The sequence below is a fragment of the Phaeobacter italicus genome, from assembly GCF_019801785.1.
In the GTDB taxonomy this organism is placed as follows: domain Bacteria; phylum Pseudomonadota; class Alphaproteobacteria; order Rhodobacterales; family Rhodobacteraceae; genus Phaeobacter; species Phaeobacter italicus.
In genome coordinates this window covers 1-57,671 of sequence record NZ_JAHVIJ010000011.1, presented here as the reverse complement: position 1 = coordinate 57,671, position 57,671 = coordinate 1, and the positions used below count along the sequence as shown (strand labels likewise).

The 57,671-nt window shown below is 63.9% G+C and carries 42 protein-coding genes (1 of these 42 running past the window's edge); 13 read left to right on the top strand and 29 right to left on the bottom strand.

Features of this window, described 5'->3' with window-relative positions; genetic code table 11:
• Positions 1-281 carry the 5' end (the start) of a hypothetical protein gene (locus KUV39_RS18480; RefSeq protein WP_222460619.1) on the bottom strand. Its footprint begins 817 nt before the window's first position, so 281 of the gene's 1,098 nt are visible here — the first part of the coding sequence; its start codon is at positions 279-281; its stop codon lies beyond the left edge, outside the window.
• 475 nt (positions 282-756) lie between these two features.
• Here KUV39_RS18480 and KUV39_RS18475 point away from each other — a divergent pair, with 475 nt between their 5' ends.
• The 4 genes from KUV39_RS18475 (at position 757) to KUV39_RS18460 (ending at position 7,797) form a co-directional block, all read left to right on the top strand.
• Positions 757-5,376, top strand: a complete 4,620-nt coding sequence (locus tag KUV39_RS18475) for a non-ribosomal peptide synthetase (protein WP_222460618.1) — start codon at positions 757-759, stop codon at positions 5,374-5,376.
• Positions 5,377-5,595: 219 nt separating this feature from the next.
• The gene (locus tag KUV39_RS18470) at positions 5,596-6,363 is read left to right on the top strand and encodes an amino acid ABC transporter substrate-binding protein (RefSeq protein WP_222460617.1); all 768 of its coding nucleotides are present in this window, start codon (positions 5,596-5,598) and stop codon (positions 6,361-6,363) included.
• Between the two features lie 7 nt (positions 6,364-6,370).
• Complete coding sequence (locus KUV39_RS18465) at positions 6,371-7,045, top strand: amino acid ABC transporter permease (RefSeq protein WP_222460616.1); 675 nt, start codon at positions 6,371-6,373, stop codon at positions 7,043-7,045.
• The gene (locus tag KUV39_RS18460) at positions 7,042-7,797 is read left to right on the top strand and encodes an amino acid ABC transporter ATP-binding protein (protein WP_222460615.1); all 756 of its coding nucleotides are present in this window, start codon (positions 7,042-7,044) and stop codon (positions 7,795-7,797) included. Before KUV39_RS18465 ends, KUV39_RS18460 begins: the two co-directional genes overlap by 4 nt.
• A gap of 161 nt (positions 7,798-7,958) precedes the next feature.
• Here the strand turns inward: KUV39_RS18460 and KUV39_RS18455 are convergent, their stop codons facing one another.
• The 6 genes from KUV39_RS18455 to KUV39_RS18430 form a co-directional block, all read right to left on the bottom strand.
• Positions 7,959-8,162 carry a hypothetical protein gene (locus KUV39_RS18455; protein WP_222460614.1) on the bottom strand — a complete coding sequence of 68 codons (204 nt, stop codon included), beginning with the start codon at positions 8,160-8,162 and terminating at the stop codon, positions 7,959-7,961.
• 171 nt (positions 8,163-8,333) lie between these two features.
• On the bottom strand, positions 8,334-9,128 hold the full coding sequence (locus KUV39_RS18450; protein WP_244998462.1) for a YjbF family lipoprotein: 795 nt from the start codon (positions 9,126-9,128) through the stop codon (positions 8,334-8,336).
• A complete protein-coding gene (locus KUV39_RS18445; protein WP_419555551.1) occupies positions 9,125-11,302 on the bottom strand; it encodes a YjbH domain-containing protein in 2,178 nt (725 codons plus the stop codon). Before KUV39_RS18445 ends, KUV39_RS18450 begins: the two co-directional genes overlap by 4 nt.
• 209 nt (positions 11,303-11,511) lie before the next feature.
• Positions 11,512-13,386 carry a polysaccharide biosynthesis protein gene (locus KUV39_RS18440; protein WP_222460613.1) on the bottom strand — a complete coding sequence of 625 codons (1,875 nt, stop codon included), beginning with the start codon at positions 13,384-13,386 and terminating at the stop codon, positions 11,512-11,514.
• A 485-nt stretch (positions 13,387-13,871) separates the two neighbouring features.
• Positions 13,872-14,483 (bottom strand): sugar transferase, encoded by a 612-nt coding sequence (locus KUV39_RS18435; protein WP_222460612.1) that lies wholly within the window; start codon positions 14,481-14,483, stop codon positions 13,872-13,874.
• Between the two features lie 11 nt (positions 14,484-14,494).
• Entirely contained in the window at positions 14,495-15,544 is a 1,050-nt protein-coding gene (locus KUV39_RS18430; protein ID WP_222460611.1) for an NAD-dependent epimerase/dehydratase family protein, read from the bottom strand.
• Positions 15,545-15,655: 111 nt separating this feature from the next.
• Here KUV39_RS18430 and KUV39_RS18425 point away from each other — a divergent pair, with 111 nt between their 5' ends.
• Positions 15,656-16,795 (top strand): polysaccharide biosynthesis/export family protein, encoded by a 1,140-nt coding sequence (locus KUV39_RS18425; protein WP_168578050.1) that lies wholly within the window; start codon positions 15,656-15,658, stop codon positions 16,793-16,795.
• A gap of 155 nt (positions 16,796-16,950) precedes the next feature.
• Here the strand turns inward: KUV39_RS18425 and rfbA are convergent, their stop codons facing one another.
• From rfbA to rfbC, 4 genes are all read right to left on the bottom strand, one after another.
• Positions 16,951-17,853, bottom strand: coding sequence for a glucose-1-phosphate thymidylyltransferase RfbA (rfbA, locus tag KUV39_RS18420; RefSeq protein ID WP_244998461.1), 903 nt, complete (start codon positions 17,851-17,853; stop codon positions 16,951-16,953).
• The gene (gene rfbD / locus KUV39_RS18415) at positions 17,850-18,701 is read right to left on the bottom strand and encodes a dTDP-4-dehydrorhamnose reductase (protein ID WP_222460610.1); all 852 of its coding nucleotides are present in this window, start codon (positions 18,699-18,701) and stop codon (positions 17,850-17,852) included. Before rfbD ends, rfbA begins: the two co-directional genes overlap by 4 nt.
• A gap of 124 nt (positions 18,702-18,825) precedes the next feature.
• Positions 18,826-19,878 carry a dTDP-glucose 4,6-dehydratase gene (gene rfbB, locus KUV39_RS18410; protein ID WP_222460609.1) on the bottom strand — a complete coding sequence of 351 codons (1,053 nt, stop codon included), beginning with the start codon at positions 19,876-19,878 and terminating at the stop codon, positions 18,826-18,828.
• Between the two features lie 3 nt (positions 19,879-19,881).
• On the bottom strand, positions 19,882-20,436 hold the full coding sequence (gene rfbC / locus KUV39_RS18405; RefSeq protein ID WP_222460608.1) for a dTDP-4-dehydrorhamnose 3,5-epimerase: 555 nt from the start codon (positions 20,434-20,436) through the stop codon (positions 19,882-19,884).
• 283 nt (positions 20,437-20,719) lie between these two features.
• On the opposite strand from rfbC, the gene KUV39_RS18400 reads away from it, so the two are divergent.
• A complete protein-coding gene (locus tag KUV39_RS18400) occupies positions 20,720-22,183 on the top strand; it encodes a M10 family metallopeptidase (RefSeq protein WP_222460607.1) in 1,464 nt (487 codons plus the stop codon).
• A gap of 26 nt (positions 22,184-22,209) precedes the next feature.
• Here KUV39_RS18400 and KUV39_RS18395 read toward each other — a convergent pair whose 3' ends face one another.
• Positions 22,210-24,450 (bottom strand): calcium-binding protein, encoded by a 2,241-nt coding sequence (locus KUV39_RS18395; protein ID WP_222460606.1) that lies wholly within the window; start codon positions 24,448-24,450, stop codon positions 22,210-22,212.
• A gap of 352 nt (positions 24,451-24,802) precedes the next feature.
• Between KUV39_RS18395 and KUV39_RS18390 the strand changes: the two genes are divergently transcribed.
• Positions 24,803-26,056, top strand: a complete 1,254-nt coding sequence (locus KUV39_RS18390) for a peptidase G2 autoproteolytic cleavage domain-containing protein (RefSeq protein WP_222460605.1) — start codon at positions 24,803-24,805, stop codon at positions 26,054-26,056.
• A gap of 97 nt (positions 26,057-26,153) precedes the next feature.
• On the opposite strand, the gene KUV39_RS18385 is transcribed toward KUV39_RS18390, so the two are convergent.
• The 5 genes from KUV39_RS18385 to KUV39_RS18365 all read right to left on the bottom strand — a co-directional run bounded on the left by KUV39_RS18385 (position 26,154) and on the right by KUV39_RS18365 (position 33,278).
• Positions 26,154-27,590 carry a mannose-1-phosphate guanylyltransferase/mannose-6-phosphate isomerase gene (locus tag KUV39_RS18385; RefSeq protein ID WP_222460604.1) on the bottom strand — a complete coding sequence of 479 codons (1,437 nt, stop codon included), beginning with the start codon at positions 27,588-27,590 and terminating at the stop codon, positions 26,154-26,156.
• Between the two features lie 145 nt (positions 27,591-27,735).
• Positions 27,736-28,713, bottom strand: a complete 978-nt coding sequence (gene fcl, locus KUV39_RS18380; RefSeq protein ID WP_050673239.1) for a GDP-L-fucose synthase — start codon at positions 28,711-28,713, stop codon at positions 27,736-27,738.
• Positions 28,714-28,717: 4 nt separating this feature from the next.
• Positions 28,718-29,836: a GDP-mannose 4,6-dehydratase gene (gmd, locus tag KUV39_RS18375; RefSeq protein WP_222460603.1), complete on the bottom strand. Its 1,119-nt coding sequence runs from the start codon at positions 29,834-29,836 to the stop codon at positions 28,718-28,720.
• Between the two features lie 221 nt (positions 29,837-30,057).
• A complete protein-coding gene (locus KUV39_RS18370; protein ID WP_168578059.1) occupies positions 30,058-31,368 on the bottom strand; it encodes an HlyD family type I secretion periplasmic adaptor subunit in 1,311 nt (436 codons plus the stop codon).
• Positions 31,365-33,278 (bottom strand): type I secretion system permease/ATPase, encoded by a 1,914-nt coding sequence (locus KUV39_RS18365; RefSeq protein ID WP_168578060.1) that lies wholly within the window; start codon positions 33,276-33,278, stop codon positions 31,365-31,367. The genes KUV39_RS18370 and KUV39_RS18365 overlap by 4 nt, the downstream gene beginning before the upstream one ends.
• Before the next feature lie 399 nt (positions 33,279-33,677).
• Between KUV39_RS18365 and KUV39_RS18360 the strand changes: the two genes are divergently transcribed.
• Positions 33,678-34,457 (top strand): sulfotransferase family 2 domain-containing protein, encoded by a 780-nt coding sequence (locus KUV39_RS18360; protein WP_168578061.1) that lies wholly within the window; start codon positions 33,678-33,680, stop codon positions 34,455-34,457.
• A gap of 962 nt (positions 34,458-35,419) precedes the next feature.
• Positions 35,420-36,871: a calcium-binding protein gene (locus tag KUV39_RS18355; RefSeq protein ID WP_222460602.1), complete on the top strand. Its 1,452-nt coding sequence runs from the start codon at positions 35,420-35,422 to the stop codon at positions 36,869-36,871.
• Between the two features lie 217 nt (positions 36,872-37,088).
• On the opposite strand, the gene KUV39_RS18350 is transcribed toward KUV39_RS18355, so the two are convergent.
• From KUV39_RS18350 to KUV39_RS18320, 7 genes are all read right to left on the bottom strand, one after another.
• Complete coding sequence (locus tag KUV39_RS18350) at positions 37,089-38,132, bottom strand: hypothetical protein (protein WP_168578063.1); 1,044 nt, start codon at positions 38,130-38,132, stop codon at positions 37,089-37,091.
• Positions 38,129-39,766 (bottom strand): glycosyltransferase family 4 protein, encoded by a 1,638-nt coding sequence (locus KUV39_RS18345; RefSeq protein ID WP_222460601.1) that lies wholly within the window; start codon positions 39,764-39,766, stop codon positions 38,129-38,131. Before KUV39_RS18345 ends, KUV39_RS18350 begins: the two co-directional genes overlap by 4 nt.
• 87 nt (positions 39,767-39,853) lie before the next feature.
• Positions 39,854-40,771 (bottom strand): glycosyltransferase family 2 protein, encoded by a 918-nt coding sequence (locus tag KUV39_RS18340; RefSeq protein ID WP_222460600.1) that lies wholly within the window; start codon positions 40,769-40,771, stop codon positions 39,854-39,856.
• Between the two features lie 2 nt (positions 40,772-40,773).
• Entirely contained in the window at positions 40,774-41,982 is a 1,209-nt protein-coding gene (locus KUV39_RS18335) for a hypothetical protein (protein WP_222460599.1), read from the bottom strand.
• A gap of 161 nt (positions 41,983-42,143) precedes the next feature.
• A complete protein-coding gene (glf, locus tag KUV39_RS18330; protein WP_222460598.1) occupies positions 42,144-43,307 on the bottom strand; it encodes a UDP-galactopyranose mutase in 1,164 nt (387 codons plus the stop codon).
• A gap of 126 nt (positions 43,308-43,433) precedes the next feature.
• Positions 43,434-44,090 carry an ABC transporter ATP-binding protein gene (locus tag KUV39_RS18325; RefSeq protein ID WP_222460597.1) on the bottom strand — a complete coding sequence of 219 codons (657 nt, stop codon included), beginning with the start codon at positions 44,088-44,090 and terminating at the stop codon, positions 43,434-43,436.
• A gap of 18 nt (positions 44,091-44,108) precedes the next feature.
• Positions 44,109-45,470, bottom strand: a complete 1,362-nt coding sequence (locus KUV39_RS18320; RefSeq protein ID WP_222460596.1) for a KpsE/RkpR family capsule polysaccharide export protein — start codon at positions 45,468-45,470, stop codon at positions 44,109-44,111.
• A gap of 122 nt (positions 45,471-45,592) precedes the next feature.
• Here KUV39_RS18320 and KUV39_RS18315 point away from each other — a divergent pair, with 122 nt between their 5' ends.
• Complete coding sequence (locus KUV39_RS18315) at positions 45,593-46,468, top strand: ABC transporter permease (RefSeq protein WP_168578069.1); 876 nt, start codon at positions 45,593-45,595, stop codon at positions 46,466-46,468.
• An 18-nt stretch (positions 46,469-46,486) separates the two neighbouring features.
• Here the strand turns inward: KUV39_RS18315 and KUV39_RS18310 are convergent, their stop codons facing one another.
• On the bottom strand, positions 46,487-47,521 hold the full coding sequence (locus tag KUV39_RS18310; protein ID WP_419555550.1) for a glycosyltransferase: 1,035 nt from the start codon (positions 47,519-47,521) through the stop codon (positions 46,487-46,489).
• A gap of 249 nt (positions 47,522-47,770) precedes the next feature.
• Here KUV39_RS18310 and KUV39_RS18305 point away from each other — a divergent pair, with 249 nt between their 5' ends.
• Together KUV39_RS18305 and KUV39_RS18300 are read left to right on the top strand one after the other, a co-directional pair.
• Complete coding sequence (locus KUV39_RS18305; RefSeq protein WP_222460595.1) at positions 47,771-48,781, top strand: NAD-dependent epimerase/dehydratase family protein; 1,011 nt, start codon at positions 47,771-47,773, stop codon at positions 48,779-48,781.
• 335 nt (positions 48,782-49,116) lie between these two features.
• Positions 49,117-50,421 carry a UDP-glucose dehydrogenase family protein gene (locus tag KUV39_RS18300; RefSeq protein WP_050673221.1) on the top strand — a complete coding sequence of 435 codons (1,305 nt, stop codon included), beginning with the start codon at positions 49,117-49,119 and terminating at the stop codon, positions 50,419-50,421.
• An 88-nt stretch (positions 50,422-50,509) separates the two neighbouring features.
• Here KUV39_RS18300 and KUV39_RS18295 read toward each other — a convergent pair whose 3' ends face one another.
• Together KUV39_RS18295 and KUV39_RS18290 are read right to left on the bottom strand one after the other, a co-directional pair.
• A complete protein-coding gene (locus tag KUV39_RS18295; RefSeq protein WP_222460594.1) occupies positions 50,510-51,658 on the bottom strand; it encodes a ParB/RepB/Spo0J family partition protein in 1,149 nt (382 codons plus the stop codon).
• A gap of 105 nt (positions 51,659-51,763) precedes the next feature.
• On the bottom strand, positions 51,764-53,170 hold the full coding sequence (locus tag KUV39_RS18290) for an AAA family ATPase (RefSeq protein ID WP_050673242.1): 1,407 nt from the start codon (positions 53,168-53,170) through the stop codon (positions 51,764-51,766).
• 608 nt (positions 53,171-53,778) lie between these two features.
• Between KUV39_RS18290 and KUV39_RS18285 the strand changes: the two genes are divergently transcribed.
• Positions 53,779-54,795: a replication initiator protein A gene (locus KUV39_RS18285; protein ID WP_222460593.1), complete on the top strand. Its 1,017-nt coding sequence runs from the start codon at positions 53,779-53,781 to the stop codon at positions 54,793-54,795.
• A 333-nt stretch (positions 54,796-55,128) separates the two neighbouring features.
• Here the strand turns inward: KUV39_RS18285 and KUV39_RS18280 are convergent, their stop codons facing one another.
• Complete coding sequence (locus KUV39_RS18280; RefSeq protein WP_050673218.1) at positions 55,129-56,556, bottom strand: HlyD family type I secretion periplasmic adaptor subunit; 1,428 nt, start codon at positions 56,554-56,556, stop codon at positions 55,129-55,131.
• Positions 56,553-57,671 (bottom strand): type I secretion system permease/ATPase (locus KUV39_RS18275; RefSeq protein WP_222460592.1); only part of this gene is annotated, 1,119 nt, incomplete at its 5' end. The genes KUV39_RS18275 and KUV39_RS18280, both read right to left, overlap by 4 nt.

The following is a 57,671-nucleotide window of genomic DNA, read 5'->3' as shown; positions in this document are numbered from 1 at the left end:
ATCTGAGCGGGATCCAGATGGTTCATGTTTTCCGCCGAGATCACCGCAATATCGGCGTCTGATGTCCGGATGGCTTGCGCATGGGTTTCCCAAATCTCCTTCTGGCGCGCAAACAGGCGGTTTTCCGGATAGAGGCTGCGGGGCAAGTCCATGTGGTTTTCGCGCGCAGTGAACAGGACACGCCGACCGGGGATGGAGAAATCCTGAGCCGCCAGGATGCGCTGGATCGAGGTGCTGCCTGTCTTGTAGTCGCCAAGATGGAAGATGATCTCTTTGGTCATGGGCAGCCTCATGCGGTGTCAGGTCTTTGACAAGGCTTCTAGCGAAGCCACCTGCAGGCGTCGAGCCTTGCCAGGAGCCAAGTCGGCGGATCTGCGCAAGACAGGCCCGCCCCTTTTGTTTGCCTGCCTCGGGGCGGATCTGTTAGCTTGGGGTGCGGTGGGCGCATGGGGGTGTGTCCGTGCCGTGGGTGCTGCCCGTCAGGTATGCGCCGTCATGGGGGTAAATCCGGAGACAGGTTTCAGGATCATGCTGAACCGCCATCCGGGGTGTGGGATCCTGTGCTTGATCCCTTGTGTGTTGTGATCTCCTGATGTCGCGGATCGGCCTGTCTCTGTCAGCTTTGCCCTTGTAGGGGCGGGGACTGCGGGGCTGTGGCGATCCTTGTGGATCCTGACTGTTTCAAGGCTGCATCCGGTTTTTGTTAAAGAGTATGGCGTGGGGGTGGCCCGGACCCGCAGCCAGTCAGGGGGCCTTATGACCGGTGATATTGAACCCGGAAAACCGCAGGCGTCGGTGCGCGACGGTGATCCTGCGCGCCGCAATCCACGCGACAGACACCTGGACGGATACGGCCCCGAACAGGGGGTGCCGGCCGCTGAAGGCCCGGTTTCGGCGCGCGCGCTGCATGGCGCGGCGCGGCAGCAGGCGCGGCTTCGTGCTGCTGGCCAGGAGGCGGGCGCTCAGGAGCAGGCCGAAGAGACCGTGCCGCCGGCTTTTGCCCTGACGCCGATGCAGCAGGGGCTGCTTTATGAAAGCGCAGCCATCGGCCGGCCTTGGGTCAATCTGGAACAGATCGTCGTGCATCTGGACGGCGAAGCCCCGGAACCGGAGGCGCTGTGCAGGGCCTGGCAGCAGGTTTGCGCAGACCACGCCATGCTGCGCAGCGCCATCCTGTGGCAGGGGCGGGACACGCCGGTGCAGCAGATCCACCCGGCTGGCGAGGCAGCCCGCATGATCCGGGTCGAGCCGCGCGACTGGCAGCATCTTGAGGCACAGGCGCAGCGCAGGGCATTGGCGCGTTTCCTGCGCGAAGACCGCAACCGTGGCGTGGCGCTGGAGACGCCGCTGTCCTGGCGGGTGGCGCTGATGCGGCTGGGGGGCAGTCGATCTGTCATGATCTGGACCATTCATCACGTGCTGGTGGATGGCCGCAGCATGTCGCTGGTGCTGGAGGATCTTTTTGCCCATCTGGAGGGGCGCGTTGCAGGGCAGGCTCTGGCGCGCCCGGATCACAGGCGGGACCACAGGCCAGACCACAGGCCAGACCACAAGCAGGGCCCCAAGGGGGGCCAGGGGAATGGATCCGCTCCGCAGGATGCGGGGTTTCATATCTTTGCCTCGGCGGTGGCACAGGCGGCGGCGCGCGAAGAGACCCGCGCGTTTTTCCGCACTCAACTGGCCGGGGTAGAGCAGCCCAACCGGATTGCGCCCCTGTCAGAGGGGTTTGCGGATCTGCAGACTGATCCCGGCGACATCCGCCCTGTCGGGCCCATTGCAAAAGGGCGCAAACGCCAGCTGCATCATCAGCTGAGCGCGCAGCTGCGCCGTGATCTGGTGGCGCGCGCGGCCCGGGCCGGGGCAACATTGGCCGATATGATCCACGTGGCCTGGGGGGTGCTGATCGCGCGCTGGAGCGGCCAGAGCCGGGCGGTGTTCGGGGTCACCAGATCCGGGCGTTATCTGGTGGCGGGATCGGCGCGTATGGTGGGATGTCTGATCAACACCCTGCCCCTGCATCTGCGCCTGTCCGATGGCATCGGGCTTGATGATCTGCTGGGGGCGGTGCGCCGCGATACCGTGGCGATGCGCCCCCATGAACAGGCCTCGCTTGCCGAGATGCGCCAGTGCTGTGATCTGCCTGCCGATATGGCGCTGTTTGACACGATGGTGATGTTTGAGCGCGACAGCCTTGGGGCGCGGATGCGGGGGCTGGGGGGCGCTTGGGCCACCCGGCGGGTGGAGCTGCATGAGGAAGGCGCCATGCCGCTGACGCTGGCGGTCTATGGCGATGCCTGCCCGCAGCTGGTGCTGGAATATGATCCCGAGGCGGTGCCAGAGGCCCAGGCTCAGCGGATGCTGGGCCATTTCTGCCATCTCTTGGATCAGCTGGCACAGGCTCCGGTGGGACTGGCGCTGTCTGATCTGGACATGCTGCCGGATGCGGAACGGATGTGCCTGCAGCGCTGGGGCAGGCCAGAGGGGGCGCGCAGGCTGGCGCGGGATCTCGCTGAGGGGCCTGTGTGCATGGCGCGCAGATTGGCGGCGCGGGCGGCTCTGCAACCAGAGGCCCCGGCAGTGGTCGGGGCATGGAACACCCCGCAGGAGGGCGCGGCTCTCAGCCATGGGCAGCTGCAGGCGCGCGCCAACCGGCTGGCGGTGCAGCTGCAGCTGCGCGGCGCAGGCCCCGGCGATATCATTGCGATCTGCCTGCCGCGCAGCGTGGATTTCGTGATTGCCATGCTGGCCGTTCTGAAAACCGGCGCCGCCTTTCTGCCGGTCGATCCCGACTACCCCCCTGCGGTGGTGGCCCATATGCTGCAGGACAGCCAGGCCCGTCTTGGGGTGGCAGCGGCGGGTGATCTGCCCATATCAGACTCTGATATGGGCGAATACGACCCTATTCTGCGCAATGTGACCTGGGTGTCGCCGCAGGGGGCCACCTTGAAAGGGGCCCATCAGACAGACAGTGGACCAGACAATCAGCCAGGTCGCCAGACGGGCAGGAACAGACAGGCCCCGGCCCCCGTGTTGCCGGATCCGGACCCGGCGCGGCTGGCCTATGTGATCTACACCTCCGGCTCTACCGGCAAACCCAAAGGGGTCAAAGTGCCGATGCGGGCACTGATGGCCCATGCGCTGGCCATCGCGGCAGAGTTCGACCTGAGCGATCAGGACCGGGTGCTGCAGTTTGCCAGCCTCTCCTTTGATGTTTCGATCGAAGAGATCCTGCCCAGCCTTCTGGCGGGGGCTTGCGTCATCTTGCGGGATGCAGACATGCTGGCGGCGCCGCTGCAGTTTCTGGAGCGGGTGGGCGCGCTGAAGATCAGCGTGCTGAACCTGCCCACCGCCTTTTGGCATATGCTGTGTGACAGCATGGCCGAAAGCGGCCACCGCCTGCCTGCCTCGGTGCGGCTGGTGATTGCGGGGGGCGAACAGGTCAATGCACAGACGCTGGCGCGCTGGCAGGCGATGGTGCCCGATGTGCGCTGGCTCAATGGGTATGGGCCGACCGAGACCACGATCACCTGCACGCTTTTTGATCCGGGTGGGCCGGTGGATGCGTTGCAGGACATCCCGATCGGCCGGCCTGTTGCCCATGCGCTGGCCTATGTGCTGGGACCGGATGGCAGCCTGGCGCCTGCCGGGGTGGCGGGAGATCTGTGGATCGGAGGGCTTGCGGTCAGTGATGGCTATATCGCGCGCCCCGAGACCACGGCCCGCAGTTTTCGCCCCGATCCTCGCGCCCCGGTGCCGCTGCTGACGGCAGGGGCGGGGCCGGCCCGGATCTATCGCACCGGGGATCGCGCCGCCTGGCGCGAGGATGGCACGCTGGCCTTTCTCGGGCGGCAGGACCGGCAGGTCAAACTGCGCGGCTTTCGCATCGATCTGCGCCATGTCGAACAGGTGCTGGAGCGCGCGCGCCCCGGCCTGCGGGCGCTGGCGGCGGTACGGGGGGCAGACGGGCCTGCGGCGCAGCTATGTTGCTGGGTGCAGGATCCCGCCTGGCAGGGGCCGCAGGTGACAGAGGCGGATCTGGCGCCGTTGCAGGCGGTGGTTCAGACAGAACTGCCCGCCCATATGCGCCCGGCGCTGGTCGGGGTTTTGCGCTTTGTGCGCACCGCAGGCGGCAAGATCGACACCGCCGCCCTGCCCGCCCCGCGCCCAGCCCGGCCCGGGCCGGTTGCATCCGGCGCGCCCGGTTCCGGTCTGGGGGCTGATCCGGCGGCACCGGCCTCTGCCCTGGCGCGGCGCATTGCCGATCTGATGGGCGATGTTCTGGACCAGCCCGACCTGGCCGTGGATGCGGGGTTTTACGATCAGGGGGGGCATTCGCTGTTGGCGATGCGGCTGATCGGGCGCATCGAGGCAGAGCTTGGCGCCCAGCTGAGCCCGGTGGCGCTGCATCAGGCGCCAAGCCCGCGCCTGCTGGCGGCGCTGCTGGAGGGCGAACATTCCGAGGCGCGGCGCAGGCGATCCCTGCAAGGTGGTTCCCATCCGGGGACAGGTCAGGGGTCGGATCAGGTTTCAGGCCAGGTTTCAAGCCTGGGCGCCACCCTGCCCCGCCATCTGGTGCCAATCCAGACCGGCGGCGATCTGCCGCCTTTGTTCGGGGTCCATGTTCTGGGCCGCAACGAGGAATTCTATCGCCCGCTGGCCGCAACCCTTGGCCCGCAGCAACCGGTCTATGGTCTGACCGTGGGGGTTCTGGACGCTGAAACCCCAACAGGCGTCAAGATCACCGCTGCGCGCTATTTCGATGAGATCCAGACCCATTATCCGCAAGGGGTCGTGCATCTGGCGGCGGTGTCTCTTGGGGCCTATTTTGCCTTTGAGCTGGCCTGCCGGCTGCAGGCGGCGGGGCGCAGCCTTGGCATGGTGGCGCTGTTTGACGCCGAAGGGCCGGGCGGGCGCTGCCGGGTGCAGGGGCTGGGGCGCATCCGCGCGCACCTGCGGCTGATGCAACGCATGGGGCTGGGCTATCTGGGGCATGTGGCGGGCAACCGTCTGCACGGGCTGCGTCGGCGGCTGATGCATCGCCATATCGCCCAGAACGGGGCCGAGGCGCGGCTGGCGGAAGGGCCTGACAGTGATCTGTCGATCGAGGCGCTGATTGCCGCCAACCAGCAGTCGGTGGCGCGTTATGACCCGGCGCCGCTGCCGGTGCCACTGACCATCTTTCGCGCAGGCGATGATCTTTTTGACAGCGCCGAGGGGCTGCGACAGGGGCTGGGCTGGGCGCCGGTTGCGGGGGCGGGGTTTGATCTCATTGATGTGCCGGGCACCCATCTGGGCATCCTGAGCCCCCCCAATGTCGAGATCCTTGGCCGCCATATGGCGCAGGTGCTGGCCCGTCACGACAGAACGGATGTCTGAAACGTCACCTTGGAGCGGGGCGCCGCGCAAACGTTTGTTTCGAAAACCGCCCGCGTGAGGGAACAAACACCCGTATTCGGGCGTCTTTCTGTTAGCCGGTTCCCTGACATGCGTCAGCCTGTGAACGGGCGGATTTTTTTGCAGCACGGGCCGGTGGCCGCCTTGGCCTTGCCCGGCTGCAGGATTAGGTCGGGGCAGAAAAGAAAAGGAATCTCTGACATGATGAAAACACTTGCCTGGGCCGCAGCCGCCGCTGCGAGCCTCACAGCCGCGTCGTCCGCATTTGCCTCTGACACTCTGCGTGTGGGCATGTCGGGCGGCTATTTTCCCTTTACCTTCGTGCGTCAGGACGTGCTGCAGGGTTTTGAAGTGGATGTGATGACTGCCGTGGCCGAAGAAACCGGCCTGGAGGTGGAATTTGTCACCATGTCCTTTTCCGGTCTGATCGGGGCGCTGGAATCGGATCGCATCGACACCATCGCCAACCAGATCACCATCACCCCGGAACGCAGCGCGAAATTCGCCTTTACCCAGCCCTATGTCATTGATGGCGCCCAGGTGGTGGTGAAACGGGGCAACGAGGCGGGCATTGCAGGCCCCGAAGATCTGACGGGCAAGACCGTGGCCGTGAACCTTGGGTCGAACTTTGAAGAGCTGCTGCGCAACCTGCCCAATGCCGATGAGATCGAGATCAAGACCTATGAGGCCAATATCGCCCAGGACACTGCTCTGGGTCGGGTCGATGCCTTTGTGATGGACCGGGTGTCTTCGGCCCAGCTGATCCAGGAAAGCCCGCTGCCGCTTGCCCTGGCAGGCGCGCCCTTCTCCGAGATCCGCAATGCGCTGCCGTTCCGTCAGGATGACGAAAGCCTGGCCCTGCGCGACCGGGTGGATGCGGCGCTGAGCACGCTGCGCGACAACGGCAAGCTGGCCGAGATCTCGCAGAAGTGGTTCGGCACCGACATCACGGCAACCGCTGCAAAGTGAGCCGGTGATGCAGGGTTTGGATCTCGCCTATATGCTGGGGCTGGTGCCTGTGCTGCTGAGCTATGTGCCGCTGACGCTGTTCATGGCGGTGGTGGCCATGGCGCTGGCCCTGGTGCTGGCGTCCTTTCTGGCGGTGGAGCGGGTGCTGCGCATTCCGGTTCTGGACCAGCTGGTGGTGCTGTTCATCAGCTTCTTTCGCGGCACGCCGCTGCTGGTGCAGCTGTTCCTGTTCTACTACGGGCTGCCGCAGGTTCTGTCGGTGCTGACCCAGATCGATGGGGTCAGTGCGGCGATCATGGGGCTGACCCTGCATTTCTCGGCCTATATGGCCGAGAGCATCCGCGCCGCCATCCTGGGTGTGGATCGCAGCCAATGGGAAGCGGCGCAGTCGATCGGCATGACCCGCGGCCAGATGATGCGCCGCATCGTGCTGCCGCAGGCGGCCCGGATCGCCGCGCCCACGCTGGTCAATTACTTCATCGACATGATCAAGGGCACCTCGCTGGCCTTTACGCTGGGGGTCACGGAAATGATGGGCGCCACCCAGAAAGAGGCGGCCGGCAGTTTCCTCTACTTTGAGGCCTTCCTGGTGGTGGCGGTGATCTACTGGATCCTGGTGGAGGCGCTGTCGCTGGTGCAGCGTCTGCTGGAGACACATCTGAACAAGGCCTATGCACGATGAGCGACGCACAAGCTGATACTGCCATTTCCATCTCCGGGCTGCGCAAGCAGTTTGGCGACAGCGTGGTGCTGGATGGCATCGACCTGACCATTCAGGCAGGAGAGCGCATTGTCATCATCGGCCCCTCGGGCACCGGCAAATCGACGCTGCTGCGCTGTCTGAATTTTCTTGATGCCCCGGATGCCGGTCTGATCCGCATCGGCGATCTGGCGGTGGATGCCGCCCGCGCCAGCAAGGCAGAGATCCTGGCCCTGCGCCGGCGCACCGCCTTTGTGTTTCAGAACTATGCGCTGTTTGCCAACAAGACGGCGGCGGAAAACATCATGGAGGCGCTGATCACCGTGCAGAAGCAGCCCCGCGAGGCCGCCCGCGCCCGCGCGCTGGAGATCCTGGCCGAGACCGGTCTGGCAGATAAGGCCGATGCCTATCCCGCCAGCCTGTCCGGCGGCCAGCAACAGCGTGTCGGTATTGGCCGGGCGATGGCGCTGGGGGCCGAGCTGATGCTCTTTGACGAGCCCACTTCGGCGCTGGATCCTGAATGGGTGGGCGAGGTGCTGGCACTGATGCGCAAGGTGGCCGAAGAGCGCCAGACCATGCTGATCGTCACCCATGAAATGCAGTTTGCCCGCGAAATTGCCGATCGGGTGGTGTTCATGGAAGGCGGGCGGATCGTGGAACAGGGCCCGCCTGCGCAGATCTTTGATGCGCCGCAGGATCCCCGCACCAAGGCCTTTCTGCGTCGGGTGGGCTAAAGGCGGCGGTTCAGAGCCAAGGTCTGGACCCCACCAGGCCAGACAGATCCGGACAGCTTACAAACAAAAAAGAGCGGGCCAATCCGGCCCGCTCTTTCTTTATTCATGTCGTCATGCCTGTCGCGCCTGAAAGGACGCGCAGCGCCCGATCAATCCAGAGATCAATCCGTGGGGGTGCTGGTGGTGGTGCCGTTTTCGTCGTCGTTGAGCACGACGCCCAGAACAACCGCACCAGCCAGGACGCCAGCTGCTGCGCCTGCGGTCAGGCCTGTGCCACCCAGAAGGGTCGGGGTCGCCTGCTGCTGAGCAGAAGCGGTGGTTGCGGCCATGGCGGCCAGCGCGAATGCGGCGAGATATGTTTTCATGATCCAAAACTCCTTTGGAGACCTGTTGAGCCAAGGGTAGGCGAGTTGCCCTGCTATTTCAACGCAGCTTTTAGCACCAGTTTCCCCCTGTTCGGTAAATTTTTTCCCGCGTTGCCGAGATATCGCGCATTTCCTGCCATCAGGGGGGATTTTTGCGCAGTTTGAGGCGGCTCAGCCGCCGGTTGTCAGCTGGCGGATGCGCAGATAGCCGACATTTGGCCCGGCCCACTGGCGCGATTGCCAGACCCGACCGCTGCGAGAATCAACCCAGTAGTCATTGATGATTGCCCCCTCGCGACCGGGGTCTGCGGGGCTGCAGTGTTCGCGGATGTGGCGGGTGGGATAGGTCAATTCGACAATGGTGACAGGTACAGCGCCCAGATCTTCGCGCTGGCACAGCATCGACAGCTGCCAGCTGCCATTGTCCAGCCCGCGGATGTGATAGCGGCGCGCGCCGCTGTGGCTCGGCCCTTTGGGGCCCTGCCCGTCCACCAGGGCAGAGCTGGACAGGATGTCATTGCCAAGACCCCGCGTGGCCACCAGCACACCATCGCGCAGGCTGAGGGTCACATTGTCTTCGGTGCGCCAGACCACAACGGTGCCAGGGCTGTCATCCAGGCGGGTGAACTGCTGTGAGAGATAGGCAAAGATGCCGCTGTCTTCGAGGGTGACCTCGATATAGGGGTCCTTGATGTCGTCCAGACCGGCGCGGGTCAGGGGCGGACGCTCGGGGGTATTGCGGCTGGCGCGGCGCTGCTGAACGTAATCGCTGACGGCGCGCCCGATCTCCAGATTGATCGGCTTGTCTTCGGGGCCTTTGGCGCAGGCCGCCAGAACCGTCATCACCGCTGCCGCCACCATGAGGGGGGCGCGGCGCAAACCAGAGCGCGCACCTGTGCCTGTGCCGGCCTCATGGCCTTTGCGTCTGCGTGCCATGCCCTTTGCCATGCCGCTTACCTGTGTCATTCCCAGATCCTCGCGCGCTGGCTGTTCAGACGGTTGCGGTGGCCTTCGCGCACCTGTTCATAAAGACGTCCGGGCACTTCGACCCGCTGTCCGCCATCGCGCTGGGTCGGGCGCACCACCGTGTTAAAGCGGTTGCGGCCAGGCTTGCCCAAGAGCCAGTCCAGCGGAATGCTGATGCGGAACCCCTTGTCAAAGGAGCCCTCGCCAAAATCCTCGGAGGATACATCGGTGAGGGTGAAGAACCCGCCAACCCGCCAGCCATTGGCAAATTCACGGTCCAGACTGAAGGTGGCGCCATAATCGCCGGCCAGATAGCGCCCGGCATCGATCTGGACGTGATAGCCATTATCAAGCTGGTAATAGGCCGAGGCATGGCCGGTGAATGTCTTGTAATCGCGGAATGAAAAACGCTGGTCGTAATCGCGCTGCACCACGTAGTTGGCCTCGATCCCCAGAGCGAGACGGCTGGAGACGGGCTTCCACAGCAGCTCTCCCGAGACGCCGCCAAACATGCTTTCAAACAGGCCCGCCGTGCTGCGGGCATAGAGATCCTGACCCATGCGCCACTGACGCGCCACATAGAGATTTTCCAGCGTGGTGCCGAATTGCGCATATTCGCGCTGATCGGTGCGCACCCGCGGCAGGACCGAATTGGAGGGGCGCCCGTCTGCGACATTGCCCCAGAAGCGCTGCCGGATGGCCCCGGCAATGCGCCAGCCGGGGGCCGGGGCATAGGAGGCCTTGAGATCCACACCGATATCCAGGCGGAAGGGCAGTGCCGGGTCAAAATAAGACGGCGCCGTATAGGGGCTGAAGGAGGTGGTGAAGGCGGGGTAGAGCTCTTCTGAGACCAGCGCGTCCTGCGCCAGGGCGGGGGCCTCCTGCACCGCCGTCACGGCCCAGAGCGCCTCGGTGGCGTCGGCGTCAAATTCCAGCGCCTCCAGATCCGAGCGGCGCAGCACCACCTGTGACAGCGCCAGACCACCGCGCATCGGCACGATCTTCAGCGTTTCCACCGAAGGCGGCAACAGGCGCGCCATGGCGCGCGCAGCGCGGCCCACCGCCTGGGTCTGGGAGCGGTAGCGGGTATTGCGATAGCGCAGCTCGGCACTGCTGCCCCCGGCAGGCAGGGTGATTGCCTCCAGAATGAGCCCCTCCTGTTTCAGCGCCTCGGCCAGCGCATCACGCAGGGTGGTTCTGGCTTTCCGGCTCTGGGCCCAGTCGCGGCTCCAGTGGCGCTCTTCGGTGGCCCAGGCACTGCGCGGCGCCACCGGAACGGGGGCAGGCACCGCCATGGGCTGTGGCGGATCCTTGGGGTTGAGCTGGATCTGCGCGGTGATGCCGAACTCGGATCCATAAAGATAATAGGCGCCCAGCCGGGTGCGCGGGCTCAGCCGGTATTCGGCCCCGAAATTGAAGGAGGACTTGCGCTCAAAGACATTGGGGGCGCCGGTTTCCAGCGCATAGGCATCCGAGGAATATTCCGCCTTGAACCCCCAGCGATCATTGGCCTGCCATTCGATCCCCGCAAATGGGGCGACATCGCCGCGAAACCACTGGTCATAGGACAGTTCACCGCCGGTATCGCCGGGCACAAAAGCCGGGCGATGGCCCGAAATGCTGCCGATGGACCCATGCGAGCCAAGCCGCCCCCAGCCCAGACCGGCGGTGACCTTCAGCTGACCGCCCTGGCCGCGCCCGCCAAGGGGCGGGGTGGCAAAGCGTTTGGTGGCCACGATGTATTCGCTGGCATAGATGCCGGTGCCTGCAAAATCCTGCAGCCCGATGGTGACCGCCGGGCGATAGCGTCCCTCGCGCCAGAGCCGGGCGCGCACATCAAAGCCGCGGTCATAATAGGTGTCAAACCCGGCGATCTGCGCGCCATTGGTCTTGATGCCATTGTAGCGGAAAGAGGCGCTGAGCCAGGGCGTGGCCTGAAAGGTCAGATTGTAGCGGCTCTGGCCACCAAACCAGGAATAGGTCGTGGCAAACTGCCCGTCGGGCAGCATTTCGGCGCTTGGCATGTCGATCAGACCGGGCGAGCCGTAGAAATTGAGGCTCGGGGCGGGCAGCGGTTTGAAGCGCGGGGCCTGCGGTTTGGGCGCCGTCAGCGCGGTCTGGCCCCCTGCCGGGGTGCTGGCCGGGCCGACCAGAAGGGCAGCCCCCAGAAGCACCGAACCCAGAGCAGAAGGGATCAGGCGAAAGGATCGGAATGTGATGTGCACGGAACTTGCCTGCCTGTCTTGCTGCCGGTCGCGCCGGGCGGTGTCTTTGGTGTGGTTAGATCATATCGGACCGGCGCGGATCAATGTTTTGCGCAGCCGCGCCCTGCTGCAGGCGCAGCGCTGTGGCCGCACTACACTATCTGGCGGCGCGCAGGCCGTCAGGAGCTGTGGCGCAGGGCATCGGGAATGCGGTAACCCTCGACCCAGCGCTCGATCAGATGGCGCGCGGCGCGCTCGTCACCTGCGGCCACCGCCTGGCGCAGCCCGCGGATCAGCGCCGCCACTTCGATTTCCGACAACACCGCTTCGCGGGCGCAGAAGATCTTTTGATGGCGGGTGGTGATCAGATCGGGGCTGAGGGTCAGCTCTTCTTCCATCTTCTCACCGGGTCTGAGACCGATGATGTCGATGGCGATATCGCCATCGGGGCAGGCTTCGTCGCGCACGGAATACCCGGCGCTTTCGATGACCTGACGGGCCAGCTGCAGGATCGAGACCGGCTCGCCCATATCCAGCACGAACACCTCTCCCCCCTGGGCCTCGGCGCCGGCCTGCAGCACCAGCTGCACCGCCTCGCGGATGGTCATGAAATAGCGTTTGACGCGCGGATCGGTGACGGTGACCGGCCCGCCCCGGCTGATCTGATCCTGAAACAGCGGCACCACCGAGCCCGAAGAGCCCAAGACATTGCCAAAGCGCACCATGGTAAAGATCGTGCCGGGATGGCGGGTGGCCAGATCCTGCACCACCAGTTCGGCCATACGCTTGGAGGCCCCCATCACATTGGTCGGGCGCACCGCCTTGTCCGAGGAAATCAGGATGAAGCGTTCCACCCCGCAGCGGGCGGCCGCGCGGGCCAATGTCTGCGTGCCAAAGACATTGTTGGCCAGACCCGGCAGCGGGTTGGCCTCTACCAGGGGCACATGTTTATACGCGGCGGCATGCAGCACCACCTGCACCCCGTGATGGGCCAGCACCATACGCACCTGGCGGGGGTCGGTGACGGATCCCAGGACCGGCACCAGTTCGATGTCGGTGCCTTCGACCTGCTGCACCAATTCCTGGTGGATGGTATAAAGCGCCAGCTCCGACAGCTCGTAAAGCACCAGCTTGCGCGGTCGGCAGGCCAGCACCTGACGGCAGAGTTCGGACCCGATGGAGCCCCCTGCCCCAGACACCAGAACCACCCGGTCCTGATAGGATCCGCTGGCCTCCTGCAGGGGCACATCGCGGGTGGCGCGGCCCAGGAAATTCTGCGGTGCCACCGGCGTCAGCTTGTCCACCAGCGCCTCTTCTCCGATCAGCTGGGCAAAGGAGGGCAGCGCCTGCACCTCCAGCTGCATGCGCTGCAGCCGCTGGATGATCTGGGCCTGTTTCGGCTGGCTTTGCGACGGCATCGCCAGCAGCACGCGGTTGATCTGGCGCGCCTCGGCAATTTCGGCGATGCGGGCGGGCGGGAACACCGGCAGCCCCACCAGCGTCACCCCCTGCAGCGACGTGTTGTCATCCACAAAGGCGACCGGATCGATGCCGTCATGGGCCTTGAGCGCCTGGGCCAGCTGCGCGCCAGTGGTGCCCGCGCCATAGATCAGCACCCGGCAGCGAGGCTGGGCGCGGCGGTAGATCGCCACCACCACCTGATAAAGCACCGCCCGCGCGGCCAGAAGGCACAGGAAATAGGTGGTGGCAAACACCACATGGGTTCCGGGCGGCAGATCGGGGCCAAACAGCAGGGTCAGCACGGCCGTGGCCACGGCGGTCAGGCAGGCCAGCAGCGCGGTCAGGCCAACCGCGTGGCGTTCATAGGCATTGAGCTGCACCTTCGGCAGCCCCAGCCACAGCGCCACACCCGCCGCCACCGCCAGCACATAAGGCAGCACCGGCAGCATCGCGACCAGCGTGACCAGCGCCGAGCCGGGCAGCGGCTGCACCAGAAGCGTGAACAACAGCGCCAGCGGAATGAGCCCGAGGTCGATGGTCAGGAAAATATAGGATTTCTGTTTGCGTGACAGCGCGCTGATCAGATTGAACATCCCTGGCCGTCCTGTCCCCTGTCCTGGCCCCGCGTGCATCTTGGCTGTGGCGCTCCGGATGGAGGCGCGGATGCGGTGGCCTGTGATGACGCGTCCCGACGTCACCGAAAAGTTCCAATTTCAAATCCCAGACAGTCTGGCCACATGCCGACAATACGACATGCTTTGCCATCCGGTGCACACACACCGATCCAGACGCTCTGCCTGGGATCTGTCTGTTTTGCTGTACCCGGTCCCCCTGGGATCACGTAGCTGTCATCTTAACCGCAATCGCGCATCAATACAAAACCGCAGGTGGCAGAAAAGCGCCGTTTGGCCGGGATTTATGTGCATTTGCGGGGCCGCAGGCCAGGTTTTGTGCAAATCTTCTGCATCTTCCCCGCCCGGACGGGAGCGGGCACAGGCCGGACGCAGCTTTTACGGGAATCATGGTTAAGCCCGTCTCGCAACATCCCGCAGGGCAGACCGCCCTGCCGCCCCTGTTCTCAGCCGCGGCGAAACAGGTTGCCGATGGTCTGAAACACCAGATCGAAATCATAGCACATGCTCTGATTGCGCTGATAGATCAGGTCCAGCCGCGCCTTCATCGGCACGCAGAGGCGGGAATAAACCGCATCGGTTTCCTGCGCGCTTTCGCACCGCGCCAGCAAGGCGGCTTCGTGGCGGTGATAGGTGATCGAGGCCAGACCGGTCACGCCGGGGCGCGATTTCAGCACCTGCGCGTAGATCTCCGGATGGGCGTCGACATATTGGCGCAGGGGCGGGCGCGGCCCCACAAAGGAGAGATCGCCCTTGAGAATGTTCCACAGCTGGGGGAACTCATCCAGCCGCTTGGAGCGCAGCCAGGCGCCGGTGCGGGTGATGCGGGCCGATTTGTCGCCGCCAGAAACCCCGGTGTCGCTGTCCACCACCGTCATGGTGCGCAGCTTCCACAGGGCAAAGGGTTCATCGACGCCTTTCATCCGCTCGGCCACGTAAAACAGCGGCCGGCCCTCCTTCAGCAGGAGCCAGATCATCAGCAGCAGCAGGACAGGCCCCAGCACCACCACCAGGAGGCTGGCAAAAAAGAGATCGAACAGACGTTTGCGCCAGGTCATGGGCGGTTCCTTTATCGGGCGGGCAGCAGCTGCAGCGCACGGGCTTCGGCCACCAGCTCCGCAGGATCTGCCTGCGGCAGGGCAGGTTTGGCCCGCGGCGGCGGGGCAGAGGTCGCTTTTGGCGCCAAAAGCCCGATCAGCCGGCTGACGTCAAGCGCCACCTCGGGCAGGGCGCCTGTCGGGGCTGGCCGTGTGTCATAGGGCAGATCCGCCGCGCGCAGCAGCGCCGCCATTTCAACCGGGCCGGGTTGGGCGATGTTCAACACCTGCGGCAGGGCGGGCTGCGGGGTGTCCCGGTTTGCGCGTGCGCCCGTTCGCAACAGCCAGATCAGCACCTCGGCCAGCCGTGCCGCGCCGATATAGCTGCGCTGCGGGCTCAGACCCGTGGGAAACCGGTCCAGACAGAACCCCGGTCGCCAGCCCCCCAAAATGGCATCCAGACCTGCGATATTGCCGATCCGCAGCTGGGTGAGCGGCAGGCCCAGTTCCGCCGCGCGCGCCAGTGCCGCCTGCTCCATCTCGGCCTTGGCACGCCCGTAGGGAGAGAGCGGCATAAGCGGTTGATCTTCGCGCAACAGGCCCGTTGCGGCGCCATAAACCGCCGCCGAGGAGGCCAGAAAGACATGCGGGGGGTGGCCTGTCTGCTCGGCGGCGCGGGCCGCCGCCTCCAGCGTGGCCAGCGCCAGGGTGCTGTGCTGGCGCAGCAGCTCGGGCTCGGCTGTTGCGCCCGCGCGCCCGCCGGGCACCGGACCTGCCAGGCAGAGAATGGCGCGGGTGCCACGGGCAGCCTGGGCCAGCGCATCGGGCATCGCCAGCGGATCCAGCAGATGCCAGTCTTCTGTCCCGGTTTCTGGCGCGTTCTGTGGTTTGTTCTGTGGCGCGCGTCGGGCCTGCCAGCGCCACAGCAGATCCGACCTGTCCGCTGCGGCGGCGCAGATCTGGCGCAGCACCTGCCCGATGCGCCCCGACGCCCCCACGACCAGCACAGCGACAGGCTCGGGCGTGGACGCGCCCGCGCTGGCCGCCGTGGCGGCAGGGTCAATTTTCGGTGGCAAACGCATCACGCCTGTCCTCTTCCCGTCTGGCCCGAGGCGTCCTTGCAGTTGACGCAGTCCCCACGCCCAGTATCTTGCACAGAGCAAAAATCAAGCCGTTTTCCAATAAGGTTGCCCATGCGCCGTTTGTCCCTTCTCTTCGCTGCCCTTGCCGTGGCGCTGACCCCTGCGGCCTGTGGCCGCCTGCCCGGTGGCGCGCCTGCCAGCGAAGAAATCCTGAAAACCGCCGATGATGCGGATGCCGATTTCGCGCTCTATCCCGTCACCCGCGCCTTTCTGCCCACCCTTGGCCAATGGCCCGAAACCGGCCCCGAAAGCACCGGCCGTCACAGCGGCAAGCACAGCCTGCCCTGGATTGCTGCCCAGCAGGGCGCCAAGACCCAGATCATCCAGCCCGGCGATCTGCTGACCCTGCGGATCTGGGACAGCAGCGACAATTCCCTGCTGACCTCGCCTGAAGAAAAGATGGTGCAGCTGCAGGATGTGACCGTGGCCGCCAACGGCAGTGTCTTCATGCCTTATGTGGGCAATGTGAACGTCAACGGGCTGACGCCGGATCTGGCGCGTGAAAAACTGCAGAGCGAACTGGAAACCATCGTGCCCTCGGCGCAGCTGCAGCTGGACATGACCGAAGGGCGCGGCAATTCGGTGGATCTGGTGTCTGGCGTGGAAAATCCCGGCACCTATCCGATGCCGGATCGCAACTATACCGTGATGGGGCTGATTGCAGCAGGCGGCGGCATCAGTGCCAGCCTCAACAATCCGCAGATCCGCCTGGTGCGCGGGCGCAATATCTATGGCACCTCGGTGGATGCCCTGCTGAGCGACCCGCGTCGCGACACCCTGCTGCGCGGCGGCGACCGGGTGTTTGTCGAAGAAGATGCGCGCTATTTCCTGTCCTTTGGCGCCACCGGCCGCGAGGATCTGCATATCTTCACCAAGGACCACATGTCGGCGATGGATGCGATGTCGGTGGCTGGCGGGTTTCAGGACAGCCGCGCCGATCCGCAGGGGCTTTTGGTGCTGCGGGAATATCCCGACAGTGCGCTGGCGCCCGGCCAGCGTGGCCCGCGTCAGACACGGGTGGTCTTCACGCTGGATCTGACCTCGGCTGACGGGCTGTTTTCAGCGCGCCGCTTCGAGATCAACTCGGGCGATCTGCTGATTGCCACCGAGGCTCCGGTGAATGATGCGCTGACCATCTCCAATATCATCGGCAACTTCTTTGGTGTCTTCAGCCGCGCAGGGGTGCTCTGATCTGCGGATCGGATGGCCTGATGCAAAAACACTGATGCAGAAAAACGGGCGCCAAGGCGTCTGACAGAACAGACCCCCGCCCAGATCCCTGCGGCGGGGGTTTTTCAGTCCATCATGCAGCCCTCGCGCAACCCCTCACGCAAAAGGCCTGCGCCTTATTTCAAAAGCCCTTCCAGATAGGCGCCATAGGCGTTTTTGGCGAACATCTCGGCGCGGGCACGCAGCGCCTCGGCGCTGATCCAGCCCTGGTCATAGGCGATTTCTTCGGGGCAGCCGGTCTGCAGGCCCTGACGTTCCTGCAAGGTGCGCACGAAATTGCCCGCATCCAGCAAGGAGCCGTGGGTGCCGGTATCCAGCCAGGCATAGCCCCGGCCCATGGTTTCCACCCGCAAGTTCCCCTCGTTCAGGTAGCTCTGCAACAGATCGGTGATTTCCAATTCGCCACGGGGGCTGGGCTGCACCGCGCGCGCCCGCTCAGGCGCCGATCCATCCAGGAAATAAAGCCCCGTCACCGCATAATTCGACGGCGGCACCGCCGGTTTTTCAATGATCTCGCGTGCCTGACCGTCCTGATCAAAGGCCACCACGCCATAGCGTTCCGGATCGGCCACGTGATAGCCAAACACCGTGCCACCCGCAGCATGGCCATCAGCCGCGGCCAGAAGCTTGGGCAGCCCGTGGCCAAAGAACACATTGTCCCCCAGCACCAGCGCCGAGGGCGCGCCCGCAAGGAAGTCTTCTGCCAGGATGAAGGCCTGCGCCAGCCCATCGGGTGAGGGCTGCACCACATAGGTCAGTGAAATGCCCCATTGGCTGCCATCCCCCAGAAGGCGGATGAACTGATCCTGATCCTGCGGCGTGGTGATGATGCAGATCTCGCGGATGCCTGCCAGCATCAGAACCGACAGCGGGTAGTAGATCATCGGTTTGTCATAAAGCGGCAAGAGCTGTTTGGAGACAGCCATGGTGATCGGATAAAGCCGCGTGCCGGAGCCACCTGCCAGGATGATGCCCTTGCGGGCGGAAATATGTTCTGCGCCGGGTTTGCCATCCCTCATGCCAAGTCTCCCAAATCCTTCAAAATATCGCGCAGTCCCAGCCGCCAGTCCGGCTGCAAAATGCCAAAAGTCTGCTCCAGTGACGCGCAATCCAGCCTTGAATTCAAGGGCCGTGCGGCCGGGGTCGGATAGGCGGTGGTGGGGATATCCTCGACCTGACAGGTGATATTGGCCTCGGCAAAGATCGCGCGCGCGACATCCGCCCAGCTGGTCTCGGGCGCGCCTTGCAGATGATAGGTGCCGGATTTGCCGGCGTCTTCCGCCAGTTGCCGGGCCATCGCAAGGCAGGCCGCCGCGATGTCGCGCGCAGGCGTCGGCGCGCCGATCTGATCGGCCACAATGGTCAGGCGGTCCCGTTCGCGACCCAGCCGCAGCATGGTTTTGACGAAGTTGTTGCCATGCGCCGAGACCACCCAGGAGGTCCGCAGGATGGCATAAGCCCCGCCTGCGGCGCGCACGGCCTCCTCACCTGCCAGCTTGGAGCACCCATAGGCATTCAAAGGCCCGGTGGCATCGCCCGCCTGCCAGGGGGCATCACCGCTGCCGTCAAAGACATAATCGGTGGAGACGGTGACAAAGGGAATGCCGGCCTCAGCGCAGGCCGCCGCCATCGCGCCGGGCGCCGCGCCGTTGATCACACTGGCCAGCGCCTCCTCGCTCTCCGCCTTGTCGACGGCGGTATAGGCAGCGGCATTGATCACCGCCTGCGGCTGCGCCTGCCGGATCGCTGCAGCGCAAGCCGCCGGGTGGCTCAGATCCGCCTGATCGCGGCCCAGGCAGGTGACGCCGTCATAGGCTGCCAGCTCCTGCGCCAGCTGGCCGGTCTTGCCAAAGACGAGAATGGTCATGCCTGCGCCCCTTTCCACGACAAAGGGATGTGCCTGCCCGGGGCGGGGGCGAATGCACCCGCCCGGGGGGCGGGCAGGTGCATCCCGGGCCGCTGCGCGCCCCGGGAGTGTCTGTCCTGCCCCGTCACTTGCCCGTCCCCAGCCGCTGGCCGACTCCGTCGCGGTCCTGCAGCGCCCGCCACCAGCTCTCGTTGTCCAGATACCACTGCACGGTTTTCTCCAGCCCTTCCTCCACCGTCACGCTGGGACGCCAGCCCAGCTCTTCGCGGATGCGGCTGGGGTCAATGGCGTAACGCGCGTCATGGCCCGGGCGGTCGGTGACAAAGGTGATCTGGTTCTTGTAGGACCTGCCGTCCGCGCGCGGGCGCTTCTGGTCCAGGATTTCACACAGCGTGTTCACCAGCTCCAGATTGCTGCGCTCGTTTTCACCGCCGATGTTGTAGGACCGCCCCAGCTCCCCCTTCTGCACCACCAGCAGGAGGGCATCGGCGTGGTCCTCCACATAAAGCCAGTCGCGCACGTTGGAGCCATCGCCGTAGATCGGCAGCGGCTTGCCCGCCAGCGCATTCAGGATCACCACCGGAATGAGCTTTTCCGGGAAATGATAGGGGCCGTAGTTGTTGGAGCAATTGGTCAGCACCACCGGCAGGCCATAGGTCTCGCTCCAGGCCCGCACCAGATGGTCGCTCGCGGCTTTGGAGGCCGAATAGGGCGAGCGCGGATCATATGCCGTCTGCTCGGTGAACATCACCGAAGGGTCCGCAGGCAGAGAGCCATAGACCTCATCCGTGGAAATATGGTGGAAGCGGAAGGCGTCGGGCCTGCCCGCCTGCAGCCAGTATTTGCGCGCCGCCTCCAGCATGTTAAAGGTGCCGGTGATATTGGTTTCGATGAAATCGCCCGGCCCGTCGATCGACCGGTCCACATGGCTTTCCGCCGCCAGATGCATCACCGCATCGGGTTTGTGGCGCTCAAAAACAGTGTCTAATGCGGGGCGATCACGGATATCGACCTGTTCAAAGGCATAATCCGGGCTGTCCGCCACAGAGGCCACATTCTCCAGGCAGGCGGCATAGGTCAGCGCATCGAGGTTCACCACCTGATGGCCGCGGGCAATGGCCAGACGCACCACCGCCGAGCCGATGAAACCGGCGCCTCCCGTAACCAGTAGCTTCATCGCTTACCCCTCCCACACAAACGGGCTGTCGAAATCCGCAAGCGCCGGCGCGGCGGCGTCCTTCTCGGACAGCACCGGAGTGCCGTCAAAGCCCCAATCAATGCCGCAGCTGTCCCAGGCCACCGCACCATCGCACTCTGGCGCGTAGTAATCGGTGCATTTGTAAATCACCTCGGTATCGGGCACCCGGGTGACAAACCCGTGCAGGAAGCCCTTGGGCACCAAAAGCTGCTTGCCGTTCTCCGCGCTCAGCTCAATGCCGAACCACGCCCCGTAAGACGGCGAGCCCTTGCGGATATCCACCGCCACATCAAACAACACGCCCTGACCACAGCGCACCAGCTTGTCCTGGGCCGCGGGCGGGGACTGGAAATGCAGGCCACGCAGGGTGCCGGGCGCGCGCGACAGCGAATGGTTGTCCTGCACGAAATCCAGATCCAGCCCCTGCTCTGCCATGCGGCGCCGATTCCAGCTTTCGCTGAAAAAGCCGCGGCTATCGCCAAAGCGTGCCGGCGTCAGCACCTTGAGCCCCGGCAGGCCTGTCTCTTCTATCTGCATCGCTGTGCTCCGCTGTGGATCCTCGCCGCCCCGCAGGAACGGGGGCTGGTCTGCTCTGTCCTACCCTCAGTTCCCCCACCATGCCACGGCGAAGGGGCAAAAAAGGGGCGGATTTCTGACCGGCCCTGTTCACCGGGCCTGTTCTCGGATGGCCTTTGGGCGTGCCGGCTGACCTTGGGGAAGGTCAGCGGCGTGACAGGAGAGATCCGTTGTGCTGATGGCCATCTCTGACTTATACACGTTTAACGTGATTTTTGTTTTCTTACAGATGGAAAGCCCCCCGATGCCGTCATATCAGGATTACCGCGCGCTTTTGGTCAGCAACACCGAGGGCTGGCACGATGGCGAGGGCAGGATCACCTATGCCTTTGTCAGCCAGGTGCCGGGCTATTACCCCTATGATGGGCGCTTTGATGATTACGATGTCAGCGGCGACGGAAACTATGTCCCGGCCAGCGCCTCGGTTGCGATGGATGCGCGCCAGCAGGCGCTGATGCTGCAATCCGTGGCGGCCTGGAACGAGGTGGCCAATGTCAATCTCACCCCTGCCGGGACCGGCGATGTGCTGGATATGGCCTTTGCCAGCTATGGGTTTGACGACACCGGTCTCTTTGGCTTTGTCGCTGATTTTCCCGATGCCGATGATCTGGGCACCACGGCCTCTGTGGCCGGGGATCTCTGGATCAACAGCAGCAACCCCGATCAATATGTGCCGGGCATCGGACCGATGCTGGGGCATACCAGCTGGAACACCTATCTGCACGAACTGGGCCACGCGCTGGGGCTGCGCCATCCCAACGAACAGCCAAATGATGCCACCACCAACGGCCAGTTCACGGTGATGTCCTATGTGGCGCACCCGGGCGAAGCGGATCTGAGTTATCAGGCACAGGGCTGGGCGGTGACGCCGATGCTGTGGGACATTCAGGCGCTGCAGGCGCTTTATGGTGCCAATACGCAGACCCGCAACGACGCAACGGTCTATCTGGGCGATGGCGACGGGCGCGGTGCGCTGGCCTATCAATATGGTCAGGACAACATGACCCTGCGCGGAGAGGACGGGACCGTCCGCAACATCAGCCTGACGATCTGGGACGGCGGCGGGCAGGATCTTCTGGATGCGTCCGATGTGGCGGGCAACAGCCAGATCGATCTGCGGCCCGGGCGCTATTCCAGCATTGGCGCGCTGGACAACAATGTCGCCATGGCGGCAGCGGTGCGTGATGACAGCGGCCGCGCCATCAACCTGATCGAAGATGCCTGGGGCGGGCGGGGGCATGACCGCATCATCGGCAATGCCGCCGCCAATGAGCTGCTGGGCCGGGCCGGGCGTGACACGCTGCAGGGCGCACGGGGCGCGGATGAGCTGAAGGGCGCCTGGGGCGCGGATCGGCTGTTTGGCGGCGCGGGGCGCGATATGCTCAAGGGTGGGGGCGGCGCAGACCGTCTGTTTGGCGGCACTGGCCGTGACACGCTGCATGGCGGGCTGGGCAATGACCAGCTGAGCGGCGGCGGCGGGGCCGATGTCTTTGTGTTCTCTGCCGGGCGCGATGTGCTGCGGGATCTGCGCGAAGACGACCGGATCAATCTGCGCCGGGCGGATGGGATCGAGGATTTCGAGGACCTGTGGGACAACCATCTCGAAGAGGACGGCGCCAATGTGATCCTGCGCGATGCATCCGGCGACACGCTGGTGCTGCTGAACACGGCGCTTGCTGATCTGGACGCGGGCGATTTCATCTTCTGAGCGCTCCGCCCCGATGGTGGGTTCTGTCAGAACAGGAAATCATCGGCGCTGATCTGCGCTGCGCTGATGTCTTCCAGCCAGATCTGACCCTGCGGGGTGGTGATGCGCAGATCATCGCCCTGCTGCGTCAGGATCAGATCCTCGAAACCGCCAACCCCGCTGCCCGGCTGCAGGCGGATCAGATCCTCATCCAGGGTGAAATCGCGGATGCGGTCGTGCCCGTGTCCCTTGCCAAAGACAAAGACATCCGCCCCGCCGCCGCCCACCAGAAGATCGCGGCCACCGCCGCCGGCCAGCATGTCCTTGCCTGCGCCACCAAACAGACGGTCATTGCCCCCCTGCCCCCAGAGCCGGTCTGCCCCGCCCCCGCCCCTAAGCACATCCGCACCGCTGCCGCCGCGCAGCTGATCGCCACCGGACTGGCCAAACAGGCGATCGCCACCGCCGCCGCCGGCCAGCCGGTCGTGTCCCTGCCCTCCCTCAAGCCGGTCCGCCCCGCCCCCGCCCTGCAGCAGATCCTTGCCACTGCCGCCCTGCAGCGTGTCACGGCCAGTGCCGCCAAACAGACGGTCTGCGCTGCCTGCCCCCTGCAACAGATCGCGCCCCGCGCCGCCCCACAGCTGATCGCGCCCCAGATCTCCGTGCAGCGTGTCATCGCCGCCAAGGCCGGTGATCTGATCGCCAGCCGGGCGGGCCCGGATCTGATCTTCTCCAGCCGAGCCGACACGACGGGGATCCGGGGCCTCTGGCGGCGGCAGCATCCGGTCGGCAAAGGCAAAGCCGTCGGCAAACAGCGCCTCCAGCGGGGGGCTCTGGCCATCGCGGGTCATCACCACCACCTCTGTCACCGTGTCCTGCGGGCCGACATGGCGCAGCACCACCCCGCCACTGCGGCTGTCATGGCCCAGGGCCTCCAGGCTGCGCAGCCCCGCAAACGCCGAGAGATCCAGCTGATCGACCCCCACTTCGAAATCACTGATCCGGATCGAACTGCGGCTGCCCGCGGCCCCCGGACGCAGCACAAAGATATCCGCGCCATCGCCGCCGCTCAGCACCGCGCCGGGCCCGCCTGCCAGCACATCATCGCCCTCGCTGCCCGTCAGCCGATCACCGCCCGCATCCGCCACCTGGCCGAGATCCGCAAGCGAGAGCGAAAACCGCGACACCCCGGCTGCGGCCCCCGATGTGGCAAAGATCTGCAAACTGTCCCCCATCACCGTGGCCGCCAGCGCCGTCACATTCGCAAGCCCCAGCCCCGCAGCCCCCACCGCAGCCTCATGGGCCAGGCTGCGCACATGGACCAGCTGACCATCAGGCAGCAGACGAAACAGCGCCAGCCCGTCGTCACTGCCCGCCGCCAGCACCAGCGCCTCGCCGCCCACCTCCACCACCTCCAGCGCGCTGATGCCGCCAAAACGGGTCTGGGCGGTGTCCAGAAGATGATCCGCCAGCCGCAGACTGCCGTCGCGGCCCAGCTCCAGCAGGCTGAGCGAGCCGCTGCCCGCCGCCCCCATCAGCGCCCAGCTTTTGCCGTGGGCGGTGAAACTCTCCAGCACCGTGGGCTCAGCCACCCCCAGCCCCTCGGCCGCACCAAAACTGTCGACCCGGCTCAGCGCGCCGCTGGCGGGGTCGATGCGATAGCTGATCACCGCCTGCGTCACCCGGTCGGCCAGCAACAGCGCCAGGCCACCACCGGGCAGATCTGCCTGCACCATCGCCAGAGCCCCCGGCAGAAGCGGCGCGCCACTGATCGCAACAGACGCCCCAAGCGCGCCCCCCGCCCCCAGCTGCCAGCCAAACAGATCCCCCGCCTGATCCAGCGCATAAAGCGTGCCCCCGGCGCCTCCCACCTCTGCGGTGACGGCGGCGGCCAGCCGGCCCATGGCCGCGAGCCCTGCCCCGCCGATCTGCTCTTGTCCGGACAGCGCGCCCGCGCTGCTCAGCCCATGTGACAGCAGCCGCCCCGCAGCGCCCCCCGCCAGCAGGAGCCGCGTCTCATCTGCGATCTCCACCAGTTGCGCCAGCCCCTGCGGCGCCCCCCCAACAAGGCCAATTCCGCTGTGATAGATACTGTTTTCCACCACCGGAGCAGAGCCCGGAATTTGGCCTGCGCGGCCCAGATCATAGCTCGTCACCCCGCCATTCAGACCCGTGGTGGCCAGCAGATGCACCCTGCCCCCGGCGCTGTGATGGATATCCAGATCGCGCAGATCGACATCCAGCAGCTCATCCCCCGCGCCAAAGCGCCCCTCAAAGCGTATCTCCATCACCCTTGTCCTTTTGACCACCGTGTGGAGATCAACTTCCGGGTGAGTCGCGGCGCTTATCGGCGCGGAAATACGGCGCAAAGGCGGACATTGTTTACATATTGAAGACAATCACCCGCATTCAGCGGCGGCATCACGGTCGGCAGGCCCGTCACCAGAGGCCGGTCACGAGGCCCGTCACAGAGGCCCGTCACGCGGCAAGTCAGAACGGCGCGTCTGGCAGGGGCTGCCCGGGGGTGTTGCGCAGGCTGCGAACGCTGCCTTAGCGGTTGGCTCAGATCCCTCTGGCAGACTGGGGCCCTCGCAGTTTCCTCACCGATCCCCTCCCTCTCCCTGCCGATCAGGAGCCCCCATGACAGAGATCTCCCCGCTGCTTGCCCTGCCCTATCTGATGCCCGCGCAGGCGCAAAAACACGTCACCCATAATGCCGCCCTGCAGATCCTGGATGCGCTGGTGCAGCTGCGCCTTGTGGCGCTGGATGCCACAACCCCGCCCGAGACCCCTGCGCCCGGTGCCGCCTATGCGCTTGGCGCCACGCCCGCGGATGCCTGGGCCGGTCAGGGCGGGCAGCTGGCGATCTGGCAGGATCCGCAGTGGCTGTTTCTCACCCCGCGCGCAGGCTGGCGGGCCTGGGTGGCAGGGGCTCAGGGGCAGGATGGCGCGCTGCATGTCTGGGATGGCACCGCCTGGATCCTGCCGCCCCCCGCAGGCAACCGATTGGAGCAGCTCGGCCTGGCCACCGATGCCGATGCCACCAACCGTCTGGCCCTGGCAAGCGACGCCAGCCTGTTCAGCCACGCCGGTCAGGGCCATCAGCTGAAGATCAACAAGGCCGCAGAGAGTGACACCGCCAGCCTGCTGTTTCAGTCCAACTGGGCAGGCCATGCCGAGATGGGGCTGGCGGGCAACAGGGATTTCACCGTGAAACTGTCGCCCGATGGCAGCAGCTGGGAGGCTGCGATGGTGCTGAGCGCCGACAGCGGCCGGGCGGGCTTTGGCACCTCAGCCCCCGATGCCCGGCTGGAAGTGGCCGGCGATGACGCCGCGCTCCTGTCGCTTCAGGCCACCGGCAGCGGACAGGATTACCTGCAGGCCGGCGATGGCAGCGGCACCGCCTTTCGGCTCAGCCAGGATGGCAACGGATATTGCGACGGCGCCTGGATCGGAGGGGGTGCGGATTATGCCGAGTTTCTGGAATGGGAGGATGGCAATCCAGAGGGCGAAGACCGGCGCGGGCTGTGCGTGGTGCTGGTGGGAGAGCGGATCCGCGTTGCGCGCGCAGGCGAGTGTCCCGTCGGGGTGATTTCGGCCACGCCTTCGGTGGTGGGCGGCAGTGACGGAGAACGCTGGATCGGCCATCTGCTGCGGGATGCCTATGGCGCGGTGCGGCGCGACGCGGCAGGTCAGCCGCAGCGCAACCCTGCCCATGATCCGAACCGCCCGCATGTGCCGCGCAGCCGCCGGGCGGAATGGGCCATGGTCGGGCTCCTGGGCCGGCTGCGCCTGCGCCCCGGTCAACCCACCGACCCGCGCTGGATCAAACTGCGCGACCTGCCCGCCAAAGCGCCGGATCACCTCTCCCTGGAAGACTGGCTGCTGCGCTGATCGGGACCGGAAAACCGGGGGGGCGCAGGCCTTTGGGCGCCCTCTCTTGCGATCTGCCCGCTCGGCCCCGCCAGCGCTATCAGCCCCTGTCAGCCTGTCAGCCTTTGGCGCCCTGGCCGCGGGCGTACATGTCTTCATAGCGGATGATGTCATCCTCGCCGAGGTAGCTGCCGGTCTGCACCTCGATGAGCACCATCGGCACCTTGCCGGGGTTTTCCATCCGGTGCACCGCGCCAAGGGGGATGTAGACCGACTGGTTTTCGCTCACCAGCTGGACCTTGTCATCCACCGTTACCTTGGCGGTGCCTTCCACCACGATCCAATGTTCGGAGCGGTGATGGTGGCTTTGCAGGCTGAGGGCCGCGCCGGGATGGACGTGGATGCGCTTCACCTGGAAACGCTCGCCCACCACCAGGCTTTCGAACCAGCCCCAGGGGCGGTGATCCTTGGGGAAGGCTTCGGCCTGGCGGGCCGATTTTGCCTTCAGCGCGCTGACCGCCTGTTTGACATCCTGTGCACGGCTGGCATCGGCGACCAGAACCGCATCGGGCATCGCCACGGTGATGATGTTCTTCAGCCCGATGCCCACCACCTCAAGCCCGTCATCTTCCGATCGCAGCAGGCTGTCGGCACAATCAATGGCGCTGGCGCGCCCCTGGGTCACGATGCCATCGCCATCCGGCCCGCTTTCGCGCCAGACCGCATCCCAGCCGCCCAGATCGGACCAGCCGCCCGCATAGGGCACCACCGCCAGATTGTCGGCCCGCTCCATCACCGCGTAGTCGATGGAAATATCGCTTGCCCCCTCCCAGGCCTCGGGATCCAGGCGCAAGAACCCCAGATCAGGCTGGCCCTTGTCGACGGCCCCCTGCACCGGCGCCATCAGATCCGGCGCATGGGTTTCAAAGGCCGCGATGATGGCCTTGACCGAAAACAAGAAAATGCCCGCGTTCCACAGAAACTGCCCAGAGGCCAGCATCCCTTCGGCGGTGGCAAGATCCGGTTTCTCGACAAAGCGCTTGAGCCCGATCACCTGCGGTGTGAAATCACCGGGGTCCCCATCCAGTTCAAGATAGCCATAGCCGGTCTCGGCCCGGTCCGGCTTGATCCCGAAGGTGACCAGCTGACCTGCGCGCGCTGCAGGCTCTGCCGCCGCAACAGCGGCGCGAAAGGCCGCCGCATCGGGCACCACATGATCCGAGGGCGCCACCAGCATCAGCCCATCCGGATCACGCGCCTGCAGCCAGAGCGCCGCCGCCAGCACCGCAGGCGCAGTATTGCGCCCGGAGGGTTCGATCAGGATGGCGCCGGGATCGATGCCCACTTCGGCCATCTGTTCGGTGACGATGAACCGGAAATCCGAATTGGTGAGCACCATCGGGGCGGCAAAGCCTTCGCCGGTCAACCGCTGGGCAGAGGCCTGAAACAGCGTGGTCTCGCCCACCAGGGGCACGAATTGCTTGGGGTAGCTCTTGCGCGAGAGCGGCCACAGCCGTGTGCCGGAGCCGCCGCACAGAAGAATGGGGGTGATCATGGGCTGTCCCTTTCTGACCGGTGTCCGGCTCTGATCCTGCTGTCCTCGGGATCAGAGCCTGCCTGGTGTCTTAGCCTTTTTTAGGGCCATCGGTCCTGTTTTGCATGGGCCTGTTTTCTGACAGGTCATTTGCTGCGCAGGCAGATCATTTGCTGCGCAGGCTGGCCTCATCCTGAGAGAGATACCAGCGGTATGTCTCCTCGATGCCTGCCCGCAGCGAAATCCGCGCCTGCCAGCCAAGCCGGGCCAGACGCGACACATCCATCAGCTTGCGGGGCGCGCCATCGGGCTGGTCCGGGTTGGTCACGATCTCACCCGTGAAGCCCACCACATCCGCCACCATCTGCGCCAGCTCCAGAATGGAGATATCCTGCCCCGAGCCCACATTGATATGGCTCAGCATCGGGCTGGTTTCGCGCTGATAGATCTCCTGATCCAGATCCAGCACAAACAAAGACGCCTCTGCCATGTCATCCACATGCAGGAATTCCCGCCGCGGCGTGCCGGTGCCCCAGATCGCCACAGAGCCATCACCGGCCCGCGCCGCCGCATCAAACCGGCGGATCAGCGCCGGCAGCACATGGCTGTTTTCGGGGTGGAAATTATCCCCCGGCCCATACAGATTGGTCGGCATCACCGAACGGTAATCGCGCCCGTGCTGACGGTTGTAGCTCTCGCAGAGCTTGATGCCTGCAATCTTGGCGATGGCATAGGGTTCGTTGGTGGGCTCCAGCGTGCCGGTCAACAGCGCATCCTCTGCCATCGGCTGGGGGGCGTGTTTGGGATAGATGCAGCTGGAGCCCAGCTGCAACAGCCGCTGCACATCATGGCCATGCGCCGCATGGATCACATTGGCCGCCATCATCAGATTTTCATAGATGAACTGCGCCGGATAGCTGTTGTTGGCATGAATGCCGCCCACCCGCGCCGCCGCCAGCACCACCTGATCGGGGCGTTCTGCGGCAAAAAAGGCCTGCACCGCCGCCTGATCGGTCAGATCCAGCTCGGCGCTGGTGCGGGTGATCAGCTGCAGGTCGGCGCCGGCCGCCTGGCGGGCCTGCAACTGGCGCAGGATGGCGCCGCCCACCATGCCGCGATGGCCTGCCACATAGATCTTGACCATCGCCTCAGGTCTCCACGCTGACCGGCAGATCCATGCCGTGTGCTTTCAGCAGCGCATGGCGGCGCGCGGTCTTGAGATCCTCGGCCACCATTTCGGCGCACATCTCTTGGGTGGTGATCTCCGGCTCCCAGCCGAGCTGTGCCTTGGCCTTGGCCGGATCGCCCAGCAGCGTCTCCACCTCGGCCGGGCGGAAATAGCGCGGATCAATGCGCAAGATCACATCGCCCACCTTCAGCGCCGGCGCCTTGTCGCCCTCGATCGCGGCCACGGTGGCGATTTCCTCTACGCCCTCGCCCGAAAACGCCAGCGTCACCCCCAGCTCTTCGGCAGACCACTGGATGAACTGACGCACGGAATACTGCTTGCCGGTGGCAATCACGAAATCTTCGGCCTGATCCTGCTGCAGCATCATCCACTGCATGCGCACGTAATCCTTGGCATGGCCCCAGTCGCGCAGCGCATCGATATTGCCCATATACAGACAGTCTTCGAGCCCCTGGGCGATATTGGCAAGGCCGCGGGTGATCTTGCGCGTCACAAAGGTCTCGCCCCGGCGCGGGCTCTCGTGGTTGAAGAGAATGCCGTTGCAGGCATACATGCCATAAGCCTCGCGGTAATTGACCGTGATCCAGTAGGAATAAAGCTTGGCCACCGCATAAGGGCTGCGCGGATAAAACGGCGTGGTCTCGCGCTGCGGGGTTTCCTGCACCAGACCGTAAAGCTCCGAAGTGGAGGCCTGATAGAAACGGGTCTTTTTCTCAAGGCCGAGGAAGCGGATCGCCTCCAGCAGGCGCAGGGTGCCGATGCCGTCCACATCGGCTGTGTATTCCGGCGCCTCGAAGCTGACCGCCACATGGGACTGGGCGCCAAGGTTGTACACCTCGTCGGGTTCGATCTCGCTCAGCAGGCGGGTGAGGTTGGAGGTATCGGTCAGATCGCCGTAGTGCAGCTTGAAGCGGGCATTGTCGACATGGGGATCCTGATAGATGTGATCCACACGCGACGTATTGAAAGACGACGCCCGCCGCTTGATCCCATGCACCTCATAGCCTTTGGCCAGAAGAAACTCTGCAAGGTAGGAACCATCCTGGCCGGTCACACCGGTGATGAGGGCTTTTTTCATCTGTTATCCTTAAGTCTTGGGCGATCAGTCGCATCTCTGCACCTGATACAGCCCCCGGCAGCACACCAAAAGGGCCCGCAGGCACGGGATGAGCGCAGTTTAGGCCATGTTGCACCCAAGTGGCAGTCGGTTTTCCGCCTTTGCCCGCCCGCAAGGGGCACAGTCACAGGGACACACGGGGACAGGCGCGGGGAAAATCCGCCACCTGAGCGCAAAAGGGCTCAGCTCTCGCGGAAGGCCCGGTTCAAATAGTCGGTAAAGGGCTGCAACAGATAGGCAAAGGGCGTACGGCTGTTGGTTTCGATGAAGGCCTCCACCGGCATCCCCGGCACCAGCACATTGCCCTCGGGCAGGCGGGCCGCTTCGCCCTCGTCCAGACGGATCTCCACCACAAAGTAGCTCTGCCCGGTCTGCTGATCCTGAAAGGAATCTGCAGACACCGTGCTGACCCGGCCAAACAGCGTTGGCGTGGTCCGCTGATTGAAACTGGAGAAATTCAGGCTGACGCGCTGGTTGAGATAGACCTGATCGATGTCCGAGGGCGCGACCTGCGTGGAAATCACCAGCGGCTGGTTCTGCGGAATCAGATACAGCAGCGGGTCCGCCGCCCGGATCACCGATTTCCGGGCAAACACATTGAGCCCGTAGACGACCCCATCCACCGGTGCCCGCACATCCAGACGCGCCAGGCGCTGCAAGATCACGTTTCTGCGCTCGATCAGCTCCAGCTCCCGCACCTGCAGATCCCGCAGATTGGCAATCGCTTCTTCGCGTCGCGCAGTCTGCTGGTTGAGGATCTCAAGACGCAGCTCGCTCACCTGCCCCTCGGCCTGCGCCTTCTGGGCAGTGAGCGCACCGGCCTGACCGCGCAGGCGCGATTGCTCCCGCTGCAGCGCCAGAACCCGGCTGGATTGCGCCAACCCCTGAGCCAGAAGGCTCTGCTGGTTTTCCAGTTCCTCCCCGATCAGCACCAGTTGTTCCTGCAGCGCGTCCTGCTGGGCCTCGATGCCGCGGATCTGGCTCTGGATCTGTCCGATACGCTCTTCCAGACGGCTGATGCGGGCGCGCAGGTTGACCAGACGCGCTTCGAACAGACGCTGCTGGCCGCTGATCAGCTCCTCGGTCTGCACATGGCTGCCCTTCAGTTCGAACAGCAGATCCGCAAAAGTCACCTCCGCCGCATCATCCCGCTCAGCCCCATAGCGGCTGCGCCGTGCCAGGGTCTCGGCCAGCTGGCCTTCAACGATCTGACGTTCGGCCTGCAGCACCGACGGCTCCAGCCGCAGCAACAGCGTGCCTTCCTCAACCAACTGCCCTTCGGTAACAAGGATCTCATCCACCACGCCGCCATCAGGGTGCTGAACCACCTGCCGGTTCTGCTCCACCTTGATGGAGCCCGAGGCGATGACCGCTCCGGAAATTTCGGCCGTGGCCGCCCATTGGCCGATGCCCCCCACCAGAACAGCCAGTGCCACCATCCCGCCCAGGATCAGGCCGCGGATGGGATAGGAGGAAGAAGATGTATCACTCATGATTTTGCCTCTGCCTGAGCGGGCGCCGCAGCGGGCGCGCCGTGCTCGGGATGTTTCTGCGCCCCGGTCTGTTGTGCCTTGCCGGGCTCACTGGGCTCGCCTTGCGTGGGCACCGCTTGCTGCGCGGCGGGCTTGGCGCCCTGTGCCTGCTGGGATTGCGGTTTCTTCTGTTGGGCGACCTGTGGGTTCTGCAGGTGCTCGCGCAGCACCGCGTCCTTGGGGCCAAAGGCCCGCTGGGTTCCATTGTCCAGGATCAGGATCAGATCACAGAGCTGGATCGCGGCCGGGCGATGGGCCATGATGATGACCGCACGGCCATCCTGCTTGGCATGGGCCACCGCGAGATTCAGCGCCTGGCTACCTTCGTTGTCCAGGTTCGAGTTCGGCTCATCCAGCACCAGAAGCACCGGATCCCCATAAAGCGCGCGCGCCAGACCAATGCGCTGCACCTGGCCGCCGGAAAGCCGGTTGCTGGCCACCCGGACCGGCGTGTCATAGCCCTGCGGCAATTGCAGGATCATGTCATGCACGGCCGCCTTGCGAGCGGCCGCCACCACCTTGTCGGGGTCGGGCAACATCGACAGGCGGGCGATGTTTTCGGCAATGGTGCCGTCAAACAGCGTGACCTGCTGGGGCAGATAACCAATGTAGCTTCCAAGATCATCCATATCGTACTGATTGAGCGCCGCCCCATCGAGACGGATCTTGCCCGAAACCGGATGCCAGACCCCGATCAGCGCCCGCGCCAGCGAAGATTTCCCCGCCCCCGAAGAGCCGATCACCCCCAGCGCCTGACCAGGTTGGATCTGAAAGTTGAGCCCCTGCAAAACCGGTTTGGAGACCTGGCCGGGGCCGGCCGGCGGCACCAGTGCCACCCCCTGCACGTCCAGTTTGGCGGCGGGGCGGGCCAGTTTCATCGGCGCCGGACGCTCCGGGGTTTCTCCCAGCATCTGCGCCAGGCGCTCCTGGGCCTGCATCGCCCGCTGCACCAACGCCCATTGCCCGATCAGCGTCTCGATCGGCGACAGCGCGCGGCCCATGATGATGGAGGCGGCAATCATCACCCCCGGTGTCAGCCCCTCGGTCAACACCAGATAGGCGCCGGTGCCCAGCATGGCCGACTGCAGCGCCAGGCGAAACGTCCGCGTCGCGGTGCTGAAGCCACCGGTGAGATCCGTCGCGCTCAATTCTGACCCCACCGCCTGGCTGCGCAGCATCCGCCATTTGCCAAAGGCGGCCTTGCGCATACCAAGCGCCTGGATCATCTCTGCATTGTTGCGCATCCCGTCAGACAGCTGATGGGCCGAAGCCGCCATCATGCTGGCATTTTCCACCACCCGTTTCGACATCACCTGGTTGATCAGGGCAAAGACCACCAGCACCGCGCCCCCCACCAGCGCCAGCAGGCCCAGCAGCGGGTGGAACACGGCGATCAATCCAAGAAACAGCGGCGTCCAGGGCAGGTCAAAAAAGGCCGAGACGATCGGCGAGGACAGGGCCTTCTGCATGGCTTCCAGATCGCGCAGACCGACCTTGGCGGCGTCATCATTGAAGCCGGCTGCGGATTTGTCCTGAACCGCATGAAACACCCGCGCTTCCAGCTGGTCATGAAACCGCGCTCCGACGCGGGCCAGAATGCGGCCCCGCACATAATCCAGAATGCCCATGATCAAAAACAGGAACCCCGCCAGCACCGTCAGCGCAACAAGCGTCTCCAGAGAGCGGCTGCCCAGGACCCGGTCATAGACCTGCATCATGTAAAGCGGACTGGTCAGCATCAGCAGGTTGGCAAACAGGCTGAACAGGCCGATCACCCAGAACGCGCCACGGTTGCTCTTGCGGGCTTTGCGGATCTCTGCGAGGCCCGATTTATACGCCTGCGCCGAGTGCTGTGCGGGAGTGCGTGCCATGAAATGCTGCCTTGTGTTCTATCGGTCTGTGCCGGTCGGGGCGCCCACGAACGTGGTGACCCCTTCAAATTGCCCCACAGGCCCCTGCACCGCGGCTCCGGACCGGGCCCACTGCCAGGCGGGCCACTGACCGGATGCGCGAAACAAACACAAGCGCCTGTATAATAGGAGGTCAAAACCACAGTCCCCCCATCCTGTCAAACAGCAAGGCAGGCCTACCACAGCAAAGAAGGACAAAAGCCTCTCTCAACCCCGGCGGGAACCCGGGCCAGACGTGCGGCAGTCTGCGCCGGTATCCGGCCCTTCCCTCAGCCCGCGGCCCAGATTGACAAGCCATACCCCCTTCGCTACCCCGAACGGCGCACAGAGACCCCCCTCGAAAGTGGAGCACTCCCCATCATGACGCAGGTTTCCGCAGCCACCGGGCTGGAGCCATCCTCGCAGGCAGAACGCATCTTCGAGAGCCGCTTTTCGCCAAGGCTGGTTGCCGATGACACCTACCGCGAAACGGCCGATGTGATCCTCTTCATGCATATCCCCAAAACCGCGGGCATGTCGGTGGGCAAGGCGCTGCAGGCGGCCTTTGACATCTTTCACCCGGTTTCCTGGGAAAACACCAATCAGTCCTTCCGCAACAAGACGCGCAAGGCGCTCTATCGGCGCAGCGACGAGGCCAACCCCTGCCGCCAGGTGCTGATGGGGCATTTCGGCTGGTCTGACGTGATGTACTGGCGCAATCAGGAACTGCCGCTGAAATGCGCCACCATCATTCGCGATCCGCTGGATCGCTTTGTGTCGAACTATCGCTACAACACCTCCGACAAACACCCCCAGCACGAGGCCTTTGCCGCGCGCTACCCGACGCTGGAATCCTACGCCAAGGCGCTGCCGCTGGATTATCAGCTGTCGCTGATGACCGGGGCGTTCTACTCCTTTGATCACGCGCTGGAGAAGCTCAACCGCTCCTACAGCTTCATCGGGGTCACCGAAGAGCTGGGCGCCTCGCTTGATCACTTCCGCCGCAGCCATGGCCTGTCAGAACTGACAGAGCACCGCGAAAACACCGGGCGCGCGCCCAAGGCCGCCGAGGAGATCCCCGACGCCGTGCGCAATATCGTCGGCGAAAAGAGCCGCAACGACACCCGCCTGCATCAGCTGCTGCGCCGCTACTACGCCTAAAGGGGCAAGGCGGGGCTGATCACGCCCATACGCCTGCGAATCCCTGCCGATTGATTCTCTTTTGCGCCCCCGGATCCCCCCAAGATCTGGGGGCGCACTGCGTTTGGGCGACAAAACCTGTGAAAATCACCCAGACGCCGCGCGCTGATCGGCAGGGTTCTGCCTGTTTCACAGCCCCTGCCGCCTCTCAGCCCTCCCCTATCGGGGGAGATCCGCAGCACAGCGCGGCAAGGGACATGGCGGAAACAGGCGGATACGGGGGCGATACGGGGGAACCCTCTGCCCTTGCGTCACGCGAACACGGCGGCATCAGACAGCCCCAAGGGTTGCGAGATTCTGTATGATTTATGCAATCCTGAGGCATGAATTCTTGCACATATGCCAATTTAATATCACATTTGGTAAAGAATAATAATCGTTAATAAATACCATTAGCGCCCGATATCACCAAATACCGTGTAAACGTCATGAATAATGTTGAGGAATCGCAATTCAGATACCTCAGGGTGGCAAAAACCACACACGGAGATCACGACGCAATCGCAGGGGTCAGGAATTCCCTACCCCTTCCGGATGCGATGCCCGGATACCAATAATTGTAACGGATTTATAAAAATCAGCGGCCAAAGGGGGTAAATCGCCCCAAAATCAGGCCACGATCCCCCATAGCTCCCGCAAGCGCGCCGCAACGCACTGTATTCAGGGCAAGAACCTGCCAAGAATCACCCCGCATGACAAGTGTGAATTTTTCCAGCCACTCACCTTTGGGGGTATTTTTCCGCTAAATCTAACCGTGTTATGCCCGCCACGCTTTCCGCTTCTTTTCGATTCATACCCCATTGGGAGTAAGTTTCCTTGACAATGGAAGGCAGGGCAGAGAGACAGAAGGCGGTAAAACCTTTGCGAGCATAAGGCAGGCGCATATGTTCGCGGAAAACACGAGCATTACTACGGAGTAGAAAATGGCTAATATTAACGCAGAATCCGGTCTGGTCATCGAAGCTGGCACCACCAGCGCTGACCAGATCACCCTGACAGATGCAATTTCCGTCAATGGCAACATCGACGGCAACGGTGGCGCAGACACTCTGATCCTGAACGCCGGAGCAGACGATTTTGCTACGCTTCAAGGTGTTGCTCTGTCCTATGACGATACAACCGACACCTGGACCATCGGCACCGCCTCCCTGACCGAGGGCTTTACCTCCGTTACTCTGTCCGACGGCATCACAATCGAAGCTGGTGTTGAAACTTCCGGCATCATCAACCCTTCGGCCGGCACCGCAGACGGTAGCGCGCTGGCACTGACCGCCAGCGACTATGAGTGGGACGGCGCAGCTGCGTCTGTCACGGCCTTCACTGTTGCGTCCATCGTTTCTGTAGACGGCCAAGACGTCGCAACCGTTGGCAACAACTTTGTCAACGCAGATGGCGCATTTGAAGTCAGCGGTGCAAACCTGAGCTTCACTGCAAACACCGCAGCGGTTGCAGCGCAAGGCAACGTTGGTGACGACGCATCCTTCTCCTACGAAGTTGTTGTTGCAAATGCAGGTGGTGACACCCGCACCATCACCGTGACTTTTGACGAAACCATTCCTTTCACCAACGGTGATGACACTTGGAATGCAGGTACCGGTGCAGCTGCAGACGTGAACGAAACCTCCGACTTCGGTGGCGTAGACGCAGGCAACGACACCTTTAACGGCAACGATGAAGCCAACGCCATCACCGCAGGCGACGGCAACGATACCATCTTTGGTGGTAACGAAGACGACATTCTGGAAGGCGGCGCAGGTGAAAACTTCATCCGTGGCGGCAACGGCGATGACACCATCACCACTGGTAATGACGGCAGCAACCTGGGCGGTGGCGCTGGTGCAGATAACATCACCGGTGGTAACGGCAATGACACCATCTTTGGTGGTCAGGGCGACGACAGCAGCCTCGACGGTGGTGCAGGTAACGACGCCATCAATGGTGGTGCAGGTGCAGACACTCTGATCGGCGGCGCAGGCGACGACACCCTGAAAGGTGGCGACGGTGATGACCGTCTGGAAGGCACCTCCGGTTCCAACGAACTGCGCGGTGGTGCTGGCGAAGACACCGTTATCGGTGGTACTGAAGACGACATCATCTACACCAGCCTCGGCGGCGACGAACTGACCGGTGGTACTGGCGATGACGAGTTCGTCCTGAAAGCAGGCACCGGTGCAACCACCATCACCGACTTCGGCACTGGCAACGACAAGCTGAACGTTGAAGAGCTGGGCTACAACAACCTGGATGACGTTCTGGCCGTTGCATACCAGACAGACGCCGGTGTTGTGATCGCGATCGACGCAGACACCACTGTCACTCTGACGTCTGTTGCGACCCTGGGCGCACTGGACGCAGCAGACTTCGACTTCGCCTAAGGCGCGGGTCTGAAAGGTACAGGAAAGGCCCTGCTCGGCGGGGCCTTTTCTATTGGCGGGATCTCTGGCTGCTCGTGTACGCCAGAGCTTGCGCGAGGGCGCGCCTGCCCGCCCCGGCACCGAGGGCCATCGCGCAAGGAAAGCCCCCTGCACATATTCCGTTGCGGGGGGCTTTTCTTGTGATCGTTTGGTTGAAAATCAGCGTCGCTGCTGCAGGCTACAGATCCTGCAGATCATCCGCCGTATTGATCGGATCGCGCGCCAGATCCCGGGCCGCGCTCTCGGCCTCTGCCCGGGTTTTCAGATCCTGCAGCACCGCCGGTGTCAGCACCGGATCGCCGTCAAATCCCCCGGCCGCCGTGCTGCCGCCATTGGCCTGATCGGGATAGCGGTCAAACCCCATGTCGAAAAACTGCTCTGGCCCGTCCGGGTCATAACGCGCCGCCAGCTGGCGGTTGATGTCCTCAAACCGCGCCAGGAACACCTGCATCTCCTCGCGTGACGGCAACAGCGGGCCATCCTGTGGCAGCTCCTGCACTGCCGCCACAAAGCTTTCGCGCATAAACCCCTGACGGCGCAGCCACAATCCCGCCAGCAACTGGCTGCGCGACCAGGCCGCATTTTCCTTGGGGATCTCCGCCGGTGGCGTGATCCCCACCAGATTGTAGAAATCCAGCACCGTATCGCCGCCGATGAGATCCTGCCGCTGAAACCGCCGCACGGTCACATTCTGCGCGCCAAAGATCTCCTCCCAGCGGGCGAGTTTGGTGGCATAATCGAAATAGCGCATCATATGCGGCCGGTAGACCGGCAGCGCCTGCAGCTGCGCGCCGTAAAACTGATACGCCGCCCGCCCCATCACCACCTGCTTGCGATGCGACAACGCCAGGGTGTCCTGTCGCCGCAGATAGGCGACCACCTGGATCTCGTCGAAATGCTCATGCAGGCGTTTGTGCAGCGCACGGATGTCATTGGGGTTCATCAGCCAGAACAGCATCTCGGTCGAGATGATGCAGTCGCCATGCCCGCGCCGGTCCGCATCTTCCATGCGCCGCTCCAGAAACGGCCAGCGCAGCTCGGGGTACATATTGCCCCCCATGCGCTGCATGCGCACCAGCGGATTGAAATCCACCCGCGGCCGGGCATGCAGATAACTCCAGCTGCCCAGCGTCTTGTCGCTCTGCCCCTGCCGCAGGGCAATCTGCAGCGAGGTCGAGCCGGTCTTGTGCGAGCCGATATGCAGCCACAGCCGCCGCGTCATGCGGAAACGGGCTCTGACTTGTCTGCGCGCTGTGCGGTCAGGGTGTCGCGATAGATCTCGCTCAGCACTTCGCGCGCCGACGGTTCTGCCGACAAGGCCTCCAGCCGCGCCCGCTGCCCGGCCTCCACCGTTTCGGCAAAGCCCTTTTCGCGCAACAGCCGCTGCACCAGCGCCACGCTCTCGCGCACCGCCCCCAAGGGCGACCAGGGCACCAGGGTTTCCGGCGGGCAGATCTCGGCCTGCGCGCCCACCTCGGAACAGATCGGCACACAGCCCGCCTCGATCGCCTCATAGCAGACCAGCGCCAGCCCTTCATTCGAGGACGGCACCAGCAGGACATCGCTCTGCCCCAGAAGCGCCGGCACATCGGTGCCCGCCGCATGCAGATGCACCACATCCCCCAGTCGGTAACGGGTCAGAAGATGTTCCACCGCACCGCGATAAGGGCCTTCGCCCACCATATCAAAGCGGAAGTCGACACCGTTGCGCTTGCCCCAGGCTCGCAGCCGCCGGATGATCGCCAAGGCCACCACGGGCCGTTTCTGATGCACCATCCGCCCGACAAAAGCGACGCGGCAGCGGGTTTGCCCGGCCTTGATCCGCACCGGTGCCACCTCCGCGCCACGACGGCTGTCATCCAGCAGCCGCCCCAGCACCAGCTTGCTGCCATAAACCCGGAAACGTTCCTGATAAAACCGCTGCAGATCGGCGCTGATCACATGGTGATGATCGATGAAATTGCTCCAGACACCCGAGATCCGCGGATAGCCACCATCGGCATATTCCACGATATGGGTGCTGTCGAGATTGACCACATGCGGATGGCGCAGCTTGATCGTCGGCAGCGCATCATAAAGCGGCACACAGTGGTGGTTGTGAGTGAGGATGATGTTTTCCTGCGCAATCAACCGGCTGACAAAGGCGCTGGCCAGGGCGCGCGGCAGATAGCGATCCGTGCGGATCAGCCGAAGACGCGGGTCATCGGGCAATTTCGCCAACAGCCGTTCAGGGCCTTCCTGCCCCACCATGACAAACACCCGCAACCCCGCCTCCAGCGCCCAGCGGATGCTGTCGATGCCGAGACTTTCGGCGCCGCCCACATCCAGCCAGTGAAGCCCGATCAGGATCGCTGGATCTTTGTCCTTGCCCGAAGCCGTCTGCGTGAGTGGATGCAGATCCCCTTCAAGCAGCCCCCGCGAACAGGCCAGGCGGGAAAACTTGTGCCGCACCGGCAACTTGCGAAATCGACGGGCCTCGACCTGGTATTTGGCCTGCTCTGCCAGCAGCGGGGACAGCGCATGAATACTGCGATAATGGCGCGGCCGTTTATGCCAGGGCACCCCGGCCGAACTGCCCGCGCGCTCAGCCACCTGACGCGGCGACGGAATGGTCAGAAACGCCCGCTTGCCCATCTCCGCACTTGTCGGTTCAGGGCCAAATCTCCGGTTGCCGATATAGCTCAAGGCCATCGTCTCGGCACCATAAGCAAGATCATGTGGGTGCACTGCCGGAGTACCCAGCTTGGCCTCTTCCCACCACATATGGGCCTCGACCGGGGTCTCGGGGTAGAGCGTTTCATAGATGAAACGGATCTGGGCGATCTCCTGATCGATATACTCTCGGTCCTGGGACATGGGGGCTCCCTGCCTGTCCTTCTTGATCTGTGCTGCGCCGGTCCGGCGGATCCAGCGCTGCGGGTGGTCTTGCGGGCAGATTTCGCCTCAGACTCCGGTGTCGGGATCGGGGTAGATGATCGGCGGCGTAAAGGAGCAGCCCTCCCAGATCGCCTTATAGACCTCGCGGCGCAGCGATTTCTCCACATTGCCCTGACGCATCTGTCGGCGCACCCCGCGGGCAAAGACAGCCACCCCGGCCCAGCCCTGCTCCCGGCGACGGAACGAGGCCTCATTGCGGGCGCCATAGCGGAATTTCCAGATATTGCCCTGGTTCACCAGCGAATAGTTCACCCCCTTGTTTTCGGGCACATCATGGACCACCACGCTGTTGGGGCAGTAGATGCCGGGGTAGGATTTGGCCAGGCGCTGGGTGTATTCGGCGTCATCATACCAGATGAAATATTCCTTGATCGGAAAGCCGTGTTTCTTGATCGCCCAGCGGGGCACCAGCACCGAGACAAAGGAGCAGGAGCCGACCAGGAAATAGGGTGTCTCGGGGCTGTAGAACCGCGGCCAATCCCAGACGGTCGAAGGCGTGTTCATCTCGCAGAGATCGCCGTTGGTCCATTTCACCGCCGAACAGGCAAAAGACGGCCGCCAGGTAAAGCGCGCCTCAAAATCCTTGATGCCCGTCAACAGCAGCTCGATCGCATTGGGCTCGGGATAGGCGTCATCATCGCTGAACCAGATGAAATCATAGCCCTCTTCATAGGCCACCCGCGCGCCTTCATAAAACCCGCCGGCCCCGCCGATGTTTTCCGGCAGGCGCACATGCTGAAACCGGGGATCCTCCTTTTGCAGCTGGCTCAACCAGCTGCCGGTGTCATCGGTAGAGGCATTGTCGATCACAAACACCCGCTCCGGCAGGCAGGTCTGCGCCTGCAGTGCCGACACCACCAGTTTCAACTTGTCCAAACGATTGTAGGTCACAATGACCGCCGCGAGAGAGGAACGGATATTCATGATCAATCCTTTTCTGAACCGGTGCGCCCGGCGCCGACATCCGCGGGAACGGGATCGGTTGCCCCCTCTTCAAGCGGATCACCATTTTCATCCAGCCCCAGACGCGCCAGCCTGTGCCGTTCGATATCTTTCAGGCGGTGACGATGGAAATACGCAGGCCAAGATTCGCGAGTCAACAGCATGTCATGGACGATCCCGGCCATCACCGTTAAATTGCGCAGATGCTCGGGACTGAAGAACTGACTAGGGTCCAACGACTGTTCAGTCGGCGAAGCCTGCGCCACCATCGTCTGTAGCGCATCCTGCAGTAGCGGCTCTGAATCAAAGAACTCTGCATCAACCGCAGCAGCATCCTGAGCATAGGCAATCGCAGCATCGCGAGCCAGCTCCCGCGCCATCACCAACTTGCGCACCTTGCTATCAGCCGGGGTACGCAGCCGTTCCAACCGCCGCGCCAGTTCCCATCCAATGGTATGGCGCAGCCAGGCGTCCTTGTCCTGAAACTGGCCTTGCAGAAAATGCAGTAACGCCAGCTCCCGCACCGTCACAGACTGGTTTTCGGCCTCGAACTCCTCCACGGCATAGGGCCGCCCGTCAAAAGCAACATGGGCAAAATCCTCAAGAACGGAACCATTGCGCAGCTGGCTGCGGATCATCGGGCGCAAGACGAAGTCTGCACCAAACAACTCTTTCAGCCGACGCAGCCGTGGCGCATAGTGAAATCTGCCGCTTTTTAGATTGACCTCATAGAACTTGCGCATCCCGTCGCGGAACCAGCCAATTTTGATTTGCTCGGCGTAGCTCGACAGGATCCGCTGCGCATGCGGCCGCACATAGGCAAGGACTCGGATCCGATCTGCAGAACTACGGAAATAGGTTTCGATCACACGATGCAACAGCTCCGGCGCAAGGTTTTCGAAGACTTCCCCCGAAATAACCACGTAATCCGCGCTGCTGGCTCGGATATGCTCAGCCAAGTCAGGCAAAGTAAACTGGCCATTCTTGGGTTCTGGCGGCTGGGTTCCTTTTTCGAAGGCACGGATATGGCCCATCAGGTAATTGTGGTTGAGCGGAGCTGGGTACACCAAGGTTGCATCATGTAGCTGCACACAGTCTGCAGCCAGGGCATTCTGGATGGTGGTGGTGCCGGTCTTATGATCGCCGATGTGGATCACAAGTGTCTTGGGCCTGGCTCCGGTCGTCTTTGTCATCGGCTGCGTCTCATTCCTTGAATTGCCTTGTTTTCCGGCGTCTCAGCCCTAATGCAACGCCTCAGACAGGTCCAGTGCCGACCCAGCCAAAAAGGCGATTGGCGCGCCGTCGCCACAGGTCAGGCGCGCATCTGCCGGTCTTCCGGGCGAGATCCTCCCGCCTACAGCGGTGCCGTGAAAAATGCGGGGGGCTGGGTGCCTTGTTCGCGGGCCGCAAGAAAGCCGCGGGCGGTGTCCAGTGCTTCGCGGATGGTCACGTCCATGTCGAGATAGCGGTAGGTGCCCAGCCGGCCGACAAAGCTCACCCCTGCGGTCTGTTCGGCCAAGGCCACATAGTCGCTCAGCAGGGCTTTTTCCTGCACCTGGCGGATCGGGTAATACGGGATGTCACCAGGCTCTGCGGCGCGGGAATATTCGCGGTAGCAGACCGATCCCTCATGGCTCTCCCAGGGGGCGAAATGCTTGTGTTCGGTGATGCGGGTGTAGGGCACGCTTTCTTCGCCGTAGTTCATCACCGCGCAGCCCTGATAGTCGCCATGATGGGTGAAGCGTTCGAAATCCAGCGTCCGATACCCCAGCCGGCCCAGCTGATAGTCGAAATAGCCATCCAGCGGCCCCGAGTAGAAGACATGGTCGTATTGATCTGTCTGCGTGCGATCAAAAACAGTCTCTAACTTGACCGTTATGCCCGGATGATCGAGGATCTTGGCGATCATCGCACTATAGCCGTCCTCGGGCATGCCCTGGAATTTGTGAAAGAAGTAATTGTCGTCATAGTTGAAACGCACCGGCAGGCGTTTCAGGATCGAGGCGGGCAATTCGCTGGGGTGCATGCCCCACTGCTTGACCGTGTAGCCCTTGAAAAACGCCTCATATAGATCGCGCCCCACAAAGCGCAGCGCCTGTTCCTCAAAGGTCTGCGGATCCTCGATGGTGGTGTCGGCCTGCTCCTGGGTGATGAAGGCATGCGCCTCTTCGGGGCGCAGCGTCTTGCCAAAGAACTGGTTGATCGTGTGCAGGTTCACCGGCAGCGAAAACACCCCGCGCCGCCCCTCGGGGTCCAGGCTCGTGGTTTTCACCCGGTTCTTGTAGGGCAGAAAGGTCGCAAAGCGGTTCACATAGTCCCAGACTTCGCTGTCATCGGTGTGAAAGATATGCGGCCCGTAGACATGCACCATGACCCCCGTGTCGCTGTCGCGTTCGGTATGGCAATTGCCCCCGACATGGCTGCGGCTGTCCACCACGGTCACCTGATGCCCCGCCTCGGCCAGATGCCGCCCGATCACAGCACCCGAAAGCCCTGCGCCAACATTGAGAATATGCACGTCGCACCCCTGTCGTTCCTGCGTCCCTGGCCCTTTGTGTCAAACATTCCATAGGCATACAAGAAGCGCGTCACATCCCGGCGGAGTGTCGCAAATCATAAGAAATTCAACAGCTTACAAGTAGATTCAACCGCCCATCAGGCGCTGGTGCACATCGATGGCCACTTCCAGGTCATCATAATAGCGCAGCCGACCGTTATCGAGCACCAGACCAGCGTCACAGAATTGGCGCAGCTGGCGCATGGAATGGTTCACCATGATGGCGCCGGAATGCTTCATGCGGTCGGCAAAGAGATCACGGCTTTTGCGTTTGAACGCCGCGTCGCCCACCGCTGTCACCTCATCCACCAGATAGGTGTCGAACTTGATCCCCATCGACGCGCCAAAGGTCAGCCGCGCCCGCATGCCCGAAGAATAGCTGCGCATCGGCATGTGGTAGAATTTGCCCAATTCGGCAAAATCCTCGACAAAGCGCACCAGATCATCGGTATCCACGCCGTAGATCCGCGCGATGAAGCGGACATTTTCCGCGCCACTCAGATCGCCGTGAAACGACGCCGCAAGCCCCACCGGCCAGGAGATCGTCCCATCCGTGATGATCTCTCCGTGATCCGGGCGCATGGTGCCCGCCACCAGCTGCAACAGCGTGGATTTGCCCGCCCCATTGCGCCCCAGAAGCGCCAGCGAGCGCCCGGCCGGCAGGGTCAGGTTGAGATTGTCGATCACAACCCGCCGCTCGCCCTTGAGCCAGAAGCTCTTGGTGAGATTTTCAAACCGGATCACGGCCCTGCCCTCCCCGGCTCAGCTGCGGTCGCGGATCGAATAATAGATCAGCGCCATGATCGACCAGGCCAGCAGCAGGAACAGACCGGCCAGCGCCGCCAGCACGCTGCGGCGGGGGTATTCGGCCTCGCTGGCGCGGGTGGGGTTGATATAGGTCGCCAGATAGCGGCTCTGGCGGGCGGCATCATCGCGTGCCACCTCCAGTGCCGTCAGCGCCGCGCGATAGCTTTCCTCGGCATATTCCCGATCCACCGTGAGCCGTTCAAATTCTGCAATCAGGGACGGGTAGTCCTCGCCGACGCCGCCGGTGTCGGTATTGTTGGAGGTAAAGGTCTGCCGCTCGATATTGATGCGGTCGCGGATCACGTCGATCTGCTGCTGGGCCTGTTTCAGGCGCACGTCATTCTCGCCCACCGTGCCACGCAGCAGATCATATTGGATCAGCGCCTCGGCCAGCTGCTGCTGCAGGTTGTTCATCACCCCCATGCGGCCCTGGATATCGGCCTCGGGATCCACGATGCGGGTGCGGGTGCGAAACTGGGTGAGCGCGAGGCGCGCAGCCTTCAGCCGCTCCAGCGCCTCGTCCAGATCGGCCTGCGCATAGCGCATCGCATCGGCGCGGGCCTGTTCATTGAGCGCATTGATGCGGATCTGGCTTTCGCGCACCACCGCCTGGGTGATCGCCTGGGCGGTGTCGGGATCAAAGGCCAGCGCCTGCACCTCGATAAGGCCCGAGCCACTGTCAAAGGAGATGCCGACAATGCGCTGCCAGTACCAGGTCAGATCCTCCACCGTGGCCTCAGGCCAGAGCCCGAACGCCCAGTCGCGCGGCCAGACCGAACTGTAATGGCCTTGCAGATCCACCGCGCCATCCACCGCCTCGACCATTTCCTGGCTCTGGATGAACTCATAGAGAATATCACTGTCCGAAGCGGTGCTATTGCCTGCAAACTGCGCCAGCCCCCCAAGGAGATCATTGGCGCCGCTGCTTTCCTGACTGCGCACGGTAAAGCCTGCGGTCGAGGCATATTGATCCTCGGCCACCACCCAGAGATAGAAGATCACCGCCGCCAGCGGCACCAGCACCAGCGCCACAAAGCTGGCCACCAGACCCCAGTGGCGCCGTTTCATGCTGGCGGGGCGCGCCAGCGGATAGGCGGGGCGCTGCTCGACCTCGGCAATGCGGGCCTCCAGTTCGGCCACCGCAGCCTCTGCCTTGCGGGCCCGCGACCGCGCTTTCTTGAGCCGTTTGGCAGGCGTCAGCTTGGGTCTGTCGACGGCTGTTGCCTCTGCGTCCCGCTCTGCCTGAGATGTCTCGCCAGGGGCGGTCTCGGCATCAGCTGAGGCACCGCTGAGGCGGGCCGGGGGGGTCTGTGTCATGATCAACCTGTCCCGGCTTGCATGTGGCAGTTTCCCACCTCAAGCCGTTTGTCATTCCCGTTTGTTTCCCGCATAATACCGCTCAGACTTCGCCTTTCACAATGGGTATTCACGAGGGCGCCATGGCCAATTCATCCCCCTCTGCCCGCCCGGCGGTTTCCCCTGCAGCTCCGCCCCCTGCGGCGGCGATCCCGCAGGCGCTTTCCCCCTCGGTCAACCCGCATCGCAACCGGCGACGTCTGGCGACATTGCGCACGGTTGCCGCCCTGGTGCTGCGCGAAATGTCGACACGCTACGGGCGCACCCCCGGTGGCTATGTCTGGAGCATCCTCGAACCGCTGGCTGCCATCCTGTTTCTGTCGGTAGGGTTTTCACTGGTGATCCGGACGCCCTCGCTTGGCACCAGTTTCCTGTTGTTCTACGCCTCGGGCTTTCTGCCCTTCAATCTCTATCAGACGCTGTCGGCCACCGTGGCGCGGGCCCTGAACTACTCGCGCCCGCTGCTGCGCTACCCGGCAGTGACCTGGCTGGATGCGATCCTTGCCCGTTTTGTGCTGAACAGCCTCACCGGCATCGTCATCACCGCGCTGCTGATCACCGGCATCCTGTCGGTCATCGACAGCCGCACCCTGACCGATCTGCCCCCGATCGTGGAAGCCATCAGCCTGGCCATGGTTCTGGGGCTTGGCGTGGGCTGCATGAATGCCGTGCTGATGGGGTTGTTTCCCCTGTGGGATGTGGCCTGGTCCATCATCACCCGCCCCCTGTTTCTGGCCTCAGGCGTGATCTACATCTACGAAGACCTGCCCCCGGTGGCCCAGGACATCATGTGGTATAATCCGCTGATCCATATCACCGGGCTGATGCGCACCGGCTTTTATCCCACATATAATGCAGCCTATGTCAGCCATGCCTATGTGCTGTTGCTGGGGCTTGGTCTGGTGGCCATGGGCCTGATCCTGATGCGCCGCTATCACCGGGTCATTCTGAACCGCTGATCCCCTGCGCCCCGGCGGCTATTCGCGCGCCTGGGCCAGGATCTCGGCGTGGCTGCGGCCCAATTTGCGCAGCAGCCCATCGCGCACCGCAAGCCAGGTCAGGCGCAGATAGGCGCGGCGCACGCCGTGGTGATGGCGCACTTTCAGGATCCATTTGGGCAGCACCAGACACAGCGCCGGCCAAAAGAACACCCCCGCAGCCTTGCGATAAAGCAGCAGCAGATTGCGGTGGTGATAATAGACCTTCCACAACGGGCGGAACCGCTGGCCGCTGTCGCCGGTGGTAAAGGTCGAAAAGTCATGTTCAAATCGCAGGTTCGGCGCAAAGCCGATCCGCCCCCCCCGCGCGCTGAGCCCCAGCGTGTAAAGCGCATCATCGCCATAGATGAACAGGTCGGGATCCGGATAGCCCACCTGCCGCACCGCCGCTGCGGAAATGAAGAACCCCACAAAGGAGGTCACATCAATGGCGCAGGGCTCTGCCGCGTCATAGGCGCTGTGGGGGATGTGAAACCCATCCCGCCCCTTGCGCGCGGTCGCGAGAAAATGACCAAAGCTCCAGAACGGATTGCGCGACGGGCGGTTCATCTCGCAGATCCCGCCGGCCGGGAAATAGACCGCGGCCGCCAGCGCGTCCCACTCGGCCAGATCACCGCGCGCGCCCATGGCCTGAAACGCCGCCAGCGCAGCCGGGGCCGGGCGGGCATCATCATCCATCACCACCAGCCAGTCCGGGGCGTGCTGCTCCATTGCGCGCGCCATGCCAAGGGCAAAGCCCCCTGCCCCGCCGCGGTTGATCTCGCTGTGCAGCACATCGGCGCGCGGCTGCCCTGCCGCCCAGTCCCTCAGCCAGGCGCCGGTGCCATCATCCGAGGCATTGTCCACCACCACCAGCGCGGCCAGATCTTCGGCCGGGCTGTCCAAAAGCCGCTCCAGGGTGACTTTCAGCTTGTCCAGGCGATTGTAAGTCACCACCACCGCCACCAGTCGTCCGGCCGCACCCGCGCCCGCAGGCTCGGGCCCTGCAGCTATCGCCGGGGTCTCGGCGGACATGGGTTCTGACATCACATCCGGCATCATCTCGGATGCCGTTTCAGACTGGGGCTTGGACACAGGCGGCACATGCTCCTGGTTGCGCGCTCCGCGCCGTCAGGCGGGCGGAGGCTTTGGATCATCAAAATGGGCTCTGCCCGTTGGAGCGCACTCATACCTGTCGCGGGGGGTAAATTGAACTGGCAAATTTGCCCCCTGCCCGCACAGGAAGCATTTGACAGCCCCGCCCGCACAGGCCACCTAAGAGCCATGCAAACCGCTCTCATCACCGGCTCGGCCGGCTTCATCGGCTACCATCTCGCGGCCCGGCTTCTGGCCGCAGGCTGGCAGGTTGTGGGGCTTGATTGTCTGTCCCCCTATTATGACGTCACCCTGAAAGAACGCCGCCATGCGATGCTGGCGGACAACCCGCGCTTCACGCCGGTGATCGGCAAGCTGGAAGACCCCGGTCGCCTGATGGGGCTGTTTGACACCCACAAGCCCGATGCGGTGATCCATCTCGCAGCCCAGGCCGGGGTGCGCCATTCCATCGAGGCGCCGCGTGACTACCTCGAGGCCAATCTGATCGGCACGTTTGAGCTTCTGGAGGCCGCCCGCGCCCATCCGCCTGCGCATATGCTGATCGCCTCCACCTCCTCGGCCTATGGGGCCAACACGCAGATGCCCTTTGACGAGCGTCAGCAGGCCGATCATCAGATGTCCTTTTATGCCGCCACCAAGAAGGCGGGCGAGACGATGGCCCATTCCTATGCCCATCTCTATGGTCTGCCGACCACGATGTTTCGGTTTTTCACCGTCTATGGCCCCTGGGGTCGGCCGGATATGGCGCTGTTCAAATTCACCAGGGCGATCGAGGCCGGTGAGGCGATCGATGTCTACAACCACGGGCACATGAGCCGGGATTTCACCTATATCGATGATCTGGTCACCGGCATCACCGGGCTGATCGACGCGGTGCCGGGGGATCAGCCGGTCTCGGAGCAGGACAACCTCAGCCCTGTCGCGCCGTTCCGGGTGGTCAATATCGGGGCCTCAAAGCCCACGCCGCTGATGGACTATATCGCCGCGCTGGAAACCGCGCTGGGGATCACCGCCGAGAAAAACCTGATGGAGATGCAGGCCGGAGACGTGCCGGCCACCTGGGCAGACACCCGGTTGCTGAGCCAGCTCACCGGCTATGAACCGCAGATCAGCGTCGAAGAGGGCGTCGCGCGGTTTGTTGCCTGGTACCGGGCGTATTACGGCGAGCCGCAAGACTGATCCAGGGCAGGGCTGATCCGGGGCGACATGCGCCGCCGAGCTGTCATCTTTCCCCAAATACTCGCGCCGCAGGCCTCCCGATTTCCGTGAAATCGGGATCAGGGCACCCTCCTCAATTAGGTCAGCATGATTGACCAAATGTTTCGCACGCGAAACATTTGGTCCGATCCGGACCTATTTTGATCCGCCCCCCATGCGCCCGATCCCGCCCCCTCATCAGCTTGTGATCCGGGCAAAATTCCGGTTCCCGCCCCTTGCCCGGACGTATATGTCTGATGCCCAACACTCCGCCAGCTCAAGCGGGGGACATGAGGCAACAGCAAAGGACCACCCCCATGCGCATTGCAATGATTGGCACCGGATATGTCGGATTGGTCTCCGGCGTCTGTTTTTCCGACTTTGGCCATGATGTGGTCTGCGTCGACAAGGACGCGGCCAAGATCGCGCGGCTGCAGGCGGGTGAGGTGCCGATCTACGAGCCGGGGCTCGAGGATCTGATGGCGCGCAATGTGGCGGCGGGGCGGCTGTCCTTTACCGATGATCTGGCCACGGCCGTTGCTGCGGCGGATGCGGTGTTCATCGCGGTCGGAACCCCAACGCGGCGCGGCGATGGTCATGCCGATCTCACCTATGTGATGGCCGCCAGCGAAGAGATCGCCGCCGCCCTGCAGGGCTATACCGTGGTGGTGACCAAATCCACCGTGCCGGTGGGCACCAACCGGCAGGTGAAACAGGTGATCGCCAAATCCAACCCCGCGGCGGAATTCGACGTGGCGTCCAACCCGGAATTCCTGCGCGAAGGGGCGGCGATTGATGACTTCATGCGCCCGGACCGGGTGGTGGTGGGCGTGCAGAACGACCGCGCCGCCGAGGTCATGGCAGAGATCTACCGCCCCCTTTACCTGCGCGATTTCCCGATCCTCACCACCGATCTCGAAAGCGCCGAGATGATCAAATATGCCGCCAATGCCTTTCTGGCGACCAAGATCACCTTCATCAACGAAATCGCCGGTCTCTGCGAACGGGTGGGGGCCGACGTCAAGGAGGTCTCGCGCGGGATGGGGCTGGACGGGCGCATCGGCAACAAGTTCCTGCATGCAGGCCCGGGCTATGGCGGATCATGCTTTCCAAAGGACACCGCCGCGCTGGCCCGCATCGGTCAGGATCATGCCTATCCGATGCAGATCACCGAAACCGTGATGCGCGTCAATCACGAGGTCAAGGCGCGGATGCTGGAGAAGCTGCGCGACGCCTGCGACGGCAGTTTCAACGGCAAGACCATCACCATTCTGGGTGTGACCTTCAAACCCAATACCGATGACATGCGCGAGGCGCCGAGCCTCACCATCGTGCCGGCCCTCATCGGCGGCGGCGCCAAGGTGCGGGTGGTGGACCCCCAGGGCGAGGCCGAGGGGCGCGATCTCCTGCCTGGGGTCAAATGGGAGGACGATCCCTACAAGGCGGCGCGCAATGCCGATCTGGTGGTGCTGCTGACCGAATGGAATGAATTCCGCGCCCTCGATCTCAAGGCGCTGGCGCGCAAGATGGCCCAGCCCCGCATGGTGGATCTGCGCAATATCTACACCGCCAAATCCGCCCGGCAGGCGGGTTTTGAAACCTATATCGCTGTTGGGCGCTGATCCGACACCCCCTGACAGCTCTGCATGAAAAAGACCCTGATACAGCCGTATCAGGGTCTTTTTTTCGTCTCGCTCTCTTCTGGTGGGCTCAGCGACCGCGCTGGCGCAGCCAGGCCTTGAGATCGGCCATCAGCGCCGTGTCGACCCCAGGGCCTGTCAGCTCGATCCGCTGATGCGAGGGGGTAAAGCCGAGATAGACCCCTGCGCCTGCAGGCATGCTCACCCGTTCGCCCTCGCCGATCTGATCGGCCGGATCCAGGCTGCGCACCCGCGGGGTCAGCGCAGGACGGTCGGCTGTGGGGGCCTGCGTCGGCGCCGCTGCGGGGGCCGATCCTGCCGAGGGGGCAGGGGCTGTGTCCACGCCAGAGTCCACCTCTGTGCCACCGGCCTCATGGGCAGCGAGCAGCTCGCTCAGCAGCGTCTGTTCCTCTTCGGCATCCGCACAGGGCCGATCGCGCAGCGCCTGCGCCACCTCCCGGGCAAAATCGGGGCTCTGGGCAAAGGCGCGCGCCAGCCCCAGACCCAGTTTCTCGCGGATCGCGGTGGGAAAGCGCAGCTCGCTATCCAGCGCCTCGACCAGGGTGACAAAGCTGCCGATCTTGGAGCGCTTGGCGCGGGTGGCATTGGCAAAGAGCGATTGCAGCGCGTATTTCTGGCTGGTATAAACCCCCTCCCTGAGCGCCCGCACCGCAATGCGCGCGCGCTCGTAATGCGACAGGTTTACCCGGATTTCGTTTTCCTCGACCATCGCCACATAGGCCTCTTCGGCGCTCTCGGGCTGGATCACCAGCGCCTTGATGGTGGCAAAGGCGGGATCATTGGTTTGCGCATAAAGCCTGCGCATCGCCGTCAGGCGCCGCCAGCCGGAGATCAGACCATGGGTCTTGCCCGCCGCATGTCCGCCCAGGGCAACCACCTCGATCGGGGTCTGCTGGCCACGGGCGCGCAAGGACCCGGCCAGCGCCGCCATCTCTTCCTCGTCCTGTTCCAGCCGGTCGCGCACCAGATGGGTTTCGTCAATGGCGTCAAGCGGGATCTCTTCAACCAGCAGCCCCTTGGCGCGGGCGTTTTCCAGCACCGATGTCAGCTCCTGCAGCGCGCCCTCAGCCGCCGCCTCAGAGGCCACTTGCGCAATGGGCGGCGACGACAGCGTCCCCGGCCCTCCAAGCCCTGTGCGCCCCGCCGAGGGGCTGAGATAGCTGTTCTGTGCCGGTGAAAGACGTTTGCGTTTTGCCATATGTCTGGTCTCCTACAGCGCCGTCTGGGGTGGGGCGGAATGCCGGCCCGTGGCCTCTGTCTCCGCGTTGTGCCCCCAGTATGGCATCCTAATCCGTATCTGCCGTTACTGGGCCGCGCGCTGGGTCTGCAACGCCTCGCGCCGCCACACCGCCAGCAACAGCCGCTTGAACGCCGCATAGGTGGCATCAAAGGTCTCGCGGCCACGGGCATAGGTTTCGCGGTTGAAGTCGCGGTAATCGGCCTCGTAGATGCCGTTGACCTGCTCGCCGGCCTGGCCGATCAGCGCGGTGTAATCCTGCCGGTGCGGCGACAGGGTGGGGCCAAGATAGGCCTGCATGAGCGCCGCCAGTTCGCCCTGCTGGGCGCTGTCATAGCGGGTGATCACCGTGCGCACCGCATCCCATTCAAAGGCAATCTCCGGCCGCCCCAGCGCGCGCGCAGCCAGGTTCTCGCCCTCCTCGATGGAGGCAAATGTCGAATGCAGCATGTCGAAAAACCGCCCCGTGCTGTCGAACTCCAGGAACGAGGCCCCCATCGGCACCAGAAGGATATCCGCCGCCGACAGCCCGTTGATGGTCAGATAGCCAAGCGCGGGCGGCGTATCGATGAAGATCACGTCGTACTGATCCAGCACGCCATCGGCCTCCAGCCGCTCGGTCAGCGCATCCCACAGCTTCCAGGAGCGCGCCGCCATCCGCCAGACCGGGATCTGGAATTCCGCCCAGTACAGATTGAGCTGCGCCCCGATGAGATCGATATTGGGCCAATGGGTGGGCTGGATCACGTCCCTGGCCGTCATCTCCATCGCGGCCGACAGGCTGTCATCCAGCGGCTGGGGGGCATCGCCGCGATCCAGACGGCGCTGGTTTTCCAGCCGCAGATGATCGCCGTAATGACGCGCCAGAAGCGGAAAGGCGGTCTGCCATTCATCCTCGACGCGGCCACCAAAGATCGAGGTCATCGACCCCTGGCTATCGAGATCAATCACCAGCACCTTGTAGCCATCCAGCGCCGCCGACATCGCCAGATGGGCCGCGGTAGAGGTCTTGCCGACGCCCCCCTTGAAGTTGGCGACAGCGACCATCTTGGCGGGCAGGCCCTCGGGGCGGTAGGGGGTGTAATCCTTGGCCTTGGAGCCTTGGGCGGCAAAATGGGCGCGCAGGCGCAGCACCTCGTCGAGCGTGAACCATTTGGCGCCGCCCTCGGTTTCGGATTTGCCCTGGGGCAGGTCGGGGTTGGCTTTCAGCACCCGGCGGAAATGGGCCTGGGCGACGGGGATCAGATAGCGGGTGATTTCCCAGGTCGAAAACAGACGCAGCGATTTGCGCCCTTCCTCGTTCATGCCCCGGCTTGCCAGATCCGCACGGCCGCGGGCGCAGGCCTCGGCAATTTCGGCAAAACCTTCGGTGCTGGTGGGTGCCTCAAGATCGGCAAGGGCCACATCGGGGTCGATGTTGAAATAGGGGGGCAGGGGGGTGCCTGCGTCTTTCTTCAAACTGTCTCGTGCCATCTCGGATCGCCTCGCCTGCTGGTCCTGTCTGATCGTCTTTGCGCCAAGAGGCGCCAGGAGACCGGCCATATGCGGGGCCGGTGTATTCAACTTTTGGGGCAGGGATGAGGGCAAGAGCGCGATCTGAAGACTGTCGCGTCCGGTGAGAGGGGAGAGAGCCCCGTGCCTGCATGTGCTGCCTTTTTCCTGTCATAGCATAAAACAGCGCACATGAAAGAAATATGCGCATGCTTTTTGAATTTTCTTAGCAAATCAGGGGGTTGCAGCGGATTTCCAGGCGTCTTTCAGGGGCGGGACCGCAGGGCTGAGAGAGCGTGGAAATTTTTTGTGTATGTTATTATTGAGTTATTTATAAGTTAGAGCGCAAGCGGCCTTTCCGCAAAGCCCTTTTTTTATTGGGCTTCCGGGCAGAATTTTTGTCCCATGTGATTCCGAAACCCCGATGAAATGACTCTGAACCCCCGACAGGGTGACTCTGAACCCCCGTTGAGAAGTGGTGTGGATAACTCTAGGGTGAGCGTAATCAAAACCACGAAGACGCGAGTCACCCCGAAAGAGGCCATAAGGCCCGCAAAGCGGGGGGCGGGCAGAGCAGACGGGACAGTACGATGGCAGGCCAGATCACGGGCCAGATGAGCGCAGGGGGCAGCGCGCCGCAGGGGGGGGATTTCTTTCTCTGCGATATCTTTGATGCGATCCCCAAAAACGATCTCGCCTCGATGGAGCATCCGCTGTTCTCTCTGGGCACCCGGCCCGACCGGCGCATTCTGAACTACGAACACAACGGTGCCGAGATCACCGTGGTGCCCTCGGTCAAGGGGCTGGCGACGATCCACGACAAGGACATCCTGATCTTCTGCATCAGCCAGCTGATGGCGGCGGTAAATGCAGGACGGCAGGTCAGCCGCACGCTGCATCTCACCGCTCATGATCTGCTGGTGGCGACCAACCGCGAGACCTCGGGCGATGCCTATCGCCGTCTGCGCGAAGCCTTTGAGCGGCTGGCAGGCACCCGCATCACCACCAATATCGTCACCGGCGGCCAGGAGGTGACCAGCGGTTTCGGCCTGATCGAAAGCTGGGAAATCGTGCGCAAGGCGCGCGGCGGGCGCATGGTCAATGTGGTGGTGACGCTCAGCGAATGGATCTATCGCGCGGTACTGTCGAAATCGGTGCTGACGCTCAGCCGCGATTACTTTCGTCTCAGGAAACCGCTGGAGCGACGCATCTACGAGCTGGCGCGCAAACATTGCGGGCGCCAGGACAGCTGGCAGATTTCGGTGGAAACCCTCCTGAAGAAATCCGGCTCCGCCTCTCCGCGGCGGGTGTTTCGCAAGATGCTGCGCGACATGATCGCAGCCCAGCCCCTGCCGGATTACGCGCTGGAGGAACGGCCCGGCGACATCATCCGCTTCAGCCAGAAACATGAGGTGGTCGATCCGACCCAGCGCCCGCCGGTGCTGAGCGAGGAGGCGCTGGAGGCGGCGCGCGCGCTGATGCCGGGGGCGGATGTCTATGCGCTGGAAGCGGAGTGGCGCGCGATGTGGCGCCGCTCTGGCAGCCCGCGGCTGCGCAAGGCGGATGCGGCATTTGTGGGCTGGGTGAAAAAACGCCTCAGCGACTGAGACCGGCCAACAGGCTGCCCCAGCCCATTGGCCCATCCCTGACACAGAGCCTGTTTTTGCGACATCCTGGGCCCTGATATCCCGTGCCCTGACATCTTGGGCCCTGACATCCAGGTCTGCATGCAATTAGGTCAGCATGTCTGTCTAAATGTTTCGCACGCGAAACATTTGGTCCGATCCGGACCTATTTTGCCCCCGTGAAAAAAACCGCCCGGCAGAGACACATCTGCCGGGCGGGGCTGGCTGACCGGCGTCTCCCCCCCAGGATTGCCGTTGATATGGCTGCCTGTCCGCATCAAAGCCAAAGAGCCATGCGGACGGGCCGCAGATCGGTCAGCCATTTCCTTCCCGCAGCGCGTTGGACATGCTGCGCAGAACCGGGCTCAGCAGGTAATCCGCCAGCGTCTGCCGGCCGGTCTCGATCATGGCCTGGGCGGGCATGCCGGGCAGGGTCTTGACGTTGGGCAGTGCTGCCAGCTCTTCAGGAGCGATGCGGATATGAACCCGGTAATAGGGCGCGCCGCTGGTTTCATCGGCAATGCTGTCGGCCCCCACCATGGTGACGGTGCCGGACACCGGCGGGGTCGAGCGGAAGCTATAGGCGCTCAGCTGTACCCGCGCGCTGCCGCCGGGCACCACCTCGTCGATATCGGTGGGCGACACCCGGGTTTCCAGGATCAGATCGCTGCCCGAGGGCACCAGCTCCAGAATGTTCTGGCCGGGATTGATCACCTGGCCAAGCGTGTTGATCGCCAGCTCCACCACCCGGCCTGCGCGCGGCGCGCGGATGATCTGGCGTTCGATCACATCATCTGCCGCATCCAGCCGCTGGCGCAGATCCAGAATGCGCTCCTGTACCATCTGGGTTTCGCCGGAAATGCGGTTCACCGTATCGCGGTGGACCTGCAGGATGCGCTCTTCCATCTCCGCGATGCGGATCTGGATGTTCTCGCGGTCGCTCTCCAGCGCGCCCAGAGTGCCCATCAGCCCGGTCTGCTGCATCTGCCGGTCGCTGAGGCGGGTTTTGGGGACCAGCCCTTTTTGCAGGAGCGTGTGCAGATCCTGGATTTCCTCGGCCACCAGGGTGAGCTGATGTTCCACCGCAGAAATCCGGGCCGCCCGCCCGTTCAGCTGCTGGCGCAGCTGGCTGATGCGCTCGCGCAGGATGCTGGTCTGGCCCTCATAAAGCGCGCGGTTGCTGTCAAAGACATCGCGCTGGACCTCAAACAGCGAGATCAGTTCGGGGCTGTCGGCAATCAGCCGGTCCAGCTCTGGGGTGATGGCGATCTCCTGCGCCCCGGCCAGTTCGGCCTTCAGCCGGGCCTCCTGGGCGAGATAGCTGGTCAGCTGGCTGATCACGATGGCGCGGCTGGCGCGCATCCGCCGCCCGTCCAGCACCGCAATCACATCGCCTTCTGCCACCAGATCGCCTTCGCTCACATTGATTTCCCGCAGGATGCCCCCTTCGAGATGCTGCACGCTGAGCCGGTCACCGGCCACCGAGAAACTGCCGGGGGCCACCACGGCGCTGGTCAGCTCGGCCTTGCTGGCCCAGACCACCAGCCCGCCAAACAGGCCAAAGCCGCAGACCAGCATCCACATCACCAATTGGCGCACGCGGGTGGGCGGGGTGCGGGGCAGGGTAAAGCCATCGGGCATCAGATCCTGAAACCCGCCCGGCAGGTCGGGATCGGTTGTGGCGCGCGGCGCCAGATCACGCCCGGAGTTCTGCCCGGGAGCATGGTTGTCTGTGCGGGTCATGACGGGGCTCCTTCTGCGGCGGTGCTGTCGGCGTCATGCCCCTGGCGGGCCGCGCGGCGCGGCGCCAGGGGGGTGACTTTGGGATCTTGCCCCGGATCGCCCTGATGGCGGCTGAGGGGTTGGGTGGCGGCTTCGATGATCTGGCGCGCCTCGCCAAAGCGGGCGATGCGGCCGTCCTGCAGCAGCGCTGCATGGCTGACCCGGCGCAGCAGATTGAGCCGATGCGTCACCACCACCACAATGGCGCCCCGTGCACAGGCGGCTTCGATGGCCGAGGCCAGCGCCTCTTCGCCTTCGGGGTCGAGATTGGCATTGGGCTCATCCAGCACGATCAGCTTGCGATCGCCAAAGAAGGCGCGCGCCAGACCGATGCGCTGGCGCTGCCCTGCCGAGAGATAGCTGCCGCGCGGGCCCACCTCGGCGTTATAGCCGCCGGGCAGCGCCAGGATCAGCTCGTGCACGCGGGCGCGTTTGGCCGCGGCCACCACATCCGAAGGTTTGGCGCCGGGGTCCATCATGGCGATGTTTTCGGCAATGGTGCCGCGAAACAGTTCGACCTGCTGGGGCAGAAACCCGATGTGGCGGCCGATCTGTTCCGGGTCCCAATCGGTGAGCGCGGCATCATCAATGCGCACATGCCCCCGCACCAGGGGCTGCAGCCCCACCAGCGCGCGCGCCAATGTGGTCTTGCCCGCCCCGGACGGCCCGATCAGCCCCAGCGCATGGCCGGGCTGCAGGGTCAGGGTGATGTCCATCAGCAGCGGATCCTGGCGACCGGGCAGCACCACGGTGGCGCCCTCGACAGACAGCCGGCCATCCGGGTCCGGCAGCTCCATCCGCGCGCCTTCGGTTTCGGCATGGGCCAAGAGCAGATTGAGCCGGGCGACGGCGCTGCGCGCCTTGAGCAAGGCACGCCAGCCCGCGATGGATTGCTCCACCGGGGCTGCCGCCCGCCCCAGCAGGATGGACGAGGCAATCATCAGCCCCGGTGTCAGCTGGTTGTTGATGACCAGAACCACCCCCACGCCCAGCACGGCGATCTGCAGCCCCATGCGGGTGGCCTTGGCCAATGAGGTCATCAGCGCCACCCGGTCGGTGACCAGGGTGCCAAAGAG

What these genes read in the sequence shown, in the direction of transcription:
- KUV39_RS18475 (WP_222460618.1), top strand. Translation starts at nt 757, where the DNA reads ATGACCGGTGATATTGAACCCGGAAAACCGCAGGCGTCGGTGCGCGAC.
- KUV39_RS18470 (WP_222460617.1), top strand. Translation starts at nt 5,596, where the DNA reads ATGATGAAAACACTTGCCTGGGCCGCAGCCGCCGCTGCGAGCCTCACA.
- KUV39_RS18465 (WP_222460616.1), top strand. Translation starts at nt 6,371, where the DNA reads ATGCAGGGTTTGGATCTCGCCTATATGCTGGGGCTGGTGCCTGTGCTG.
- KUV39_RS18460 (WP_222460615.1), top strand. Translation starts at nt 7,042, where the DNA reads ATGAGCGACGCACAAGCTGATACTGCCATTTCCATCTCCGGGCTGCGC.
- KUV39_RS18455 (WP_222460614.1), bottom strand. Translation starts at nt 8,162, where the DNA reads ATGAAAACATATCTCGCCGCATTCGCGCTGGCCGCCATGGCCGCAACC.
- KUV39_RS18450 (WP_244998462.1), bottom strand. Translation starts at nt 9,128, where the DNA reads ATGACACAGGTAAGCGGCATGGCAAAGGGCATGGCACGCAGACGCAAA.
- KUV39_RS18440 (WP_222460613.1), bottom strand. Translation starts at nt 13,386, where the DNA reads ATGTTCAATCTGATCAGCGCGCTGTCACGCAAACAGAAATCCTATATT.
- KUV39_RS18435 (WP_222460612.1), bottom strand. Translation starts at nt 14,483, where the DNA reads ATGACCTGGCGCAAACGTCTGTTCGATCTCTTTTTTGCCAGCCTCCTG.
- KUV39_RS18430 (WP_222460611.1), bottom strand. Translation starts at nt 15,544, where the DNA reads ATGCGTTTGCCACCGAAAATTGACCCTGCCGCCACGGCGGCCAGCGCG.
- KUV39_RS18425 (WP_168578050.1), top strand. Translation starts at nt 15,656, where the DNA reads ATGCGCCGTTTGTCCCTTCTCTTCGCTGCCCTTGCCGTGGCGCTGACC.
- rfbA (WP_244998461.1), bottom strand. Translation starts at nt 17,853, where the DNA reads ATGAGGGATGGCAAACCCGGCGCAGAACATATTTCCGCCCGCAAGGGC.
- rfbD (WP_222460610.1), bottom strand. Translation starts at nt 18,701, where the DNA reads ATGACCATTCTCGTCTTTGGCAAGACCGGCCAGCTGGCGCAGGAGCTG.
- rfbB (WP_222460609.1), bottom strand. Translation starts at nt 19,878, where the DNA reads ATGAAGCTACTGGTTACGGGAGGCGCCGGTTTCATCGGCTCGGCGGTG.
- rfbC (WP_222460608.1), bottom strand. Translation starts at nt 20,436, where the DNA reads ATGCAGATAGAAGAGACAGGCCTGCCGGGGCTCAAGGTGCTGACGCCG.
- KUV39_RS18400 (WP_222460607.1), top strand. Translation starts at nt 20,720, where the DNA reads ATGCCGTCATATCAGGATTACCGCGCGCTTTTGGTCAGCAACACCGAG.
- KUV39_RS18395 (WP_222460606.1), bottom strand. Translation starts at nt 24,450, where the DNA reads ATGGAGATACGCTTTGAGGGGCGCTTTGGCGCGGGGGATGAGCTGCTG.
- KUV39_RS18390 (WP_222460605.1), top strand. Translation starts at nt 24,803, where the DNA reads ATGACAGAGATCTCCCCGCTGCTTGCCCTGCCCTATCTGATGCCCGCG.
- KUV39_RS18385 (WP_222460604.1), bottom strand. Translation starts at nt 27,590, where the DNA reads ATGATCACCCCCATTCTTCTGTGCGGCGGCTCCGGCACACGGCTGTGG.
- fcl (WP_050673239.1), bottom strand. Translation starts at nt 28,713, where the DNA reads ATGGTCAAGATCTATGTGGCAGGCCATCGCGGCATGGTGGGCGGCGCC.
- gmd (WP_222460603.1), bottom strand. Translation starts at nt 29,836, where the DNA reads ATGAAAAAAGCCCTCATCACCGGTGTGACCGGCCAGGATGGTTCCTAC.
- KUV39_RS18370 (WP_168578059.1), bottom strand. Translation starts at nt 31,368, where the DNA reads ATGAGTGATACATCTTCTTCCTCCTATCCCATCCGCGGCCTGATCCTG.
- KUV39_RS18365 (WP_168578060.1), bottom strand. Translation starts at nt 33,278, where the DNA reads ATGGCACGCACTCCCGCACAGCACTCGGCGCAGGCGTATAAATCGGGC.
- KUV39_RS18360 (WP_168578061.1), top strand. Translation starts at nt 33,678, where the DNA reads ATGACGCAGGTTTCCGCAGCCACCGGGCTGGAGCCATCCTCGCAGGCA.
- KUV39_RS18355 (WP_222460602.1), top strand. Translation starts at nt 35,420, where the DNA reads ATGGCTAATATTAACGCAGAATCCGGTCTGGTCATCGAAGCTGGCACC.
- KUV39_RS18350 (WP_168578063.1), bottom strand. Translation starts at nt 38,132, where the DNA reads ATGACGCGGCGGCTGTGGCTGCATATCGGCTCGCACAAGACCGGCTCG.
- KUV39_RS18345 (WP_222460601.1), bottom strand. Translation starts at nt 39,766, where the DNA reads ATGTCCCAGGACCGAGAGTATATCGATCAGGAGATCGCCCAGATCCGT.
- KUV39_RS18340 (WP_222460600.1), bottom strand. Translation starts at nt 40,771, where the DNA reads ATGAATATCCGTTCCTCTCTCGCGGCGGTCATTGTGACCTACAATCGT.
- KUV39_RS18335 (WP_222460599.1), bottom strand. Translation starts at nt 41,982, where the DNA reads ATGACAAAGACGACCGGAGCCAGGCCCAAGACACTTGTGATCCACATC.
- KUV39_RS18320 (WP_222460596.1), bottom strand. Translation starts at nt 45,470, where the DNA reads ATGACACAGACCCCCCCGGCCCGCCTCAGCGGTGCCTCAGCTGATGCC.
- KUV39_RS18315 (WP_168578069.1), top strand. Translation starts at nt 45,593, where the DNA reads ATGGCCAATTCATCCCCCTCTGCCCGCCCGGCGGTTTCCCCTGCAGCT.
- KUV39_RS18310 (WP_419555550.1), bottom strand. Translation starts at nt 47,521, where the DNA reads ATGTCCGCCGAGACCCCGGCGATAGCTGCAGGGCCCGAGCCTGCGGGC.
- KUV39_RS18305 (WP_222460595.1), top strand. Translation starts at nt 47,771, where the DNA reads ATGCAAACCGCTCTCATCACCGGCTCGGCCGGCTTCATCGGCTACCAT.
- KUV39_RS18300 (WP_050673221.1), top strand. Translation starts at nt 49,117, where the DNA reads ATGCGCATTGCAATGATTGGCACCGGATATGTCGGATTGGTCTCCGGC.
- KUV39_RS18295 (WP_222460594.1), bottom strand. Translation starts at nt 51,658, where the DNA reads ATGGCAAAACGCAAACGTCTTTCACCGGCACAGAACAGCTATCTCAGC.
- KUV39_RS18290 (WP_050673242.1), bottom strand. Translation starts at nt 53,170, where the DNA reads ATGGCACGAGACAGTTTGAAGAAAGACGCAGGCACCCCCCTGCCCCCC.
- KUV39_RS18285 (WP_222460593.1), top strand. Translation starts at nt 53,779, where the DNA reads ATGGCAGGCCAGATCACGGGCCAGATGAGCGCAGGGGGCAGCGCGCCG.
- KUV39_RS18280 (WP_050673218.1), bottom strand. Translation starts at nt 56,556, where the DNA reads ATGACCCGCACAGACAACCATGCTCCCGGGCAGAACTCCGGGCGTGAT.